Origin of the sequence: Flavobacterium aerium, from assembly GCF_030766725.1 — a bacterium.
Taxonomy (GTDB): Bacteria; Bacteroidota; Bacteroidia; order Flavobacteriales; family Flavobacteriaceae; genus Flavobacterium; species Flavobacterium aerium.
Genome location: NZ_JARQWR010000006.1, coordinates 230,687 through 273,532 on the forward strand (window position 1 = coordinate 230,687; position 42,846 = coordinate 273,532).

Genomic DNA, 42,846 nt, shown 5'->3' on the forward strand with positions numbered 1-42,846 from the left:
TTATTGATATTTCTTTAATAGATCTTGTTGCATTTGCATGATACCATCTGAACCTACTACGGCATACAGATAAATAGTATAAATCAAATAGATAACCCCTAAGACAATACCTATTATCCCTAGTATTTTTCCTGTTTTAAGATTTTTTTCTCCTGTATAAAGATCAGGGTTTTCTTGGTATAATTTTGTGTCTTTGTTAGCTAAGATAACAGTAACAACACCCAAAATAATTCCAACTATACCATAACAACAACAAGTTAAAATAGATAAGACACCTGTGATAATTACAGTAGTACTGTTAGGTAATTTTTGTTTTTCCATACGATTTAATGATTTTATTGGTTAATGATTGAATACTTTATAAAAATAAGAGGTGACCATAATAATGGCATTTAAAATACCGAGTCCAATAATGATTTTGTGGTAATCTCTGGATTTATCGAAAAAATTTAGAAATAAAAAACCAAAGAAAAGAATCATAGTATATATCGCAGGATACATATGAAAGGCTGCAGAAAATTCACCTTTTAGAATTAATGCTATAGCACGTTGAGTACCACAACCTAAGCATTCTACACCAAACAATTTTTTATTCATGCAGGGAATCATATATTCCTCCATAATGCTGTAATTAAATAGATTTACCATACAATTATACAAAAAAAAGAAAGATATACTAAAGATTCCATTTATTATTTTAAAGTTTCCTATTTTTGGAATTCAATTTAACTCAGATGAAAAATAAAAAAATTATAATTCCATTAATGGTTGTGGCAGGAATTATTGCCCTTTATGAAAAGAGCCAAGAACAATCAAATTTATGGATTATGATTGGTGCACTGGTGTTTTTTATGTATGGGATGATGCGCTTAAGTGCAGCAACGCCAAGTAAGAATGATGAAAACTCAGAAGACCATGTTGAATAAAGGAGATAAAGTAACTGTATTAGATGATGATATTAATGGAGTAGTACTTTCTGTAAAGAACAATGCTGTTACCATTGAGACCGAAGATGGCTTTGAACTTACTTTTACGGAAAAAGAACTCATTAAGATTCAAGATACAAGTGATTTGAAATACAGTGTGGCTAGGGCAAATTTATTTGATGTAGCCCAAGAAAAAGAATTGCCAAAGCGTAGAAGCTTTGTCAAAGAGAAAAAATCAAAGAAAGAAGAATTTGTACTGGAAGTTGATTTACATATTGAGAAACTCGTACCGAGTAAAAGAGGAATGTCAAATTATGATATTCTAACGCTTCAAGCTGAAACAGCAAAAAGACAACTGGAATTTGCAATAAAAAACAGAATGCCAAAAGTTGTTTTCATTCACGGTATAGGTGAAGGGGTTTTGAAAGCAGAATTAGATTTTTTATTAGGAAGATATGAAAACATTAGCTTCCAAGATGCAAACTATCAGAAGTATGGATTGGGAGCGACGGAAGTATATATCAAGCAAAATGTAAGATAGACCTTAAAAATAAGACTATATAAAACAAAAAAAGCGCTAAATTATTTAGCGCTTTTTTTGTAGCATAAATTTTCTTTATGGAGTTACTGGTGGCGTTACAGTATATACTCCTAAAGGTAATGAGGCAAAGTATCTTGATATTATATTATTAATATTAGGACCTGTACTAACAAAAGTTACTTCTTGAAGCGTAACGGTATGCTCGTAGGTTATAACGCCGTTAGAAGGATTTACGACTTTTACTGTTGTAACATTAATAATACCTGTAGTATTAACTCCACCAACAATAGTTCCATTTACAGGGGTTAATTCCTGAATTAATATTGGGCTAGAAGGTGGTAAAGTTGAACAGAAATAATTATTTGTAATATTAGCATCAAATAAACGGTAGCGAACAATAGTAGCATCGCTGATTAATAGTTGTCTAGAAGTTCCAGTAGCAGTTTCTTGATTTGCAAATAAGGTAGCCTCTGCTGCCGCTGGTAATTGTAATACTACAGCTTCATTAAGGACATTACTATAGATGGAATTATTTGTAGTGCATTTTTGAACGGATATAGTAGGACGAAATCTAAATTGAAATGGATTAGTAATAATATAATCACCTAGTATATATTCGGGTAATATCATTGTTTCATCTCCCTTTGTTAGTGTAACGTTTTTTAATACAATATGCTGAGTATAAGAAGCAGGTTGTGGATTAATAAGCGTTAAATCAGGTGGTGTTGTCGGTATATAAGGATTAACCGTTGTAGAAACATAAACTTTACCACCAGCAGCAGCTGTCCATTGTTCAGTTACATTCGGAGATCCCGCTGTAGTAGGCGAACAAAGGTTACTTGCTGTTAAAGTACTATTGTACAAACGATAGGTTAACGTAATACCATTATTTCCTATAGTATATTCTAATGGAGCTCCAGGAGTTGTTGCCTGATATGGAAAGTTTCGCACTGGGAAATTTAACATCAAGGCCTCACTACCATTGATTTTAAATAATAAATCAGGGTTAGAAGCATCACACTTTTGAATATTATTCGTAGGGAAGTTTAATGCTGTGAATGTCATATTACCATCATCACACCCATTTAAAAATAGCAAACAAAGCATTAAGCCAAGAAATTGTTTCATGTTTTAAAATTTTAAACAAAAATAAGATTTTTAATTGTTAACAAAAGCCTTAAGTTATAAATCAGGTAAAATAATGGTTGGATAATAGCAATTATTGCTTTGTAAATAGGATAATGAACTGATAAATAAATGCTATTGATGGGTAAAATTAATTTTTATACTTTCGTGCCCATTAAAAAATAAATATCAATTTGTTAAATAATTCTAAAATTCATTATCTTCCGAACTGAATATCATTAGTTAACCCATAAACTTCTATGAACACACACACAACAAAAACAAATTATCCAGCACTTTATACACTAATAACAGTGTTTTTCTTCTGGGGATTTATTGCTGCTGGTAATAGCGTTTTTATTCCTTTTTGTAAAAATTATTTCAGTTTGGATCAATTCCAATCCCAATTAATTGATTTTGCTTTTTATACAGCATATTATGTGGGTGCCTTATTGCTATTTGCTTTTGGCGCGATGCGAGGCAAAGATATTGTAGGACAATGGGGATTTAAGAAAAGTATTGTTTATGGATTGCTTTTTTCGGCTTTAGGAGCCGCAGCAATGATTATTGCGGTACAATCAAATCTATATGTAGGTATGTTGGTAGGATTGTTTATTGTGGCTCTAGGGTTTTCGTTGCAACAAACAGCAGCAAACCCATTTGCAGTATTACTGGGAGATCCCAAAACAGGAACAAGTAGACAAAATTTAGCGGGTGGAATTAATTCATTCGGAACTACTATTGGTCCCATCATTGTTGGATTAGCTTTATTTGGTAGTGCGGCAGCCATCACAGACGAACAAATCAAACACCTTAGTTTAGACAAAGTAATACTATTATATGTCTTTGTAGGGCTATTATTTATTGCAGCAGCAGGATTGTTTTTTTTCTCAAAAAAAGTTCCGGTAGGTGTTTCGCATGAGCCAACAGAAAAAGCAAATAAAGCATTGAATACCCTTGTGGTAATGACCGTTTTATTAGCCATAATGTTTGTACCTGTTTTTAATAGTTATAAAAGTGAATCAGCGATAAAGATTGAATCCTTAAAAAAAGAAATAGAAGGCTTAGAATCAAGTTTGTCCCTTACTGCAGATGCGGTTCCGGGATATGTAACGAAGATTAAAGAACAAATGGCAGCCAAAGAAGCCGAAGTTTTAGTCCTAAAGCACCCTTTGGAAAAACAAAGAATGTATTGGCTTTTCGGCGCTTTAGCAGTAGTTGTTGGAGGTTTATTGTATGCAAATAAAAGTGCGATTAGAAACGAAAAAGGTTGGGGGGCAATGAAGTATCCACAATTGGTTTTGGGAATGTTAGGGATTTTCACTTACGTTGGAGTAGAAGTAGCAATAGGTAGTAACCTGGGGGAACTATTAAAATTAAAAGAATTTGGGTCACACCAATCTTCCCAGATTGCCCCTTATATTTCCATGTATTGGGGAAGTTTAATGATCGGAAGATGGGCAGGAGCCATCAGTGCTTTCAATTTAAAAAATAATGCAAAAACAATTGCATTAATCATTGTTCCATTGATTGCCTTTTCTATTATTATTGGAGTAAATACATTGGCTAAAAAAGATATGACTCCGCTATATTATTATATAGTATGCATTTTTATTCAAATCATAGCTTTCTTTATCAGTAAAGATAAGCCAGCAAGAACCTTAACCATTTTTGCTACTTTGGGAGTAATTGCAATGTTAATCGGAATTTTCTCTGAAGGAACAGTAGCGATTTATGCTTTCTTGGCAGGTGGATTGGCTTGTAGTATTATGTGGCCAGCAATTTTTACATTATCTATTATTGGATTAGGAAAACATACCGCACAAGGATCCGCCTTTTTAGTTATGATGATACTTGGAGGAGGAATTATTCCACCAATCCAAGGGAAATTATCAGACATCATTGGAATCCATAATTCTTATATAATTCCTATTGCTTGTTTTGCCTATTTAGTATTCTTTGCGGTGTATGTGAAAAAGATTTTGAAGAAACAAAATATAGACATAGACGCTGTTGGAATGGAATCGAGCCATTAACCTTAATAAAAAAAGCCCATCATTTAAAAGTTGATGGGCTTTTTTTATGCTTTTATTGTATTTTTTGACGAAGGACTTCAAAAACAAAAAATAAGCAATCTCAAAAGGAAATGTGTAACTTTGCACCAATGAAAAAAGTATATTTAGATAACGCTTCCACTTCTGCTGTTCGAGCAGAAGTAATAGTAGCAATCACTAATGCCCTTCAGAATGAATATGGGAATCCTTCTTCTATCCACAGTTTTGGAAGGAGCGCTAAAGGATTGATTGAAACGGCACGAAAAACAGTTGCGAAAGCAATCAATGCTACACCACAAGAGATTATTTTTACTTCTGGAGGTACAGAGGCCAATAACTGGATTCTAGAAAGTGCTGTAAGAGATTTAAAAGTAGAACGTATTATTACAAGTAAGATAGAACATCATGCAGTTCTACATACGACAGAAAATCTAGAAAAACAATATAAAGTTCAGGTTGATTATGTCAAACTATTGCCAAATGGTGATATTGATATAAATCATTTGGTAGAATTATTGTCTGCCAATATACCAACATTGGTTAGTTTGATGCATGTGAATAATGAAACCGGTAATATATTAGATTTAGAACGTGTAGGAAGAATTATAAAACAACATAATGCTTATTTTCATTCCGATACAGTACAGTCAATTGGAAAATTACCATTTGATTTACAACAGCTTTCTATAGATTTCTTAGTCGCAAGTGCGCATAAATTCCATGGACCAAAAGGAATTGGTTTTGCATACATTAAGAAAAATATATTTGTACGTCCTATGATTCATGGTGGAGAACAAGAAAAAGGATTACGTGCAGGAACAGAATCAGTTCACAATATTGTAGGCCTTGCAACGGCGCTAGAGACTTCGTATGCTCATTTATTAGAAGAAAAAGAATATATCCTTGATTTAAAAAATTACTTGTTAGATCAATTAAAAATAAACTTCCCTGAATTTAAAATTAATGGTAATAGTTCGAATAGTTTCTACACTATAGCAAACATACTATTGCCTTTTTCAGAAGAGAAAACTGCGATGATTTTATTTCATTTGGATATGAAGGGAATTGCCGTTTCCAGAGGCAGTGCGTGCCAATCGGGAAGTAGTAAACCCTCTCATGTACTAAAAGAAATCCTTTCTGAGTATGATACGAAAAGACCTTCCCTGCGAATATCATTCAGTCATTACAATACCAAAGAAGATATTGATTTATTGATTGAAGCCCTTAAAACTGTTTAGTTCAAATTATAGAGTACAAAAAATAATATCCAATAACGTTAATTCATTAAAAAGTCTTATTTTTGAATAATAAAACAAGCAATTGCTTGGAATATTATGATGACGACTGATCGATTTTTAATACTCTTAAAAAAGAAAGGCCCTTTAACTGCAAAGGAGATTGCGACTGAATTCAACATTACAGGAGAAGCAGTGCGTCAACAGCTTAATAAACTAGGACAACAAGATTTGGTTAGTAGTACCTCAATTACACAAGGAGTAGGCCGTCCACAACAATACTATAGTTTATTAGAAAAAAGTAATCAACACTTCCCCGATACCCATGCTGAACTCACAGTTCAATTAATAGAAACAATCCAAAAAGTATTGGGTAATAATGCATTAGATGACATTATTGACGCCAGAGCCAAGGAGATTGATTTGCGTTATTTTGAACGAATCAATCAAGCAGAGAGTACTATAGAAGGGAAATTAAACTGTTTAGTTGCCATACGTAATGAAGAGGGTTATATGGCCGAATGGAAAAAAGAGGAAAATAACTATTTATTAATTGAAAACCATTGTCCTATATGTGTTGCAGCAACAGTTTGTCAAGGATTTTGCCGTACAGAAATTAATACTTTTCAGAAAGTTTTAGGAAATGAAGTCGAAGTAAAAAGGATAGACCATATTGTTTTAGGAGCACGACGATGCGCTTATCAAATTACGACAGTAGGATAATTTAAACGTAAAGCAAATTAAATCTTTATTTATTCATAAAAGCATTTAATTTTGCGTAAAATGGAATTTTAATGACACTCAATATATTATGAATATACTATTATTTAACGGTTCAATTGATATCCGTCCACATACAGCAGCCTTCAAGCTTTCAGATTATTTAGAAGAACAATTTCGTGCACTAGGTCATGAAGTTGTTCAGTTCAATGTAGGAACAACAGCAATACCATTTCTAGATTTTACAAATCCAGAAATACCTACAGAAGTTCAGTCTATGTGTGATGCATTTTTAAAAGCAGATGTTCATATTTGGCTTGCCCCTTTGTATCACGGAGGAATGCCTGGAATTATGAAAAATTGTCTGGATTGGTTAGAAATAACCAGTAAGAATACGAATCCGTATTTAACCGATAAATTGATTGGTTTGATCTGTTGGGCAGATGGAGGTTATGCACTAAACGGAATCAATGGAATGGAAAGCGTAGCTAAATCATTACGCGCATGGGTACACCCATATAGTGTGCCAATTATTAAGTCAGATTTGTTTAAAGATATAGAACACGGGCATTTTTCTGAAATGAGTAAAAATAGATTAAACCGAATGGTACACCTATTAACAACGCCAAGACAGGAATTGAAATAAATAAAAAAGCGGGATATTATCCCGCTTTTTTATTATAATACGTCTTGAAAAGTTTCTACTTTTTCAAATACACTTTTGGCAAATGGACATAAAGGAATAATTTTAACTTTTTTCTCTCTTGCTAAATCTACAGATTTACTGACCAATTGTTTTCCAATTCCTTTTCCTTTCAATACAGGATCTACTTCAGTATGATCAATGATGATGCTTGCATCTCCAGCCCAAACATAACTCATTTCAGCAATAATTTTGCCTGCTTCATCTTTAACGAAAAACATACCTTTTTTGCCGTTATCTTCATGTTGAATTTCCATAGTCATTAATTTTTTATTGATTGATTCTATTCTTTTATAGCTTGATTGTTTTAGTTTCAACTAAAATTTCAGCGTACAAGATAAGAAAAAAGTATCAAAATAGAAATAAATTAAACGCAACAATATTGCAATTAATTGAAATTTTTATATTTTTACACAATGAAAAATAACAATCCTTTAGACGCAATAATTATAGGTGGAAGTTATGCAGGACTTTCCGCAGCAATGGCTTTGGGTAGAGCCTTACGTAACGTATTAATTATTGATAATCAAGACCCTTGTAATAAACAAACGCCACATTCACATAATTTTATTACGAATGACGGTAAGGCACCCGCAGCAATAGCAGAAGTAGCTAGGGCAGAGTTGAAGAACTATTCAACAGTAAAATTCAAAATTGATACCGTTTTGGAAGTGCATAAATTTGAAAATCATTTTAAGGTGAAAACAGCTTTTGAAGAAGTGTATACCGCCAAGAAAATTATATTTGCGACAGGAGTTAAAGATATAATGCCTCCTATTGATGGTTTTGCGGAAAGCTGGGGAATCTCAATATTACATTGTCCATATTGTCATGGATATGAGGTGAGAAATGAAGAAACAGGAGTATTAGCACAAGGTGATATTGCTTTCGAATTTACTAAAATGATTAGCAATTGGACCACTAAACTAACCTTATTTACCAATGGAAAAAAAGGAATAAGCGATGAGCAGTTTGCGATATTAGATAAGAATGGGATTTTGGTCAATACTAAAGAAATAAAAGCAATAAAACAGAACAATGGTCATATAGAACGCGTTGAATTTGTAGATCAAACTTCCAAAAATATAAAAGCATTATATACCAAAGCAGAGTACAAACAAAAATGTATTATTCCAGAAATACTAGGCTGTGCTATTACTGAACAAGGATTAATTCAGGTAGATGATTTTAAACGAACATCTGTTCCAGGAGTATATGCTATAGGAGATTGTACAACACTATTAAGAAGTGTGCCTGGAGCTGTTGCATCCGGAAATTTGGCAGGAGCAATGCTAAATAAAGAACTAATCGAGGAGCGATTTACTGTAATTAATTAGGAACTTTACTATTCAGAATATTAAATAATTCTCGTTTGTAGGTAATTCCAATCGGGATAATGGTATCATTAATTTTAATAATCTCTTTCTTAAAACATTTAATATGATCCAAGGCAATAATATAAGATTTGTGTACGCGCATGAATATTGATTTTGGAAGCATTTTTTCCAATTCATTCGTAGTAATAGAAGCGAGATAATTTCTTTTTACCGTATGCAATTTGACATAATTTCCAAAACTCTGGGCATAAAGTATTTTGTCAAGCTCAATCTCGATTTGGGCGCCATCCACTTTAATACTAATTGTTTTCCCCGGTAGATCTTTTGTTACATCCTGTGCTGATACAGAAGTAATAAGACGGTCGATTGCTTTTAAAAAACGGGGAAAATAAATGGGCTTCAACAAGTAATCAATTACACCATATTCATAACTTTCCAATGCAAATTCAGAATATGCAGTAGTAAGAATTGTTTTAGGTGGTTTTGTCAACATCTTTAGCAATTCTAAGCCAGTGATTTCAGGCATATCAATATCCAAAAACATTAAATCAACAGTATTCTCTCTAAGGTAGTTTAATGCCTCAATACCGTTATAACATTGCGCAACAAGTTCCAGTTGAGGGAACTGCGTTTTGATGTAATTCGTTAACACATAATGTGCTGCAGGTTCATCATCAACTATAATACATTTTATAATTTTATTCATCTGAAACCCTTTTCAATTGCAAATCTAAATTTACGGTATAAATATTATCTTTTTTCTGAATATCTAAATTATAATTATTCGCATAAATAATATTAAGACGTTCCATTACATTCTTTATTCCAATCTTGGTTGAAACAATATTCGTTTTCTTTTTAGGAATAGAGTTCACCACCTTAAAAAATAAACGGTCCTCTTCAATATGAGCAGAAATATGAACGAAGCAAGATTCAATAGCACAGGTTCCATGTTTAAAAGCATTTTCAATGAAAGTGATTAGCAACATTGGAGAAATTTTATAGATTGCGGGATTCTCAATATTAAAATTATATTTGATTTCGCAACGGTAGCCCAAACGCTCTTTTTCTAAGTTGATGTAACTATTAATAAAGATAAGTTCATCATCCATAGTCACACATCTTTTTGTATTGGTTTCCAATTGATAACGCATCAATTGAGATACTTGCATAATTAAATCAGGAGTACGTTTAGGATCTTGTAGGCTAATTCCATAAAGCGTATTGAATGTATTAAATAGAAAATGAGGATTCAGTTGATTTCTCAATGCTTTCAATTGAATTTCTTTATTAAGAAGAGATTCAACCGTTTTCTTTTTTTCTTCTCTGTAAAATTTAAGCAAGAGAATCGGACACATAATACAGATTAGTGTTGCTATAAGCACAGTAAGCTGAAAAAGATAACTATTTTGTTTCACGGACTTGTATAAAAAACAATCTTTATAAAGCCATTGGTTTGTTATCTCATAGAGTACAATAGAGAAAAGAAGTACCAAGACAGTACTAGAAAGTAAATAAAGAAATGGGCGATGTGCTTTTAATAGAATTGGTAAAATAAAGAAACGATTCAGCTGCGCATGAGCATAAAGCAGTAAGAAATAGCAAAAAGCTTTTCCAAGTCCATCGGCTGAAATCATAAATATCCAATCATTTAAAGTGAAAAGGATGAATGAGAACAGTAAGATGATTAATTCATGCCACCATTTGTTTTCCAAAATATATTTATATCGAATTTTCATCTCGGGGGAATTCTTATAAGGGAGTCATTATGATTTTAGTATGATGAACAATTAGTTCAATATCAGACTATAAAATTTAAGTCAATTACTACAAAGATCATTCTTTTTTTACATACTTCAAGGATATAAATGATGTATTCAATTCGTCATTTACGATTCGTATTCATCATTTATATGGCAAAAATAGCCCGTTAAAGAAATAATTTTGTGAGAATAATTCACAATCATCTCGGCAATGAATTCAAAAAAAAATAGCACTATACTTTTAATACTTCTAGTGTCATTTGGCACTTTTGCACAAAAACAAATACTAACATTAAAAGAAGCTGTAAATACCTCACTTGAAAATTATGGAACGATTAAGGCAAAAAATTATTATGTTGATGCCGCACAAGAAACAGTAAAACAAGCAAAAAGAGAATATTTACCGAATTTAAACATTTCAGCACAACAAACCTATGGAACAATTAATGGTCAAAATGGACCATTGTATGGTTTGGGCGGATTAGGAGTTGCATCATCAGGACTTCCGTTACCCGAACAAAATTGGAATGCTGCTTTTGGAGCTTTATACTTAGCCAATGTCAATTGGGACTTTTTTACTTTTGGAAGAATCCAAGAAAAGATTAATCTTTCAAAAGTTGCAGCAGAGCAAAATAAAAGTGACTTAGAACAAGAAAAATTTCAGCATAAAATTAAAGTTTCAGCAGCCTATTTAAATTTATTGGCAACCCAACGATTATTATTATCGCAACGTAAAAATTTAGATCGGGCAGAAGTTTTTAAAAATATTGCAACCCAACGGGTTAAAAATGGACTGTTAGCAGGAGTAGACTCTGTTTTAGCAACTGCCGAAGTTTCCAAAGCGAAGATCTTATTGAATCAAGCTAAAGAAGCAGTCAAAGAACAGAATAATAAATTAAGTTTCTTAATGGGAACCACAGTTCAAGATTTTGTTTTGGATACAACATTAGTCTATCGAATTCCTGCTTCTGTATTGACACTCGAATCATCGGCTACAGCAAATCACCCAGTATTAGAATTTTATAAAAATAGAGTGGATTATAGCAACCAGCAAGTAAAATTATTCAAAAGAAATTATTACCCAACGTTCAATTTATTTGGCGTTTTTCAAACGAGAGCCTCAGGATTTGATTCTCAGTATGCGGTGGATCAACATGCTTATACCCGAAATTATTTTGATGGAATAGACCCAAGCCGAAGCAACTATTTGGTTGGAGTAGGAGTTGTTTGGAATCTGACTGCTCCATTCAGAGTTAGTAAACAAGTTCATGCACAAAAGTTAGTTTCAGAAGGATTACAACAAGAATATGAAGTGGTGAATCAGGAATTAAAAGCACAATTGGATGTAGCAAATGCTAAAATACAATTTGCGATGGACAATTATAATGAAGCACCCATACAAGTAAATGCTGCGTCACAAGCCTATAGGCAAAAGAACGCCATGTATAAAAATGGACTTGCAACGATGGTCGATATTACACAAACATTATACACTTTAAATCGAGCAGAAATTGACCGAGATATTGTCAATAATAATGTATGGCAGTCCCTTTTATTAAAAGCAGCTGCAACGGGTGATTTCAACTTATTTATTAATGAATTTTAATTTTTTTGACTAATGAATTTAATACGTTTCGCTCTTCGTAAGCCAATATCAATATTAGTTTTAGTGGCTGGGCTATTCTTTTTTGGAGTAGGTGCCATTCGCGATGTAAAAGTAGATATTCTTCCGAAGATGAATTTACCCGTAATTTATATTGCTCATCCTTTTGGTGGATATACACCCGATCAAATGGAGTCTTATTTTGCCAAAAGTTATACAAATATCTTATTATTTGCCAATGGAGTAAAATCGATTGAAACCAAAAACATACAAGGTCTGATGATTATGAAAGTTTCATATTATGAAGGAACGAACATGGCACAGGCAGCAGCAGAAATTAGTGCATTGTCTAATAGGATTCAAGCGGCTTTTCCACCCGGAACGCAACCTCCTTTTGTTATCCGATTTGATGCCTCTTCACTACCAATTGGACAGTTGGTTTTGAGTAGTCCAATACGTTCGAATAATGAATTACAAAATCTAGCAGATATTTATGTCCGTTCCTCTTTTACATCTATTCCGGGATTACTTTCGCCAGCACCATTTGGAGGAAGCCCAAGAACCATAGAGATTAATGTAAATCCAGATTTATTACGTTCACATAATCTTACTGCAGATCAGGTTGTTGAGGCAATAAAATTGAATAACCTTACTGCACCATCTGGAAATGTCAGAATTGGAGATCAGAATTATATTACGCCAACAAACAATACAATTAAAGCAGTTAAAGATTTTGAAAACATTCCATTGTTCAAAGGAGCAGTCCAAAACTTATATTTAAAAGATGTTGCCGTTGTAAAAGATGGAGGAGATGTTACAGCAGGTTATGCCTTAGTAAATGGAAAACGATCTGTTTACGTGAGTATTGCGAAAGCTGCTGATGCATCCACTTGGGAGATTGTAAAAAAATTAAAAGCTGAACTTCCTAAAATACAAAGTACATTACCCGAAGATGTAAAATTATCCTATGAATTTGACCAATCTGTCTATGTTATCAATGCTGTAAAAAGTTTGATTACTGAGGGAATCATAGGAGCAGTATTAACAGGGCTTATGGTATTATTATTCTTAGGCGATAAAAGAGCTGCATTAATTGTAATCTTGACTATTCCGATATCAATTATTTCAGGAGTATTATTTTTGAAATTATTTGGGCAAACCATCAATTTAATGTCGTTGAGCGGACTAGCCTTAGCGATTGGTATTCTGGTCGATGAGAGTACGGTGACCATTGAAAATATACACCAGCATCTTGATATGGGTAAACCCAAGGCACTTGCTATATGGGATGCATGTAAAGAGATTGCATTACCAAAATTATTGATCCTATTCTGTATTTTGGCCGTGTTTGCTCCTGCCTTTACAATGACAGGGATACCAGGATCTTTGTTTTTGCCTTTGGCTTTAGCTATTGGTTTTTCAATGATTATTTCATTTTTATTATCACAAACCTTTGTACCTGTTATGGCTAACTGGTTAATGAAAGGACATGAGGATAAACACATTAAACATAAAAAAGAAATCACGACAGACGAAGCGGTATTTATTGCTTCAGGCTTAACACCGGAATCAGCGGAAGATGCTTTTGTCCAAAAGAAGATTTTAGTAGAAAGAGAAGACTTTAATAATGATGGAAAAATCAGTCGATTCGAACGATTCAGAAATCGTTTTATGAAACTATTAGACCGTCTTTTTATTCACCGCAAAGGAGTTACGATTGCTTATTTAGTAATCATCACAGGATTAGCTGTTTTACTATTGAATACAATCGGACAAGATGTATTCCCTAAGGTGAACTCCAGTCAGTTTCAATTGCGAATGAGAGCTCCTGATGGAACACGTATTGAGCGAACAGAAGTAAAAGCAATCAAAGTATTGAAAGAACTTGAGAATATGGTCGGGAAGGAGCATATTGGTATTTCTTCGGTATATGTGGGACAACACCCTTCTTTATATTCGATTAGTCCAATTTATTTATTTACGGCAGGACCACATGAAGCTGTTTTTCAAATCAGTTTGAAAGAGTATGAAGCCGATATGGATGAGTTTAAAGATCAATTGAGAGCCCGTGTGAAAAAAGCAATGCCCGAAGTAAAGCTTTCTTTTGAACCTATAGAATTGGCTGATAAAGTGTTGAGTCAAGGTTCACCAACACCAATTGAAATAAGAATTGTTGGTAAGAATAAAATACAAAATGAAGTTTATGCAAATAAACTGGTAGAGAAGTTAAATAAGATTGATTACATGCGTGATGTTCAAATTGGGCAATCAATAAAATATCCATCCATGAATATTAACATTGATCGTGTAAAAGCAGCCCAGTTGGGGGTAGACATGAATGATATTTCTCGCTCACTAATTGCATCCACTTCCTCCTCAAGATATACAGAGAAAAACACTTGGATTGATGAAAAAATTGGATACTCTTACAGTGTACAAGTTCAAGTGCCTTTGAACCAGATGAATAGTAAAAGTGATATTGAAAGCGTTCCATTATTGAGAAATACAATCCGTCCAGTATTAGGAGATGTGGCTACGGTTACACCTTCTACAACACATGGAGAAAATGATAATCTGGGGGCTTTACCATATCTAACCGTAACGGCAAATATTCATCAAACCGACTTAGGAAAAGCGTCCAATGATGTGAGCAAAAGTATTGCATCACTAGGCGAATTACCACGTGGTTTATTTGTAGAACCAATTGGGTTAAGTAAAGTACTCAAAGAAACGATGGGAAGTCTAGAATCAGGCTTATTAGTTGCTGTAGTGGTTATTTTCCTAATGCTAGCAGCAAATTTCCAATCATTTAAAGTCTCATTGGTTATTTTAACAACAGTTCCAGCAGTAGTACTAGGTGCATTATTAATGTTATTAATTACAGGATCAACTTTAAATTTACAATCCTATATGGGAATTATTATGTCGGTAGGGGTTTCAATTGCTAATGCTGTATTATTAATTACCAATGCGGAACAATTACGGAAACACAATGGAAATGCATTACAATCGGCGCGAGAAGCAGCAGGATTACGTATTCGTCCCATTATTATGACCAGTGTGGCAATGATTGCAGGAATGTTACCTATGGCTATTGGACACGGTGAAGGAGGAGATCAAGTATCACCATTAGGAAGAGCTGTTATTGGAGGTTTATTATTCTCAACCTTTACTGTATTAATTATTTTACCTTTAATATTCGCTTGGGTGCAAGGAAATACTTCAACCGATTCAGTATCCTTAGATCCAGAAGATCAAGAAAGCAAACACTATATCTCATCTTTATAATTATACAATGAAAAATAATTTATTCAAAACATTCACATTTACCATTTCAACACTGCTAATCATTCTTTTAAGTAGTTGTCATTCTTCAGAAAAGAAAGAAGAAAAAGTTCAGGACGATGCGCCAGTTGTTATTGAAACCTTTTCATTACAAAAAGAAAAATTATCATCAGAACTAAGTATGCCTGCGGAACTAATTAGTTTTCAGGAAGTAGATTTATATGCGAAAGTAAGTAGCTATGTAAAAGATCTAAAAGTAGATATTGGATCAAAGGTAACGAAAGGTCAATTGTTAATTGCTTTGGAAGCCCCAGAGATTAGTTCGCAATTAGCCGCGGCAGCATCCCGCTTGAAATCACAAGAGGCGGTGTATACAGCAAGTAAAAGTAACTATGACCGTTTATTCGAAACGAGTAAGGTAGAGGGAACAGTTGCAAAAAATGATATTGATCAGGCAATTGCTCGAAAAAATTCGGATTTAGCACAATATGAAGCAGCCAAAGCGAATTACAAAGAAATTACAAATGTGAAGAGTTATCTTGAAATCAGAGCACCATTTGATGGAATCGTAACCGCAAGAAATGTAAATCTAGGTGCTTTTGTTGGACCATCAGGCAATGGATCTGTACTTCCATTATTAAAAGTTCAGGATCAGAAGAAATTAAGATTAGCGGTATCTATTCCAGAAATTTATACAGGATATTTAGCACAAGGACAAGAGATGAGTTTCACCGTGAAATCTGTTCAAAATGTAGTGTTTAAAGCAGTAATCCAACGTATGGCAGGTGCATTAGATCTTAAACTACGCTCTGAACGTGTAGAAATGGATGTATTAAATAAAGATAACAACTTATTACCAGGAATGGTAGCAGAAGTTAAATTACCTTTAACGGCAAAAGATAGTGCCTTTGTTGTACCAAGAACAGCCGTAGTCAATTCGGCAGAAGGAGTATTTGTAATTCAAGTTCAGAATAATGAAACCAAAAGAGTAATGGTTCAATTGGGAAGAACGATAGAAGATAAAGTAGAGATTTATGGACCAATTGCTTTAAACGACCAATTGGTTACTTTAGCAACTGAAGAAATTCGAGACGGAACAAAAATAAAAACTAAATAAGCAAGGGAAGCGCGCACAAAGATTGTGAATACAATCAAAATGGAGTGGAAAGAAAAACGGGGCATTAGCCCCGTTTTTTGTTTGTATATAAAAATATTATATCGCACTTTTTCTTAAAGTAGCCGTAGATTCTACGGTTTCAATCATCTCTTCTAGTACTACAACTACACCATTCTCATCATTTGATTTTGTGACAAATCGAGCCGCTTCGATAATAGCAGGATGCGCATTCTCCATGGCATAACTGTAATAGGCTTCTCCCATCATTTCCAAGTCATTTAGATAATCACCAAAAACCATGGTTTGATCCGCAGTAAGGTCTAATTTTTCTTGTAATACCCTCAAAGCAGTTCCTTTATTCGCTAATTTATGCGATAAGTCCAACCAGATGTCTCCCGAAACTTTAACCTGTATTTCGTTTTCCATCTCCTTGAAATAGGTATAACTGTTTTTTTCTGAACCTTCTAAATCACAAATTGTAATTTTTAAAAAATCATCATCCGGAAGAACAGTAAGATCTTCCAATATTTCAAATTTTCTATAATGTTGATTCAAGCTATGAACAAAATCTTTATCAGTACTTTCAATATAAGCATTCTTTTTTCCGCAAAGAATAGTATAAATTCCGGGAATCTGTTTCGTTTTTTTAAGCAACTTAACCACTGTAATTGGATCCAAAGACTGCATTAAAAGTTCTTCTCCTTTGTAAAGAATATAACTTCCATTTTCAGCAACAAAAACCATTTCATTTTTGATGGATTCAAATTGTTTTAGAAGACTAAATAATTGACGTCCGCTTGCCGCTGCAAAAGTAATTCCTTGTGCATTCATTCGCTCAAATAGAGGGAAGAAATCGGCGGTTAATTCACCGTTGGAATTCAATAAGGTACCATCCATATCGGAGGCTACTAGTTTTATATCGGATAAATTCATGGTGCAAATTTACAGCATCTGGGTTAAAAATCTATTTTATTATGTCAATTTTAGCTTATTTGAAGATTATGAAACGTTTAAATTCAATTGCTCTTCTGAAGGATTCAAATATAAATTTTCATTTGTAACTTCTCTATCGGCTTGCATAATTCGTTCCAATTCTTCAATATTCTTACGCGCTGCATTGATGTATTCGTCATTGTCCCGTATACTGGAAAGATATTTTAATGTACGCTCATCATGAATGAAAAATGTTTCTGCCGATTTTGCAATTGCTTGCGTAGGATGCCCCAATATTTTTAAGGCATCTATTCCCAAACGCAAACTCGTATCAAAAGTTTCTCGGTAGATGTGCATTATTCCGGCATTCATCAAATTATAAGCGTCATTTCTATTGGTGGAGCGAACCAAAATATAGAGATGAGGAAAATGTTTCTTAACGGTTTCAATCATCGATAAACGTTTTTCTTCATCACTAATAGCAATAACAATAATTTGTGCTTTATGCGCTCCTGCAATTTCTAATAAATCAAAACGAGTGGCATCACCATAATATACTTTTAATCCCATGCGACGTAGAAAGTCTACATTGTCACTATCGATATCCAATACCGTAGTTCCAATATTATTGGCTCTTAAAAAACGACCCACTGTAGTTCCAAAATGACCATAACCAGCAATAATAACGGGATTATCTTCTTCTTCTATATCGCTTTCTCGTTCTATCGTTACTACCTTTTTTTGCTGACACAATCGCGGTAGGATTAATTTGTCATTCAACATCATAATCAGTGGGGTGAAAGCCATACTAATAGCCACTACTGCAATTAAACTATCGGTTATCTCTTTCGACAAAATTTCCTGTTGTGAGGAGAAACTCAATAATACAAAAGCAAATTCTCCTATTTGAGATAAACCAAAACTAAAAATAGAATTTTGGGCATTTCGAATCTTAAATATTCTACCAATACCAAATAAAACGAGCGCTTTAATAAGCATTAAACCCGCTACTAAACCCAGTATTAATAAAGGTTTGGTTAAAATTAATTGGAAATCGATGGAAGCACCTACAGCAATAAAGAATAATCCTAATAGCAACCCTTTGAAAGGATCAATAGCACTTTCCAATTCATGTCGGTATTCACTATTGGCTAATACAACACCCGCTAAGAATGCCCCTAAAGCAGGACTTAGACCAACGGCAGACATTAATATGGTTATTCCAATAATCAACAATAGGGCTGCTGCGGTAAACATTTCTCGCATCCCTGTTTTTGCCATAATTCGGAAAATAGGACGTACAAGATATTTCCCAATGATAACCACTAAGGTAACGGAAGCAAATACAATCAAAGTTTGAATCCAAGGAGCAAATGCATTGATTGAAAAATTGGAAGCACTTGTAACTGCTTGCCCCACTTGAACCTTATTAGTTAATAACGGGAATATTGCAAGCATTGGGATTACGGCAATATCTTGAAACAGTAATACAGCAAATGAACTTTGCCCAGCTTCGGATTTCATTAGTCCTTTTTCATGAAGAGACTGCATCACAATGGCGGTAGAAGAGATTGAAACAATCATCCCTAGCGCAAGAGCTTGCTTCCATTCGATGTTAAAGAATAAAGCAATACTACTAATGATCAAAGTTGTGGTTAATACTTGTAAACCACCCATTCCCAATATTGTTTTTCGTATTTTCCATAAACGAGCAGGCTGTAATTCCAGTCCAATCACAAATAACATCATGACTACACCAAATTCAGCAAAATGCATAATATCATGTCCTTCTACACCGATAAATTCAAGACAAAAGGGCCCAATCAATATTCCGGCAATTAAATAACCTAAAACCGACCCTAATGCCATTTTTTTAGCTATTGGAACCATAATAACGGCAGCAGCTAAGTAAATCATAGCCTGAAAAAGAAATGTTTCTTTCATAGATTTTATGGATTAAGTGAAGTTATTGTCTTATAAAAGTAAAAAATAAACACCGATAATAATTAATGTTTTTTGTTTCTAAATGAAATTAGACTCCAATGTTTTTACGTATTGAAGTCTAATTATAATTTTAAAATAAGCTGTTGTTATTGCCATCCACCACCTAAAGAGCGGTACAAGTCTACGACAGCGTTAAGTTGTTGTTTTTTTAAGGAAGCCAAATCAAGTTCGCTTTGCAACACATTACTTTGTGCTGTGATAACTTCAAGATAATTAGCCATACCATTTTTGAAAAGCAAATCGGCATTTGTGGTTGCTTTCTGTAAAGTAGTAGTACGCGTTTGGGCAAAATCTAGTTGAGATTTTAATTTCTCGACTTTAGCCAAAGCATCCGAAACTTCTCCAACTGCAATTAGTACAGATTGTCGGAATTGTAATACCGTTTTTTCACGTTCCACTTTTGCAATCTCATATTGAGTACGCAATTGTTTACGTTGTAATAATGGCTGTGCCACAGCGCCGGCAACCGTTCCAAATAAAGAAGCAGGAATATTAAACCAATTACTAGACTCAAATGAATTCACACCACCAGAAGCCGTAATATTCAAAGAAGGATACATAGAAGCCTTAGTAATTCCTACTTTTGCATTAGCAATATTTAAAGCCAATTCATGACTTCTTACATCAGGTCTGCGACTTACAATGGCAGAAGGTAAACCAGTAGATAAATTTTCAGGAATTTTAATTCCATCCAAATCCGTAGTACGTTCCACCGCAGTAGGCAATGAACCTGCTAGAATACTCAATGCATTTTCTTGAATAATAATATTTTGTTCCAATAGAGGAACCAACTGAGCTGCTACTAATTGTTGTGCTTCTGCTTGTTGAACGGATAATGAAGTAACCTGACCTGCATCATATTGTAATTTAATGATGAACAAAGTGTTGGTGTTTAAAGCCAAGTTTTTCTTTGCAATTGCCAACTGAGCATCTAGCATCAATAAGTTATAATACCCTTGTGAAACTTGAGAAACGATATTAGTCTGTATTACTTTTCGTGCTTCCGTAGTTTGTAAATAAGTCGCTAAAGCTCCTTTTTTCTGGTTACGGATTTTACCCCAAATGTCAGCTTCCCATGAAAGCGTTAGATTTGCATTGTAATCTTCCACATGGCTTTTACCTAGAAACTGACTTGTACTTAATCCATTCAAACTATTTTCAGAAGGACTATTTGAGTTGGCTGTAACACCCAATCTCAATTCAGGAACATTTCCCCATTTTGTTTGTTTGAACTGTAATTCTGAAGCCTCAATATTTTTTAATGCAATCTGCATATCATAATTACGTACAATAGCACTATCAATCAATTTTTGAAGCGTAGTTTCAGTAAAGAAACTTTTCCATTTTATATCAGCAATACTACTCGTATCACTTACGGTTGTATTTCTAAAGTTGGTTGGTAATTCTGCTTGAGGAGTGGCAATATCTTTTGACACTTTACAAGCATTAAAAACTGTAACAACTAAGAAGAGTACAATGTATTTAGTTATATTTTTTTTCATTGTGTATCATTTGTGTTATAGAGTTCCTCCATGTAGGAGGAACTCTATAATTTTTTTTGAATGATTATTGTCTATCCGATAAAGTCTCTTCGTTGTGGATCACTGCAATTGGTTTTTTTCCGACCTTTTCTTGTAAGTATTGGAAAATAATGAACAATACAGGAATAATGAATAATCCAAGGATTACTCCGGATAACATACCTCCGGCAGCACCAATACTAATAGAGTGGTTACCTAGAGCAGATGGTCCAGTAGCACGCATCATTGGGATTAATCCCACAACAAATGCTAATGAAGTCATGATAATAGGACGTAAACGTAATTTGGCTGCTTCTAGAGACGCGGCTAATAATGTTTTACCTGCACGTCTTCGCTGTACCGCAAATTCGACAATCAGAATTGCATTCTTGGCGAGTAATCCAATCAGCATGACTAAGGCAACTTGTACATAGATATTATTCTCAATTCCAGTTAATCCAATGGCTAAGAATACTCCAAATATACCTGTTGGAATAGATAAGATTACGGCTATCGGAAGAATGTAACTCTCGTATTGAGCCGCTAATAAGAAATAAATAAAGAGTAAACTCAATCCAAAAATAATAGCCGATTGACCACCTGAAGTAATCTCTTCTTTTGTCATACCAGAAAATTCATAAGAATATCCAGAAGGTAATTGCTGTGCAGCTACTTCTTCAACAGCTCGGATAGCATCCCCAGAACTATATCCTGGTTTTGCAATGGCATTGATTCCAATAGAGTTAAACAAATTGTAACGAGAAGCCGTTTCAGGACCATACACACGTTTTAGTTTTACTAAAGTGTTAATCGGCACACGATCTCCCAATCTGTTTTTTACAAAAATGGCATCCATTGCTGCAGGATTCGTACGATCCGTTTTGTCTGCTTGAAGCATAACACGATAATATTTACCAAAACGGTTGAAATCGGATGCCTGAGCACTACCAAAATACGCCTGCATAGTTTGCAAAATATCTTTGTTATTGACGCTCAATTGTGCTGCTTTTACTTCATCTACTTCCATTTCCAATTGTGGATAATCGGCTCTGAATGTTGAGAATGCAAAAGCAATCTCTGGACGTTTCATTAATTCCCCAATGAAGTTTGTAGAAACACCACTGAACTTATCTAATTTTCCACCACTACGATCTTGTAGTACTAAATCCAAACCATCCACATTACTAAAACCAGGAACAGTAGGGAAGGTGAATACGAAGAAATTGGCTCCTTTAATAGTTGCTAATTTTCCACGAATATCATCCATGATGCCATTAATATCTTTAATATCACCTCTTTCTTTGGTTGGTTTTAAAAGTACAAAAGCAACACCCGCAGATGGACTCGTTGATTGAGTTAAAATATTAAAACCAGAAAGTACATTCAGAATTTTATTAGAAGGCATTGGTTGTAATAATTTTTCTGCTTCAAGCATTACTTCAGAAGTACGGTGTAATGAAGCTCCAGGAGGCATAGACAACGCAATAGCAATAAAACCTTGATCCTCAGAAGGAATAAATCCAGAAGGAGTTCTGTTTACCATCCATACCGTTGCAACAATTACGGCTGCTAATCCTGTTAATCCAACCCATTTATGACGGATTAAGAAACGTAGACTTCCTACATATTTATTAGTTAATTTGTCAAAACCAGAGTTAAAACCAATAAAGAATTTCTCTTTAAAACCTTTTTTAGCCTGTGGATCTCCTTTATGCGAATGATTCTCTTTTAAGAATAAAGCCGCCAATGCAGGACTCAATGTTAAGGCATTAACTGCTGATATAACAATTGCAATCGCTAATGTAAAAGCAAACTGTCTGTAGAATACACCTGTAGAACCTTCCATAAATCCAACGGGCAAGAATACCGCTGACATCACTAAGGTAATCGAAATAATCGCTCCCGTAATCTCACTCATTGCTGAGGTTGTAGCCGTTTTTGGGTCCATATGTTTATGTTCCATTTTTGCATGCACCGCCTCGACGACGACAATTGCATCATCGACGACAATACCAATGGCAAGTACTAAGGCGAATAAGGTCAGTAAGTTGATTGAGAAACCAAATAATGACATGAAAAAGAACGTACCTAGTATTGCAACCGGAACTGCAATGGCGGGGATTAACGTAGAACGAAAATCTTGTAAAAAGATAAATACTACAATAAATACAAGAATAAAGGCTTCTATTAAAGTTGTTTTAACTTGGTTAATCGATTGATCTAGAGCATCTTTAGTGTTATAAAGGATTAATTGTTTTACACCTTTTGGGAAATCTTTCTCTGCTTTTTTCATCAATTTGGCAATAGCAATCTGAATCTCATTAGAGTTAGATCCTGCTAATTGTACAATACCAATATTCAATCCTGATTTTCCATTGATACGCGTTTGACTACCATAAGTATAAGCACCGAACTCAATACGCGCTACATCTTTTAAACGTAAAATAGAACCGTCAGCATTCGCACGAATAATAATGTTTTCATATTCGGCAGGCTTATTTAATTTTCCTTTGTATTTGACAACATATTCAAAAGACTCAGTACTGCTTTCTCCGAATTTACCAGGAGCCGCTTCTAAGTTTTTATCCTGAATAGCGACCATTACCTCATTCGGTGTTAGGTTGTAAGAAGCCATTTTACTTGGATCTAACCAAACACGCATCGAGTAATCTTTACTACCACCAAAAACACTCGCTTGACCTACACCTGGAATCCTTTTTATTTCAGGAATAATATTAATTTGAGCATAATTCGTTAAGAAAGTCTGATCATATAACTTTTCATTTTCAGTATATAAATCGACAACCATAATCAAACTGTTCTGTTGCTTAGCTGTAGTAACCCCAGCTTGTACAACCTCTGCAGGAAGTTGACTTGTTGCTTGGGCAACACGATTTTGAACATTCACCGCAGCTTGGTCAGGATCAGTGCCTAATTTGAAATATACGGTAATAACTAAGGAACCATCATTACTGGCTGTTGAACTCATGTAACTCATGTTTTCAACACCATTAATCGATTCTTCCAGAGAAGGAGCTACCGAACGCAATACGGTTTCAGCATTTGCTCCAGGATAGAGCGCTGTAACCTGTACGGCAGGAGGTGCAATATCTGGGAATTGTTGCAGTGGGAGTTTGAATAACCCCAAAATACCTACAATAACCAGTAAGATGGAAATAACAGTCGCCAGTACGGGTCTGTCTATGAATTTTTTAAACATATTTTTAAACTTAAAATAAATTAGTTTTTAGCTATTGTTTTTTGTTCCGCTTGTGGAGTGATAACTGTTCCTTCTTGCAAATTCTCAAATCCTTTTGATACGATACGATCTCCAGCTTTTACACCATCAGTGATTAAGTAGTCAGTTCCAGAAATACCACCAATCGTTATAGGCATTTTGCTTACTTTATTGTCTTTACCTACTGCATAAACAAACGTTTTATCTTGAATTTCTATCGTAGCAGATTGTGGAATCAAAATAGCAGCGTCATGTTGTAATCCCAATTGAATTTTTCCTGTATTACCAGAACGAAGTAATCCTTTTGCATTAGGGAAAGTTGCACGTAATGTTATTGCTCCCGTGTTTTTATCAAATTGTCCATCGACCATATCGATTTTACCAGTTTGAGTATATGGAGTTCCATCGGCTAAGATTAATGATACAGGAGGTAATTTTTTGATTTTTTCATCAATTGTATTTCCTTCGTATTTTGTTTTGAAGTTAATGAAGTCATTTTCTCCAAGAGAGAAATAAGCATATACTTCTTGTACATCTGTAAGTTGAGTTAATGCTTCAACATCTGTACGGGAAACTAAACTACCTTGTTTTTTAGGTAATCGCCCAATGTAACCGTTTACAGTCGCTTTAATTAAAGTATATCCTAAATTAATCTCAGCACTATTAACCATAGCTCTTGTTTGTTCTGTATTAGCTTTTGCAATTCTATAATTGGCTTTTGCTGCTTTCAATTGATAATCAGAAACTACTTTGTTCTCTACTAAAGGAGTTAATTTGTCCACTTCCAATTGTGCGTTAACTAATGCCGCTTCAGCTGCATGGAAATTACCCAAAGCAGTATTTAATAATTCGCGGTAGGGTAACTCATTGATTTTGAATAAAGCTTGCCCTTTTGTAACATAGGCTCCTTCATCCACTAATACTTTATCTAAATATCCATCTACCTGTGGACGAACTTCAATGTCAACTCTTCCTTGAATCGCTGCTGGAAATTCGTTAGTCGTAGTGGCAGATACATTTCCAATACTTAATACTGGTAATGATGGGGGTGGAGGTGTAGCATTTTTAGCTTGATCTCCGGCACATCCGTAAATGAATAGGATAATGATTGAACTTAAAATAATATTTCTCATATCGTTGTTAAATTATTTAATGGTGTTAAGTAATGATTAAAAAAATACCAGCATTTTGTACTGTATTCATGTTTATAAAAGGTTAAAGTTAAGTTTGTATTATACGCTTGTTATTTAATTTAACAGCGTTAAGTAAGTAGTCAAAAAAAAGCGACCTACAGTGATTTGATTATTCCGCCAATTGCATCTTTAAGTATTTGGTTATTAATTGTTTTAGATAATCCGTTTCCAACCATATTAATCGAAATTAATCCATGAATTACTGCAAAAAAGGTGAAGTGCTTTTGTTTAATATTTGAATCTGTACATTCCTCAGGATTATTTTTTTGTAATAATTCTGTGATTACAGAAGTAAATAATTTAAAAGGAGCTTCAACTTCAGGTGTCTTTTGATTACAACAAGTCATTTCAACGCCATACATAAGTTGATACATTTCTCTGTTGGCAAAAGCAAAATCCCAATAGGCTAACCACATCGCTTCTAGTTGTTCAGGAGCAGTTTCTGCTGAGGCTTTAGCTTTTTCAAGATCTTTCGTTAATAAAACAAACCCTTTGGTTGTTAACTCTTGAAGTATTGCTTCTTTATTAGCAAAATATTCATAAATAATTGGAGCAGTATATTCTATTCGGTCGGCAATTTTACGCATACTAAGCCCTTGCCATCCTTCTTCTTTTACGATATAGCATGCAGCATCTAATATATTAGATCTGGTCTCTTCTTTTAAACGTTGAATTCTATCTTTACTTGCCATCCGTCCTACACATTAAATGATTTAACATCGTTAAGCAAAAGTAATACAAATTTGGATATAAATACTTTTAACATCATAAATTTAGAATAATTTAACGCTGTTAGATTATTTAATAATTTAATTATTTCAGTGAAATAAGGTGCTAAGGAAGTGTTTAAGGAATAGACTAAGCGATATTAATTACGATAAATACAATGCGATTTGTTGGCTTTTAACCCCTTTTTGGAGCTATAGAATGGATAAGAAATACCATTTTTGATAGGGAATATTCTTAAGAAGGTATAAAAATTAAAAATTCCCAGCTTGATCGTAAGACAAACTGGGAATAAAAAATAGATAGTATTATAAAACTAATTCGATAAATAATCGATTGATGGTTGCTTCCAGATTCTCACTTAAACCAGGGTGTGGTCTTGAAGTTTGTATCACAGAACTGCGAACAGCTGTCAACCATCTGAAACGAGAAGGAATATCCAATTGTGCTATAGGGCCACCATCTTTGGCACCATGGCTAATTTTTTCAAAAGATTCTAAGTTGAGTTGTAATTGCTCAAGGTCTAAATCATCTGAGAATAGCTTAAGTTTATTAACATCCATCGTGTATTTGAATCGGATGAATCGTTCCTTTTTACAAAAGAGGACAACACCGACATTCAAAAATTCCTCGCGTTCAACCCTAGGTAGTACACGAATCACGGCATATTCATATAAGTGTTTGTCTTGCATTTTGAGCTTCTTTAATAAAAATATCGGAATGAGCCATTCTAACGGTTAGGAACTTATAATAAACAGATCGAAGTTCTTCTGGTGATTCTGTTGTATCTTCCCATTGTAACCATTCATCGGGAATAAGATCTACAATTTGGCGTATTTTATCCTCGGTTAGTAAAACCTTAAAAGCTACATCTACCTCTTCTAATTCAGATGCCTGTGGTAATAACACGTGATCTTTAATTAAAGAAAAAGGACTCTTTGTATGATTCTCCCAGTTGACCCATGAATGATGGAAGTATAGTGAAGCTCCATGATCAATAAGCCATAATTCTTTATGCCAAATAAGCATGTTTGTATTTCTGAAAGTACGATCAACATTCGTTATTAGTGCATCCAACCAAACTATTTGTGAAGCTAATTTAGGGTCAACAACAGTTACTACGGGATCAAAATTAATAGCACCAGATAAAAAATGTAAAGCTAAATTTAAACCTTGACTACCTTGTAGTAAGTCCTGAATTTCCTCATCTGCTTCTGTACGGCCAAAGGCTTCATCAAGATTTGCAAAAACAATTTCAGGTAATTGTAAACCCAATGCCCGTGCAATTTCTCCACCAATTAATTCAGCGATGAGTGCTTTTACCCCATGCCCGGCCCCTTTAAATTTAAGTACATATTTAAAATCATCATCAGCTTCAGCAAGGGCTGGTAATGAACCACCTTCACGTAATGGCGTTATATAACGCGTTACATTTACAGTGCGTAAATTAAGTTTATTGCTCATAAGATTATCATTATGGATATCAAAGTACAAAAAAGTACGATGTTATAAAAATAGATTGTAAAAGTACATTGAATTGACGAAATGCAATTCAATATTGAAGGCATATATTTACTATTTGATAATGAAATATAAAAATTAACTATACAAAATCATAAATGTTAGCAGGAACATTTTAAATCATCGTTTTTTTGCTATTTTTAACCCAAAGACTAAAAAGAGACTTCAACAAAAAGAAAAAGCATGAGATTTATCTTGTTATTAATACTTGTAATTAGTGTATCGTCAAACGTATATGCTCAATTTGATGTTAATAATAAATCAATGGCTTTTCCACGGGCCAATAATACTACAATTGAACCAAAGAAAAGTGTTACACCACCTTCATCAGAAATCCCTCCTTTATATAGTCCGAATGCAATGAATGCTACCAAAAAATCAAAAAGCTCACTACAAGTCGGAAAAGAAGAAGGATATGCAATGCCAAAAAAGACCAATGAATTTGTAAATCCGGGAATCATGTATGAAGACCGATTGAATAGAAAAGGGACAGGAGAAACATCTGAAGATGAAATTGTATTCCGCAGAAACCAATATTTAGGTGATTTTAAAAGTAAAGCCGATAGGGTAAGAGTACGATATCGCGATCATCAGGCAGTAGATGGCGATGCGATAAAAGTATCCGTGAATGATGTAGTATTAAAATCCAGAATTATATTAGATAGTGAATTTCAGGGATTTGATTTAGAATTGAATCCAGGTTTCAATAAAATCGACTTTGAAGCATTAAATCAAGGAAGTTCGGGTCCCAATACAGCCGAGTTTCAAGTGTATGATGATAAAGGAAATATTATTGCAGCAAACCGTTGGGATTTAGCGACAGGATTTAAAGCAACTATTATCATTGTGAAAGAGGCAGAATAAACTTCATATTCTCTGAATATCAATTAAAAAAAACACTCAAAATAAATTGTTTTGTTTGATTTGTATAACTTTGTGCGATGAAAAAAGTAGAAAGCATAGAAGAATTTTATTTGACTAAACTCAATTGGATGCCAGATAATCTTAAAAAAGAGATTGGGCATTTTAATGTTTTTAAATTAGATGAATTTGTTGGATGCAGTGCAAAACCAGCTCCTTATAGTCGCAAAGAATATTTTAAAATTAGCCTTATTCTGGGAAAAAACAGAGTAAACTATGCCGATAAGGTAATAGAAATTGAAAAACAAGGACTATTATTTGCTAATCCACACATTCCGTATAGTTGGGAATCTTTGGAAGATGAGCAAACAGGCTTTTTTTGTGTTTTTACAGAAGCATTTTTTAATCAATACGGGAACATAAAAGAATACCCTATTTTTCAACCTGGTGGTAATCCAATCTTTATTTTATCTGATGAACAAGTAGTTTCAATACATCGTATTTTTAGTAGGATGATGGAAGAAATAAATTCTGATTATACCTATAAATATGATGTACTTCGTAATTTGGTTTTTGATTTGATACACAATGCATTAAAGATGCGGCCAGCCACTACTACAATCTACGAAAGTTCAAATGCATCCACAAGAATTTCCTCCTTATTCATGGAATTATTAGAAAGGCAATTCCCAATTGAAACTCCAATACAACAGATTGTTTTTAAATCTCCTACAGAATTTGCTAATCAATTAGCAATACATGTAAACCATCTTAATCGAGCATTGAAAGAAACTACAGGTAAAACAACTTCACAAGTTATAACGGAACGTCTTACACAAGAAGCTAAGGTTTTATTGAAACATACCGATTGGAATATCGGAGAGATTGCTCGTTGTCTTGGATTTGAGGAACTCTCCCATTTTATAAACTTTTTTAAGAAAAGAACAGAACTCACACCCACTTCTTATCGATCAATCTAAATTGTTTGATTTTCGTAACTATTCGTTTGAATCATGTAATGCCTAAAGATTGCTGACATTCTACCTTTGCTTCAATATAAAAAGTAAAAAATATGGAAAGCAAAAAAGTATGGCTTATTACAGGTGCTTCAAAAGGGCTAGGACTAGTGTTTGTAAAACAATTATTAGCTGCTGGAAATAAAGTAGCAGCAACAACAAGAACAATTAAAGCATTAACGGATAGTTTAGGTAGTGTAAATGATAACCTATTACCACTTGAAGTTGATTTATTAGATGAAAAAAGTATCCAGAAAGCAGTCGAATTAACGTTACAAACATTTGGGACGATAGATGTTGTTGTGAACAATGCAGGATATGGGCATTTTGGAGCTATAGAAGAATTGAGTGACAAAGAATCACGTCAAAATTTTGATGTAAATGTATTTGGATTACTAAATGTAATTCGCCAAATAATGCCACATTTTCGTAAGCAACGCTCTGGACACATATTCAATATAGCATCAATAGGAGGTTATACAGGGAATTTTCCAGGAGTGGGGATATATTGTGCAACAAAATTTGCAGTAGCTGGGTTGACAGAAGCCTTATCAGCAGAAGGGAAATCTTTTGGTATTCATGCCACTGTAGTTTATCCCGGTTATTTCCGAACCAATTTCTTATCTGAAGGTTCAATAGTTTTACCATTACATCCAATTGCAGAATATGAAGAAGTAAGAGCGACAGTAAATGCACATCAATTCAATATAGATGGAAATCAAACTGGAGATCCAGAAAAAGCAATTGAAGTTATACTTAAAGTAGCGTCAGAAGCGAATCCTCCACTACATCTATTTCTAGGACAAGATGCATATGACCTTGTCAAGGCAAAAGATACCGCTATACATGATGATATGGAAGCATGGAAAGCAGTAGCAACAACAACTGGATTCCCAGAATAAGTTCTTGTTTTTAAAATCGTATAAAAAAAGCAGCCCAGAATTGAGGCTGCTTTTTTGTAGTGTAATAAGATATAAAAGTGTCTTTACAATATGATAATTAACATAGTATACCACATAAGATAAAAAAAAGATAATAAACGAATACACTTCATAATCATGATTTTACAGTAATAAAACATGTACATAAACTGTTCTATGAATATAATCTCAATATTTGTATTTGTCTGAAAATGAATTAATAACATTCAGATAATAACTCAAAAAAAAGATTATGATTAAAATTTTACCAAAAAGAATTTTTAGAGCATTTCTATTGGCAGCTCTATTTTTTATTGCACCACTACAAAGTAGTTGGGGGCAGATTATCGGATGGAATGCAGCTTCAAACGGGGGAGGTTTTGGAGCAAGCCCATGGACACCAGAAACATTAAATTCAAATCTGGAAACATCAGGTTTAATTCGTGGTTCAAGCATCGGAACAGGTGGTTCACCAGCTGGTGGATGTTGGGGTGGATCTGGTGGATGGTCTTCCACAGCAGAAAGTGATAATAATAGTTTTTATTTTACTTTTAAAGCACTACCAGGATATAAAGTTAGTTTAAATGAAATATCGAGTAGAACCAGAAGATCAAATGCAGGACCTTCAGGAAGTACCGTTTGGTATTCTGTGAATGGAGGAGCTTTTGTTGAATTAGACGATTGGAATACAACATCTACTTCTGGAACTACAGGTACAGGTAATACAACTTCATTGAGTAGTATTACTGCTCTGCAAAATATTGGAGCAGGAGTAGTGGTAAAGTTTAGAATTATACCACAAGGATCAACGGGAACCTATTATCTTACAGGATCTGCAAATAGTTTAAGAATTGAAGGAACAGTAGTTCCTGCGAATACTGCAACACCACTAATCACACCATCTACAAATACATTAGCTTCTTTTGGCGATGTAATTATAGGGAATAATTCAAGCTCGAATAGCTTTACTTTCAATGGTACAGATTTAACAGGAAATGTAACAGTTACTGCGCCAACGGGTTTTCAAGTGAGTGGCGATAATACAGCATGGTCAAATCAGATAATAAGAAATGCTGTATCAGGATCGATAAATAATAGTACAGTTTGGGTACGTTTTAGCCCTACAACTGTGGGACCAATTTCTGGAGATATAGTATTATCCTCATCAGGTGCAGTAAATAAAAAAGTAACCGTTTCAGGAGTTGGAAAGCCAGCTTCATCAATTTCTGTTACTCCAACAGCAATTACAACATTAAGTTATATCGTGAACAATGGACCTTCAGCGAGTGTTCAGTTGACAAATTTCTCTAGTACAAATTTAACGCCTGCTACGGGATCAATAACGATTGCACCAGTACTAGGATCGACTTCAAATTATGAAGTTTCAACAGATGGAACTACGTGGGGAACAACCTCATTATTTGCTTATACAGCTGCAGATAATAATATCAATAATCCAACAATATTTGTACGCTTAAAAGCAGGCTTGGCTGTTGGAGATGTTGCCTTAGAAACCATAAATCTTACAGGAGGTAATGCTAGTAAAACTTTTACTGTATCTGGGAAAGTTTTAGAACCAAGCAAAATCATAACAGATGATGAACCTTATGGACCATATTGTAATGCGACAAGTAATTCTTTTGATTTAGATTTTACACCCGTTGGAGCATTTAATGGAACTAATTTTTATGCACAATTATCAAATGTAGATGGAAGTTTTCCAACTACTGCGACAAATATTGTAGGAATGGCTACTGGAAGTCCAGTTAACGTTACAATTCCAGCAAATACACCAGTAGGAACTCTATATAGAGTTCGTGTTTTCAATCAAGACCCATTGACTTTCAGTATTAATGATAACAATCAGAATATAATAATCAATGGTGGACCAACATTATCAGGAATTACACAAGCTGAAACAGTGTGTAGTGGTAATGAAGCGATTATAAATTTAACGGGATTATTGGCAAATAGCACAATCAAAATTCATTATACAATTAATGGAGCTGCTCCACAAACTGTTGCAGGTATTGTTGTTGGTGCAACTGGAAATGCTAGTTTCCCTATTGTATTATCAACTTCAAATAATGGTCAAAATTTAGTAATCGATAGTATTGAAAGAACAGATGTTACACCATCCTGTCCTGCTGTATTGACTACTAACAATTCGGTTACCTTAGCTGTGAATCCAGCTCCTACATTAACTTCGGCAACTAGTTTAGCGGTATGTGGGCAAGGAGCACAAACAACAATTTCCTTAGTAGGTTTATTACCTAATAGTACTTCCAATATTTTTTACACTGTTGGAGGAGGAAACATCCAAATTGCAATGGCAGTAACGGCATCAGCAACAGGAGAAGGAAGCTTTTCATTTGCTCCAACATTATTAGATAATGGCCAAAATTTAGAGGTTGTTTCCATTACAAGAACCGATGTAACACCAAATTGTACTACAGCATTATTAATTAGTGTACCATTAGTAGTTAACACAAGACCAACAGCTGTGATTGATGGCGATCAGACCATCTGTTTAGGTGTAACACCATCAAATGTAAATATTACATTAACTGGAACTGGCCCATGGAATTTAACCTATACCGATGGTACAACTCCAGTAGAGGTAACTAATATTCAAACAAGTCCTTATTCATTTTCAGTTACAACCTCTGAAACAAAAACGTATACTGTTACGGCTTTACAAGATGCAATTTGTACAGCAATAGCAAGTGATATGAATGGTAGTGCTACTATTACAGTCAATGTAACACCAGTGCCTACAGCCCAAGTACAAACATTTTGTGGAGCAGGAACTGTTGCAGATTTAGTAGCAACGGGAACAGGAATTCAATGGTATTTGGCTTCAACAGGCGGTACAGCTTTGAGCGCAACAACAACTTTAGTTACTGGAGATTATTTTGCTACGTCAACCATTGCAGGATGCGAAAGTACAAGAGTACAAACAGCCGTTACAGTTAACGTAACACCTGTGCCAACAACACAAGCACAAACATTTTGTGGAACAGGTACTGTTGCAGATTTAGTAGCAACAGGAACAGGAATTCAATGGTATTTGGCTTCAACAGGCGGTACAGCTTTGAGCGCAACAACAACTTTGGTAACAGGAAATTATTTTGCTACATCAACCGTTGCAGGATGCGAAAGTACTAGAGTACAAACAGCCGTTACAGTCAATGTAACTCCAGTACCTACAACGCAAGCACAAACATTTTGTGGAACAGGTACTGTTGCGAATTTAGTAGCAACGGGAACAGGAATTCAATGGTATTTGGCTTCAACAGGCGGTACAGCTTTGAGCGCAACAACAGCTTTGGTAACAGGAAATTATTTTGCTACATCAACCGTTGCAGGATGCGAAAGTACAAGAGTACAAACAGCCGTTACAGTCAATGTAACTCCAGTACCTACAACGCAAGCACAAACATTTTGTGGAACAGGTACTGTTGCGAATTTAGTAGCAACGGGAACAGGAATTCAATGGTATTTGGCTTCAACAGGCGGTACAGCTTTGAGCGCAACAACAGCTTTGGTAACAGGAAATTATTTTGCTACATCAACCGTTGCAGGATGCGAAAGTACAAGAGTACAAACAGCCGTTACAGTCAATGTAACTCCAGTACCTACAACGCAAGCACAAACATTTTGTGGAGCAGGTACTGTTGCGAATTTAGTTGCAACAGGAACAGGAATTAAATGGTATTTGGCTTCAACAGGCGGTACAGCTTTGAGCGCAACAACAACTTTGGTAACAGGGAATTATTTTGCTACATCAACCGTTGCAGGTTGTGAAAGTACAAGAGTACAAACAGCTGTTACAATTTCTGAAGTACCTAAACCCGTTGGTTCTGAAAATCAAACATTTGTAGCAGGAGAAAACATCAGTAACTTAGAAGTAACAGGAACAAATTTAAATTGGTATGCCTCACTTGCTCTAGTTGGACAAGGAACAACGCTTAATGTAACGCAATTATTGGTCGATGGAACAACTTATTATGTAACCCAAACAATTGGAACTTGTGAAAGTGAACCATTAGCAATTACAGTATCAATAACCCTAGGAACTCCAAACTTTGATGCGAAGAACCTGAAGTATTATCCTAATCCAGTAAATAATATTTTACATATTAGCTATGCTGAAAATATAGATACTATTACACTATTCAATATGATAGGGCAACAAGTAAATAGTCCAAAAACTATAAATGCAAAAGAAATTGAATTGAATATGTCGGAATATAGAGGAGGAACTTATTTTATAAAAATAGTTTCTGGGGCAACTTCAAAAACAATAAAAATAATTAAGAATTAAAAGCAATTGAATTATGTATTGTACGCATAAAATTTCGGGATTTATGAACGAAAATTTTATAAAAAATTAAGAAAAAGATTTTAGATAACCATAAAGCTGTAAAAGCATAAAAGGTTGATAGATTATTGATTAAACCGCTTAAATAATAAATATTTAAGCGGTTTTTTTATCTAATAAAAAAGATAAATTAAAATTTGCTGTTAAAAATTATAGTTAAATGTGTTCTCATTTTTCAGATATTCTTAAAATTAATATAAATTTGTCTTAAAATATACAAAAAATATACCTTATGATAACGTTTTGATAAATTAGAAAAAAAAATCAATTCACATAATTGACCTACTTTTCACAGGCTAAATTTTTACGATAAATGAAGTTAATAAAACAACTAAAACATACGTTACTATTAATAACTCTACTATTCCTTTCTTATCAAAATACCTTTTCTCAATGCTTCGAAATCGAAAGTATTTTAGTGGATGCATGTAGCAACGCTAGTGATGAGGGATTTAATGAGATGGTTCGTTTTAAAGTAGGAAATGCTGCTATAAATACGAGCAATATGTCTGTGAGTTGGCCTAATAATACATGGAAAGGGCTAATAAAAAATACAGTTACCGCAACTAAAGTAGCCCAATTAAATGCAGATATAATTGCAGCTGGTGGATGTGGACAAATCATAGAACCTGTTGGAGGTGTATTACCGGCCAATGCAACCGTTATTTTAGTAACCAGTTATAATATGGATACCGCTTTAAACTCCTTTGGAGCTTTATCCGATACGATTTATATTCTATTTCAAAATAATCCAACGACCAGCACGGGACATTTTGCCAATTACGGAACTACAGGAACCAGTTTGAGGGTATTAACGATAACATTCGGAACATGCTCTGATACTGTCGTATATAATCGTACCTTATTGATTAATCAAAGTGGTGCTCCAGGAGCACAAGATGGTGCGACCGTTGAATATACACCAGCAGGTGTAGCAACCTATATCAATAATGGATGTTCTGCTCCAGTGAAACCTTTTAAAGTCGATGCAGGGCCACCTACACTTACGGCTTGTGCAGGATCAACAATAACTTTAAATGGAACTGCTCAAGGACATCAATCCGTACTTTGGACAGCACCAAGTGGTACTTTTGCTACACCAAGTAATTTATCCACAACCTATACCATCAGCCCTACAGCAGCTGGAACGACAGTAGTTCTTACTTTAACTGCAACAAATAGTTGTGGAGTTACAAAAACGGATACTATTAATTTGACGGTTACTAATAGTGTAACACCAAATTTTCCAACAGCACTAGCCTTTTGTACAGGAGCGACAGTACCTTCTTTAGCTACAACTTCACCAAATGGAGTAGTGGGAACTTGGAATCCTTCTACAATCAATAATACAACAAACGGGAGCTATGTATTTACACCGAATGCAGGCCAATGTGCTGTACCAATTACCTTAAATGTTACAATTTCGAATAGTATAACTCCTGATTTTGCTACAACATTAACAGTATGTACAGGTGCTACAGCACCTGTTTTGGCAACAACATCGCCAAACGGTATTGTTGGAACTTGGAACCCTTCTACAGTTAATACTACAACGGGAGGGAATTATGTGTTTACACCCAATGCGGGGCAATGTGCTGTTTCAGTTACATTAGCCGTAACAGTGTCAAATGCAGTAACCCCTAATTTCCAAACAACAATGACGGTTTGCAACGGCAATCCAGTACCTGGTTTGGCTAATACTTCCCCGAATGGAGTAGTAGGAACTTGGAGTCCGTCTACGATTAGTAATACAACAAGTGGAAGTTATGTGTTTACACCTAATGCAGGCCAATGTGCTACTTCGGTGACATTGACTGTTACTGTAAATAACTCAATAACCCCTGATTTTGCTACAACAGCGACATTTTGTAGTGGAGCTACAGCACCCGTTTTGGCAACCACATCGCCAAATGGAATTGTAGGAACTTGGAATCCATCAGTAGTGAGTAATACAACCAGTGGAAACTATGTGTTTACACCCAATGCAGGTCAATGTGCTACTGCTGTGACGTTAGCGGTTACAGTTACTCCAACTATAACCCCTGATTTTGCCACGACAGCAACATTCTGTAATGGAGCTACCGCACCAGTTTTAGGAACGACTTCGCCGAATGGAGTAGCGGGTACATGGAATCCATCAACAGTAAGCAATACAGCCAATGGAAGTTATGTGTTTACACCTAATGCAGGCCAATGTGCTACTGCTGTGACATTGACTGTTACGGTAACACCAAATGTAACACCTGATTTTGCTACAACACTAGCTCTTTGTACAGGAGCTACGGCACCAGTTTTGGCTACAACTTCACCAAATGGAGTTGCTGGAACATGGAACCCATCAACAATAAATACAACAACAAGCGGTGCTTATGTGTTTACACCTAATGCAGGACAGTGTGCTACTGCAGTAACTCTAAATGTTACAATATCAAATAGTATCACACCCGATTTAGCTACAACAGCAACATTTTGTAATGGAACTACAGCCCCCGTTTTGGCTACAACTTCTCCAAATGGAGTGGTGGGAACATGGAATCCATCAACCGTAAGTAATACAACCAGTGGAAACTATGTGTTTACACCTAATACAGGCCAATGTGCTACTTCAATTACGTTGAGTGTTACAATTACACCAAGTATCACCCCCGATTTTGCTACAACAGCAACATTCTGTAATGGAGCTACCGCACCCGTTTTGGCAACGACTTCACCAAATGGAATTGTAGGAACATGGAATCCATCAGTAGTGAGTAATACTGCTAACGGAAGTTATGTATTTACACCCAATGCAGGTCAATGTGCAACATCAGTAACTTTAAATGTTACTGTAAACAATAATATTACACCAAATTTTGCTACAACAATGGCTTTATGCAGTGGAGCTACAGCACCCGTTTTGGCAACGACTTCACCAAACGGAATTGTCGGAACATGGAATCCATCGACAATCAATATGACGGCAAATGGAAGTTATGTATTTACGCCTAATACAGGCCAATGTGCTGTATCAGTAACGTTGAATGTAACTATTACTACAACCATAACACCCGATTTTGCTACAACAGCAACATTTTGCAATGGAACAACAGCACCCGTTTTGGCAACAACATCGCCAAATGGAGTAGTAGGAACATGGAATCCAGCAACGGTGAGTAATACAACCAGTGGGAATTATGTGTTTACACCCAATGCAGGGCAGTGCGCTACTTCAATTACTTTAGCTGTAACCGTAACAAGTAAGGTTACACCAAATTTTGCAACGGCATTGGTATTCTGTAATGGAACAACGGCACCAACTTTAGCAACTACTTCACCAAATGGAATTATAGGAACATGGAATCCAGCAATAGTAAGTAATACGGCAAATGGGACTTATATATTTACACCAAATGCTGGGGCATGTGCTAATACAGTGACACTGAATGTTACGGTAACACCTCGAACAACACCAATTACGACATTTACATATCCCACACCGATTTGTGCAAATAGTACACCAGTTTCGCCACAATTAACAGCTGGATTTGTAACAGGAGGATCGTTTTCTTCCGATGCAGGTTTGGTTATAAATCCAACAACAGGTACAATTAATATAGCAACCAGTACTTTAGGAAGTCATACAATAACCTATTTTATTGCGGCCAATGATACAAATTGTACGACTATAGGGACGAATGTATTTACAATTGATATTCAGACTGCTACTGTTGTAGCTCCAATAACGGGACCCAATAGTGTATGCGTAGGAAGTACAATTCCTTTGTTGAATGCTACACCAAGTGGAGTTTGGACAAGTAATAATCCAGCTATTGCTACCGTAAATAATCTAGGAGTAGTAACAGGAGTATCAAGCGGTACGGTTACAATTGTCTATAAGATAAATTCAAATTGCCCTGCCTCGGTTACTAAAACGATTACTGTATACCCATTACCGAAACCAATTTTAAGTAATAAATTTATTTGTGTTGATCCAAAGACAGGAACACCATTATCAACAGTGAGTTTGAATGCTCAGTTACCAAACGCCAATCATACTTTTGTTTGGACCTTTAATAATGCGGTATTACCGACAACGACAAATACACATATTGCAAATCAAGTAGGAGTATATACGGTCACTGCAACGAATACAAATACGGGTTGTAGTGCTACTGCTACAGCAACAGTAGGTATTTCATCATCAGCGGTTGCAACAGCAACAGTGGGTGAAGATTTTAATAACAATCAGATTATTACTGTAAATGTTACAGGCGGATCAGGTTCTTATTTATTCCAATTGGATAATGGAGTACCACAAGAAAGTAATCAATTTACAATTTCAGAAGAAGGAGAATATCAAATTACAATTTGGGATAAAAATGGATGTCAGGAAATAATTTTGAGTGTTTATGCGATAAATTACCCACATTTCTTTACTCCAAATGGGGATGGATATAATGACTATTGGAATATTCATAGTCTTGCACATCAACCCTTGGCGAAGATTTACATTTTTGATCGCTATGGTAAATTAATTACAATGATAAAACCAGCCCAAGCAAAAGGTTGGGATGGAATGTATAATGGTCATGAACTACCATCAACAGATTACTGGTTTAAATTACTATATAAGAATAGAGAAGGAGCGGATAAAGAATTTCAAGCACATTTCTCTTTAAAAAGATAACTCAAACAGTAAAGTAAAATCAAGATAGTATTAGTATATCGTCTAAAAAAGAACACTTTTTAGACGATTTTTTTTCAAAAAAAAGCTCAATTAAATTATGTAATTAAAAAAGAAAAGAAAAACCAAAAGAAGTTAAGAATGCTGTGTTTATAAACATGTTATGTATAAAATAAAAAGGGGATTTTAAATAATATAAAACATATAGCCATTCCATTTACAGATTCTGGTTCACTTTTCACGATTAAATTTTTATCAAATGAAATTAAAAACTCAGTTAAAGCAAATTATCTTTCTAATTCTTTTTTCGCTGTTGTCGTATCAACAAGCGTTTTCTCAATGTTTTGAGATAGAAAGTATTTTAGTAGATGCCTGTGGGGCAGATGAAGGTCTCAACGAAATGGTCCGGTTTAAAGTTGGAAATGCCAACATAAATACGAACGATTTGGTAGTAAGTTGGCCAAACAATTCTTGGAAAGGATTGATTAAAAATGCTGTTACAGCCGCTAAAGTCACACAACTCAATGCAGATATTGTTGCAGCTGGGGGGTGTGGACAATTGTTAGAGCCTACTGGAGGAGTTCTTCCTGCCAATGCCAGAGTGATTTTGGTAACGAGTTATAACATGGATACTGCTTTGAATTCTTTTGGGGCATTGACAGAAACAATATATATTATATTTCAAAATAATCCCAACACCGTTTCAGGACATTTTGCCAATTTTGGAGCTGGAGTACGAACTTTGACAATGCTATTTAATAGTTGTGTTGATACGGTAACGTATAATAGAGCTTTATTAGTAGATACAAATGGTACGCCTGGAGCAGCCGATGGATCTACCGTATTGTTTACATCTGCGGGCGTAGCTTCTTACATTAATAATGGTTGTGCAGCACCTGTACCACCATTTACTGTAGATGCGGGTCCACAAACGATGACAGCTTGTGCCGGAGCGACCATTAATTTAAACGGAAGTGCTCAAGGACAACAATCGGTACTTTGGTCAGCACCAAGTGGAACATTTTCAACTGCAAGTGCCTTGTCAACAACGTATACAATTAGCCCTACTGCAACGGGAACAATAGTATTGACATTAACAGCAACAAATAGTTGCGGCGCTACAAAAACTGATACTATTAATGTAACGGTTTCAAACAGTGTAACACCAAATTTTGCTACGGCTTTAACACTGTGTAATGGAGCTACTGCTCCTGCTTTAGCAACCACTTCGCCAAATGGGATTACAGGAACATGGAATCCGGCAACGATCAATAATACAACAAGTGGAAGTTATGTATTTACACCCAATGCAGGACAATGTGCTGTTCCAGTTACATTGAATGTAACCGTTGGGAATAGTATTACACCAAATTTTGCTACTACTTTAACTTTGTGTAATGGAGCAACAGCTCCTGCTTTAGCAACGACTTCACCAAATGGAATTACGGGGACTTGGAGCCCGGCAACCATCAATAATACTACAAGTGGTAACTATGTATTTACACCGAATGCAGGACAATGTGCTACATCAGTAACATTGGCAGTAACAGTAACGAATAGTATTACACCAAATTTTGCTACTACTTTAACCTTGTGTAATGGAGCAACAGCTCCAGTTTTAGCTGCAACTTCACCGAATGGTATTACAGGGACTTGGAGTCCAGCAACCATCAATAATACAACAAGTGGTAACTATGTATTTACACCGAATGCAGGACAATGCGCTACAGCAGTAACACTAGCAGTAACGATAACGAATAGTATTACACCGAATTTTGCAACAACATTGGCGCTTTGTAGTAATGCAACAGCACCAACTTTAGCGACTACTTCACCGAATGGAATTACAGGAACATGGAATCCAGCAGTAATTAGTAATACAACAAGTGGTAATTATGTGTTTACACCCAACGCAGGACAATGTGCTACTGCAGTAACTTTGGTCGTTACAGTAGCAAATAGTATTACGCCAAATTTTGCAACGACTTTAGCATTATGTAATGGCGCTACTGCACCTGCTTTAGCAACGACTTCACCGAATGGAATAACAGGAACGTGGAACCCAGCAGTAATCAGTAATACAACAAGTGGAAGTTATGTGTTTACACCAAATGCAGGTCAATGTGCTGTTTCGGTAACTTTAAACGTTACGATTTCAAACAGCATTACACCAAATTTTGCAACAACACTAACATTATGTAATGGAGCTGCCGCACCTGCTTTAGCAACGACTTCACCAAATGGAATCACAGGAACTTGGAATCCAGCAGTAATTAATACGACTACTGGTGGAAATTATGTGTTTACACCCAATGCAGGACAATGCGCTACTGCCATGACTTTGGTCGTTACAATTTCAAATAGTATTACACCAAATTTTGCAACAGCATTAACGCTTTGTAGTAGTGCTATTGCTCCAACTTTAGCTTTGACTTCACCAAATGGAATTGCAGGAACTTGGAGTCCAGCAACGATAAGTACGACTACAAGTGGAAATTATGTGTTTACACCGAATGCAGGACAATGCGCTACATCTACTACGTTAGTTGTTACAATTACAAATAGTATTACACCAAATTTTGTAACTACTTTAACTTTGTGTAACGGAGCTACTGCACCTGCTTTAGCAACGACTTCACCAAATGGAATCACAGGTACTTGGAGCCCAGCAGTTGTAAACAATACAACAAGTGGTAATTATATATTTACACCCAATACAGGTCAATGTGCTACGACTTTCACTTTTGCAGTTACAGTGACGAAAATAGATTTTACCTTAAATGATAATTGTGTTAATGGAGACTATGTTATTGAAGCAACTCCTAATGCAAGTTCATATAATTCAAATGATGTGGATTATGTATGGAAAAACAGCCAAGGAAATGTAGTAGGGTCAAATGATGCTACTTTGAATGTAACTGACGTATTAAGTTCTTCTTCAGTTACTCCAGTGTTTCCAATGACGTTTACTTTGACAATTACGACTTCACAAGGATGTACAGAAACCAAAAATGTTGAGGTTTTAAGTACATTTTGTTCAATTCAAAAAGGGATTTCACCAAATAATGATGGTAAAAATGATTTCTTTGATTTAGTGGGATTGAATGTGAAGCACCTGACAATCTTTAACCGATACGGTACAAAGGTTTACAGCTATTCAAATTATTCTAATCAATGGTATGGACAGTCTGATAAAGGAAATGACTTACCAACGGCAACCTACTATTATGTAATAGAACTTGATGGTCAACCTTCAAAAACGGGATGGATTTACATTAATAGAGAAAGAAACTAATCAAAAAGGGAAGTAAAGCCTTTCTGTCCTAAAGGACAGAGAGGTATTTTACACCATAAAACTATAAAGTTACACATGAAGAAATTATATCTGACAGCCTTGATCGCTATGACCGCCTTAGTGGATGTCCAAGCACAACAAGACCCACATTATACGCAATACA

30 protein-coding genes are annotated in these 42,846 nt (G+C 34.9%); 16 read left to right on the forward strand and 14 right to left on the reverse strand.

Going from position 1 to position 42,846, the window contains the following annotated elements; translation table 11 throughout:
• Together P6733_RS10305 and P6733_RS10310 are read right to left on the reverse strand one after the other, a co-directional pair.
• Positions 1 to 321, reverse strand: a complete 321-nt coding sequence (locus P6733_RS10305; RefSeq protein WP_306352784.1) for a CCC motif membrane protein — start codon at positions 319 to 321, stop codon at positions 1 to 3.
• 21 nt (positions 322 to 342) lie between these two features.
• Entirely contained in the window at positions 343 to 597 is a 255-nt protein-coding gene (locus P6733_RS10310) for a DUF2752 domain-containing protein (RefSeq protein WP_306352785.1), read from the reverse strand.
• A gap of 137 nt (positions 598 to 734) precedes the next feature.
• On the opposite strand from P6733_RS10310, the gene P6733_RS10315 reads away from it, so the two are divergent.
• Positions 735 to 926 carry a hypothetical protein gene (locus tag P6733_RS10315; RefSeq protein WP_306352786.1) on the forward strand — a complete coding sequence of 64 codons (192 nt, stop codon included), beginning with the start codon at positions 735 to 737 and terminating at the stop codon, positions 924 to 926.
• Entirely contained in the window at positions 916 to 1,467 is a 552-nt protein-coding gene (locus tag P6733_RS10320) for a Smr/MutS family protein (protein ID WP_306352816.1), read from the forward strand. Before P6733_RS10315 ends, P6733_RS10320 begins: the two co-directional genes overlap by 11 nt.
• Before the next feature lie 75 nt (positions 1,468 to 1,542).
• Here P6733_RS10320 and P6733_RS10325 read toward each other — a convergent pair whose 3' ends face one another.
• Positions 1,543 to 2,595 carry a hypothetical protein gene (locus tag P6733_RS10325; protein ID WP_306352787.1) on the reverse strand — a complete coding sequence of 351 codons (1,053 nt, stop codon included), beginning with the start codon at positions 2,593 to 2,595 and terminating at the stop codon, positions 1,543 to 1,545.
• A gap of 257 nt (positions 2,596 to 2,852) precedes the next feature.
• Here P6733_RS10325 and P6733_RS10330 point away from each other — a divergent pair, with 257 nt between their 5' ends.
• The 4 genes from P6733_RS10330 (at position 2,853) to P6733_RS10345 (ending at position 7,247) form a co-directional block, all read left to right on the forward strand.
• The gene (locus P6733_RS10330) at positions 2,853 to 4,628 is read left to right on the forward strand and encodes an MFS transporter (protein ID WP_306352788.1); all 1,776 of its coding nucleotides are present in this window, start codon (positions 2,853 to 2,855) and stop codon (positions 4,626 to 4,628) included.
• Between the two features lie 128 nt (positions 4,629 to 4,756).
• Positions 4,757 to 5,884: a cysteine desulfurase family protein gene (locus tag P6733_RS10335; RefSeq protein ID WP_306352789.1), complete on the forward strand. Its 1,128-nt coding sequence runs from the start codon at positions 4,757 to 4,759 to the stop codon at positions 5,882 to 5,884.
• Positions 5,885 to 5,980: 96 nt separating this feature from the next.
• Positions 5,981 to 6,604 (forward strand): helix-turn-helix transcriptional regulator, encoded by a 624-nt coding sequence (locus tag P6733_RS10340; RefSeq protein ID WP_306352790.1) that lies wholly within the window; start codon positions 5,981 to 5,983, stop codon positions 6,602 to 6,604.
• A gap of 88 nt (positions 6,605 to 6,692) precedes the next feature.
• Positions 6,693 to 7,247, forward strand: a complete 555-nt coding sequence (locus P6733_RS10345; RefSeq protein WP_306352791.1) for an NADPH-dependent FMN reductase — start codon at positions 6,693 to 6,695, stop codon at positions 7,245 to 7,247.
• 32 nt (positions 7,248 to 7,279) lie between these two features.
• Here P6733_RS10345 and P6733_RS10350 read toward each other — a convergent pair whose 3' ends face one another.
• A complete protein-coding gene (locus P6733_RS10350) occupies positions 7,280 to 7,561 on the reverse strand; it encodes a GNAT family N-acetyltransferase (protein WP_306352792.1) in 282 nt (93 codons plus the stop codon).
• Between the two features lie 159 nt (positions 7,562 to 7,720).
• On the opposite strand from P6733_RS10350, the gene P6733_RS10355 reads away from it, so the two are divergent.
• Positions 7,721 to 8,641 (forward strand): NAD(P)/FAD-dependent oxidoreductase, encoded by a 921-nt coding sequence (locus tag P6733_RS10355; protein ID WP_306352793.1) that lies wholly within the window; start codon positions 7,721 to 7,723, stop codon positions 8,639 to 8,641.
• On the opposite strand, the gene P6733_RS10360 is transcribed toward P6733_RS10355, so the two are convergent.
• Together P6733_RS10360 and P6733_RS10365 are read right to left on the reverse strand one after the other, a co-directional pair.
• Positions 8,634 to 9,347 (reverse strand): LytR/AlgR family response regulator transcription factor, encoded by a 714-nt coding sequence (locus P6733_RS10360; RefSeq protein WP_306352794.1) that lies wholly within the window; start codon positions 9,345 to 9,347, stop codon positions 8,634 to 8,636. The two genes, P6733_RS10355 and P6733_RS10360, sit on opposite strands and share 8 nt — an antisense overlap.
• Positions 9,340 to 10,380 (reverse strand): sensor histidine kinase, encoded by a 1,041-nt coding sequence (locus P6733_RS10365; RefSeq protein ID WP_306352795.1) that lies wholly within the window; start codon positions 10,378 to 10,380, stop codon positions 9,340 to 9,342. Before P6733_RS10365 ends, P6733_RS10360 begins: the two co-directional genes overlap by 8 nt.
• A gap of 235 nt (positions 10,381 to 10,615) precedes the next feature.
• Here P6733_RS10365 and P6733_RS10370 point away from each other — a divergent pair, with 235 nt between their 5' ends.
• Genes P6733_RS10370 through P6733_RS10380 form a run of 3 tightly spaced genes read left to right on the forward strand, consistent with a single transcriptional unit; the run spans position 10,616 to position 16,409 of the window.
• Entirely contained in the window at positions 10,616 to 12,010 is a 1,395-nt protein-coding gene (locus P6733_RS10370) for a TolC family protein (RefSeq protein WP_306352796.1), read from the forward strand.
• Between the two features lie 12 nt (positions 12,011 to 12,022).
• Positions 12,023 to 15,295: an efflux RND transporter permease subunit gene (locus tag P6733_RS10375; protein ID WP_306352797.1), complete on the forward strand. Its 3,273-nt coding sequence runs from the start codon at positions 12,023 to 12,025 to the stop codon at positions 15,293 to 15,295.
• 7 nt (positions 15,296 to 15,302) lie between these two features.
• Positions 15,303 to 16,409, forward strand: coding sequence for an efflux RND transporter periplasmic adaptor subunit (locus P6733_RS10380; RefSeq protein ID WP_306352798.1), 1,107 nt, complete (start codon positions 15,303 to 15,305; stop codon positions 16,407 to 16,409).
• Between the two features lie 96 nt (positions 16,410 to 16,505).
• Here P6733_RS10380 and P6733_RS10385 read toward each other — a convergent pair whose 3' ends face one another.
• The 8 genes from P6733_RS10385 to P6733_RS10420 form a co-directional block, all read right to left on the reverse strand.
• A complete protein-coding gene (locus P6733_RS10385) occupies positions 16,506 to 17,342 on the reverse strand; it encodes a Cof-type HAD-IIB family hydrolase (protein ID WP_306352799.1) in 837 nt (278 codons plus the stop codon).
• Positions 17,343 to 17,408: 66 nt separating this feature from the next.
• Entirely contained in the window at positions 17,409 to 19,286 is a 1,878-nt protein-coding gene (locus tag P6733_RS10390) for a monovalent cation:proton antiporter-2 (CPA2) family protein (RefSeq protein ID WP_306352800.1), read from the reverse strand.
• Positions 19,287 to 19,432: 146 nt separating this feature from the next.
• Positions 19,433 to 20,848, reverse strand: a complete 1,416-nt coding sequence (locus P6733_RS10395; RefSeq protein ID WP_306352801.1) for a TolC family protein — start codon at positions 20,846 to 20,848, stop codon at positions 19,433 to 19,435.
• A gap of 64 nt (positions 20,849 to 20,912) precedes the next feature.
• Positions 20,913 to 24,086 carry an efflux RND transporter permease subunit gene (locus P6733_RS10400; RefSeq protein WP_306352802.1) on the reverse strand — a complete coding sequence of 1,058 codons (3,174 nt, stop codon included), beginning with the start codon at positions 24,084 to 24,086 and terminating at the stop codon, positions 20,913 to 20,915.
• 20 nt (positions 24,087 to 24,106) lie between these two features.
• Positions 24,107 to 25,237 (reverse strand): efflux RND transporter periplasmic adaptor subunit, encoded by a 1,131-nt coding sequence (locus P6733_RS10405; protein WP_306352803.1) that lies wholly within the window; start codon positions 25,235 to 25,237, stop codon positions 24,107 to 24,109.
• Positions 25,238 to 25,392: 155 nt separating this feature from the next.
• Positions 25,393 to 25,989, reverse strand: a complete 597-nt coding sequence (locus P6733_RS10410) for a TetR/AcrR family transcriptional regulator (protein ID WP_306352804.1) — start codon at positions 25,987 to 25,989, stop codon at positions 25,393 to 25,395.
• A gap of 342 nt (positions 25,990 to 26,331) precedes the next feature.
• On the reverse strand, positions 26,332 to 26,715 hold the full coding sequence (locus tag P6733_RS10415; RefSeq protein ID WP_306352805.1) for a DUF3037 domain-containing protein: 384 nt from the start codon (positions 26,713 to 26,715) through the stop codon (positions 26,332 to 26,334).
• Complete coding sequence (locus P6733_RS10420; RefSeq protein ID WP_306352806.1) at positions 26,693 to 27,487, reverse strand: HipA family kinase; 795 nt, start codon at positions 27,485 to 27,487, stop codon at positions 26,693 to 26,695. Before P6733_RS10420 ends, P6733_RS10415 begins: the two co-directional genes overlap by 23 nt.
• A 240-nt stretch (positions 27,488 to 27,727) precedes the next feature.
• Between P6733_RS10420 and P6733_RS10425 the strand changes: the two genes are divergently transcribed.
• From P6733_RS10425 to P6733_RS10450, 6 genes are all read left to right on the forward strand, one after another.
• Positions 27,728 to 28,408 (forward strand): hypothetical protein, encoded by a 681-nt coding sequence (locus tag P6733_RS10425; protein WP_306352807.1) that lies wholly within the window; start codon positions 27,728 to 27,730, stop codon positions 28,406 to 28,408.
• A gap of 77 nt (positions 28,409 to 28,485) precedes the next feature.
• Positions 28,486 to 29,385, forward strand: coding sequence for a helix-turn-helix domain-containing protein (locus P6733_RS10430; protein WP_306352808.1), 900 nt, complete (start codon positions 28,486 to 28,488; stop codon positions 29,383 to 29,385).
• Positions 29,386 to 29,477: 92 nt separating this feature from the next.
• Positions 29,478 to 30,323 (forward strand): oxidoreductase, encoded by an 846-nt coding sequence (locus P6733_RS10435; protein WP_306352809.1) that lies wholly within the window; start codon positions 29,478 to 29,480, stop codon positions 30,321 to 30,323.
• Between the two features lie 271 nt (positions 30,324 to 30,594).
• Complete coding sequence (locus P6733_RS10440; RefSeq protein ID WP_306352810.1) at positions 30,595 to 34,668, forward strand: T9SS type A sorting domain-containing protein; 4,074 nt, start codon at positions 30,595 to 30,597, stop codon at positions 34,666 to 34,668.
• 370 nt (positions 34,669 to 35,038) lie between these two features.
• Positions 35,039 to 39,391, forward strand: coding sequence for a T9SS type B sorting domain-containing protein (locus P6733_RS10445; protein ID WP_306352811.1), 4,353 nt, complete (start codon positions 35,039 to 35,041; stop codon positions 39,389 to 39,391).
• A gap of 256 nt (positions 39,392 to 39,647) precedes the next feature.
• Positions 39,648 to 42,683, forward strand: a complete 3,036-nt coding sequence (locus P6733_RS10450) for a T9SS type B sorting domain-containing protein (RefSeq protein WP_306352812.1) — start codon at positions 39,648 to 39,650, stop codon at positions 42,681 to 42,683.
• The last annotated feature ends 163 nt before the right edge of the window (positions 42,684 to 42,846 follow it).

Coding starts and splice junctions, on each gene's coding strand:
- P6733_RS10405 (WP_306352803.1), bottom strand. CDS start 25,237: ATGAGAAATATTATTTTAAGTTCAATCATTATCCTATTCATTTACGGA.
- P6733_RS10445 (WP_306352811.1), top strand. CDS start 35,039: ATGAAGTTAATAAAACAACTAAAACATACGTTACTATTAATAACTCTA.
- P6733_RS10360 (WP_306352794.1), bottom strand. CDS start 9,347: ATGAATAAAATTATAAAATGTATTATAGTTGATGATGAACCTGCAGCA.
- P6733_RS10340 (WP_306352790.1), top strand. CDS start 5,981: ATGATGACGACTGATCGATTTTTAATACTCTTAAAAAAGAAAGGCCCT.
- P6733_RS10320 (WP_306352816.1), top strand. CDS start 916: ATGTTGAATAAAGGAGATAAAGTAACTGTATTAGATGATGATATTAAT.
- P6733_RS10310 (WP_306352785.1), bottom strand. CDS start 597: ATGAATAAAAAATTGTTTGGTGTAGAATGCTTAGGTTGTGGTACTCAA.
- P6733_RS10315 (WP_306352786.1), top strand. CDS start 735: ATGAAAAATAAAAAAATTATAATTCCATTAATGGTTGTGGCAGGAATT.
- P6733_RS10350 (WP_306352792.1), bottom strand. CDS start 7,561: ATGGAAATTCAACATGAAGATAACGGCAAAAAAGGTATGTTTTTCGTT.
- P6733_RS10390 (WP_306352800.1), bottom strand. CDS start 19,286: ATGAAAGAAACATTTCTTTTTCAGGCTATGATTTACTTAGCTGCTGCC.
- P6733_RS10395 (WP_306352801.1), bottom strand. CDS start 20,848: ATGAAAAAAAATATAACTAAATACATTGTACTCTTCTTAGTTGTTACA.
- P6733_RS10345 (WP_306352791.1), top strand. CDS start 6,693: ATGAATATACTATTATTTAACGGTTCAATTGATATCCGTCCACATACA.
- P6733_RS10370 (WP_306352796.1), top strand. CDS start 10,616: ATGAATTCAAAAAAAAATAGCACTATACTTTTAATACTTCTAGTGTCA.
- P6733_RS10325 (WP_306352787.1), bottom strand. CDS start 2,595: ATGAAACAATTTCTTGGCTTAATGCTTTGTTTGCTATTTTTAAATGGG.
- P6733_RS10335 (WP_306352789.1), top strand. CDS start 4,757: ATGAAAAAAGTATATTTAGATAACGCTTCCACTTCTGCTGTTCGAGCA.
- P6733_RS10450 (WP_306352812.1), top strand. CDS start 39,648: ATGAAATTAAAAACTCAGTTAAAGCAAATTATCTTTCTAATTCTTTTT.
- P6733_RS10400 (WP_306352802.1), bottom strand. CDS start 24,086: ATGTTTAAAAAATTCATAGACAGACCCGTACTGGCGACTGTTATTTCC.
- P6733_RS10305 (WP_306352784.1), bottom strand. CDS start 321: ATGGAAAAACAAAAATTACCTAACAGTACTACTGTAATTATCACAGGT.
- P6733_RS10435 (WP_306352809.1), top strand. CDS start 29,478: ATGGAAAGCAAAAAAGTATGGCTTATTACAGGTGCTTCAAAAGGGCTA.
- P6733_RS10420 (WP_306352806.1), bottom strand. CDS start 27,487: ATGAGCAATAAACTTAATTTACGCACTGTAAATGTAACGCGTTATATA.
- P6733_RS10380 (WP_306352798.1), top strand. CDS start 15,303: ATGAAAAATAATTTATTCAAAACATTCACATTTACCATTTCAACACTG.
- P6733_RS10430 (WP_306352808.1), top strand. CDS start 28,486: ATGAAAAAAGTAGAAAGCATAGAAGAATTTTATTTGACTAAACTCAAT.
- P6733_RS10440 (WP_306352810.1), top strand. CDS start 30,595: ATGATTAAAATTTTACCAAAAAGAATTTTTAGAGCATTTCTATTGGCA.
- P6733_RS10410 (WP_306352804.1), bottom strand. CDS start 25,989: ATGGCAAGTAAAGATAGAATTCAACGTTTAAAAGAAGAGACCAGATCT.
- P6733_RS10375 (WP_306352797.1), top strand. CDS start 12,023: ATGAATTTAATACGTTTCGCTCTTCGTAAGCCAATATCAATATTAGTT.
- P6733_RS10330 (WP_306352788.1), top strand. CDS start 2,853: ATGAACACACACACAACAAAAACAAATTATCCAGCACTTTATACACTA.
- P6733_RS10415 (WP_306352805.1), bottom strand. CDS start 26,715: ATGCAAGACAAACACTTATATGAATATGCCGTGATTCGTGTACTACCT.
- P6733_RS10385 (WP_306352799.1), bottom strand. CDS start 17,342: ATGAATTTATCCGATATAAAACTAGTAGCCTCCGATATGGATGGTACC.
- P6733_RS10425 (WP_306352807.1), top strand. CDS start 27,728: ATGAGATTTATCTTGTTATTAATACTTGTAATTAGTGTATCGTCAAAC.
- P6733_RS10355 (WP_306352793.1), top strand. CDS start 7,721: ATGAAAAATAACAATCCTTTAGACGCAATAATTATAGGTGGAAGTTAT.
- P6733_RS10365 (WP_306352795.1), bottom strand. CDS start 10,380: ATGAAAATTCGATATAAATATATTTTGGAAAACAAATGGTGGCATGAA.